The sequence below is a fragment of the Brevibacillus borstelensis genome (assembly GCF_003710865.1).
In the GTDB taxonomy this organism is placed as follows: Bacteria; Bacillota; Bacilli; order Brevibacillales; family Brevibacillaceae; genus Brevibacillus; species Brevibacillus borstelensis.
On record NZ_RHHO01000033.1, the window covers coordinates 1 to 57,291 of the forward strand.

56 protein-coding genes, 1 pseudogene and 2 riboswitches (1 of these 59 only partly in view) are annotated in these 57,291 nt (G+C 53.7%); of the genes and pseudogenes, 45 read left to right on the forward strand and 12 right to left on the reverse strand.

What is annotated here, in order from left to right:
- Both EDM54_RS15945 and EDM54_RS15950 read right to left on the reverse strand, forming a co-directional pair.
- A partial coding sequence (locus EDM54_RS15945) for a transposase (protein ID WP_375371927.1) occupies positions 1-314 on the reverse strand: 314 nt, incomplete at its 3' end.
- 204 nt (positions 315-518) lie between these two features.
- Positions 519-2,570: a methyl-accepting chemotaxis protein gene (locus tag EDM54_RS15950; protein ID WP_024983052.1), complete on the reverse strand. Its 2,052-nt coding sequence runs from the start codon at positions 2,568-2,570 to the stop codon at positions 519-521.
- Positions 2,571-2,966: 396 nt separating this feature from the next.
- Here EDM54_RS15950 and EDM54_RS15955 point away from each other — a divergent pair, with 396 nt between their 5' ends.
- The 13 genes from EDM54_RS15955 (at position 2,967) to EDM54_RS16020 (ending at position 14,947) form a co-directional block, all read left to right on the forward strand.
- Positions 2,967-3,401 (forward strand): hypothetical protein, encoded by a 435-nt coding sequence (locus EDM54_RS15955; protein ID WP_003392418.1) that lies wholly within the window; start codon positions 2,967-2,969, stop codon positions 3,399-3,401.
- A 27-nt stretch (positions 3,402-3,428) separates the two neighbouring features.
- Entirely contained in the window at positions 3,429-3,821 is a 393-nt protein-coding gene (locus EDM54_RS15960) for a VOC family protein (protein ID WP_003392416.1), read from the forward strand.
- Positions 3,822-4,050: 229 nt separating this feature from the next.
- Positions 4,051-4,392 (forward strand): hypothetical protein, encoded by a 342-nt coding sequence (locus tag EDM54_RS15965; protein ID WP_003392414.1) that lies wholly within the window; start codon positions 4,051-4,053, stop codon positions 4,390-4,392.
- Between the two features lie 60 nt (positions 4,393-4,452).
- Positions 4,453-5,460, forward strand: coding sequence for an aldo/keto reductase (locus tag EDM54_RS15970; RefSeq protein WP_003392412.1), 1,008 nt, complete (start codon positions 4,453-4,455; stop codon positions 5,458-5,460).
- A 39-nt stretch (positions 5,461-5,499) separates the two neighbouring features.
- Positions 5,500-6,240: a metallophosphoesterase family protein gene (locus tag EDM54_RS15975; protein ID WP_003392409.1), complete on the forward strand. Its 741-nt coding sequence runs from the start codon at positions 5,500-5,502 to the stop codon at positions 6,238-6,240.
- 272 nt (positions 6,241-6,512) lie between these two features.
- Positions 6,513-8,093, forward strand: a complete 1,581-nt coding sequence (pckA, locus tag EDM54_RS15980) for a phosphoenolpyruvate carboxykinase (ATP) (RefSeq protein WP_003392406.1) — start codon at positions 6,513-6,515, stop codon at positions 8,091-8,093.
- Positions 8,094-8,431: 338 nt separating this feature from the next.
- Positions 8,432-8,794, forward strand: a complete 363-nt coding sequence (locus tag EDM54_RS26230) for a hypothetical protein (protein ID WP_141334137.1) — start codon at positions 8,432-8,434, stop codon at positions 8,792-8,794.
- A complete protein-coding gene (sufC, locus tag EDM54_RS15995; RefSeq protein WP_003392404.1) occupies positions 8,791-9,579 on the forward strand; it encodes a Fe-S cluster assembly ATPase SufC in 789 nt (262 codons plus the stop codon). Before EDM54_RS26230 ends, sufC begins: the two co-directional genes overlap by 4 nt.
- 20 nt (positions 9,580-9,599) lie before the next feature.
- Positions 9,600-10,898 carry a Fe-S cluster assembly protein SufD gene (sufD, locus tag EDM54_RS16000; protein ID WP_003392402.1) on the forward strand — a complete coding sequence of 433 codons (1,299 nt, stop codon included), beginning with the start codon at positions 9,600-9,602 and terminating at the stop codon, positions 10,896-10,898.
- Positions 10,899-12,125 carry a cysteine desulfurase gene (locus EDM54_RS16005; RefSeq protein WP_003392400.1) on the forward strand — a complete coding sequence of 409 codons (1,227 nt, stop codon included), beginning with the start codon at positions 10,899-10,901 and terminating at the stop codon, positions 12,123-12,125. It begins immediately after the preceding gene.
- Complete coding sequence (gene sufU, locus EDM54_RS16010; protein WP_003392398.1) at positions 12,112-12,549, forward strand: Fe-S cluster assembly sulfur transfer protein SufU; 438 nt, start codon at positions 12,112-12,114, stop codon at positions 12,547-12,549. The genes EDM54_RS16005 and sufU overlap by 14 nt, the downstream gene beginning before the upstream one ends.
- Positions 12,550-12,569: 20 nt before the next feature.
- Positions 12,570-13,967, forward strand: a complete 1,398-nt coding sequence (gene sufB / locus EDM54_RS16015; RefSeq protein ID WP_003392396.1) for a Fe-S cluster assembly protein SufB — start codon at positions 12,570-12,572, stop codon at positions 13,965-13,967.
- Between the two features lie 323 nt (positions 13,968-14,290).
- Positions 14,291-14,947 (forward strand): SMI1/KNR4 family protein, encoded by a 657-nt coding sequence (locus EDM54_RS16020; protein WP_003392394.1) that lies wholly within the window; start codon positions 14,291-14,293, stop codon positions 14,945-14,947.
- Positions 14,948-15,048: 101 nt separating this feature from the next.
- On the opposite strand, the gene EDM54_RS16025 is transcribed toward EDM54_RS16020, so the two are convergent.
- Positions 15,049-15,855 carry a putative protein N(5)-glutamine methyltransferase gene (locus tag EDM54_RS16025; RefSeq protein ID WP_051567328.1) on the reverse strand — a complete coding sequence of 269 codons (807 nt, stop codon included), beginning with the start codon at positions 15,853-15,855 and terminating at the stop codon, positions 15,049-15,051.
- Between the two features lie 656 nt (positions 15,856-16,511).
- On the opposite strand from EDM54_RS16025, the gene EDM54_RS16030 reads away from it, so the two are divergent.
- The 4 genes from EDM54_RS16030 to floT all read left to right on the forward strand — a co-directional run bounded on the left by EDM54_RS16030 (position 16,512) and on the right by floT (position 19,922).
- The gene (locus EDM54_RS16030) at positions 16,512-17,048 is read left to right on the forward strand and encodes a suppressor of fused domain protein (RefSeq protein WP_003392389.1); all 537 of its coding nucleotides are present in this window, start codon (positions 16,512-16,514) and stop codon (positions 17,046-17,048) included.
- Positions 17,049-17,063: 15 nt separating this feature from the next.
- A complete protein-coding gene (locus tag EDM54_RS16035; RefSeq protein ID WP_003392387.1) occupies positions 17,064-17,519 on the forward strand; it encodes an NUDIX hydrolase in 456 nt (151 codons plus the stop codon).
- A 271-nt stretch (positions 17,520-17,790) separates the two neighbouring features.
- Positions 17,791-18,327, forward strand: coding sequence for an NfeD family membrane protein (locus EDM54_RS16040; protein WP_024983060.1), 537 nt, complete (start codon positions 17,791-17,793; stop codon positions 18,325-18,327).
- Entirely contained in the window at positions 18,327-19,922 is a 1,596-nt protein-coding gene (floT, locus tag EDM54_RS16045) for a flotillin lipid rafts scaffold protein FloT (RefSeq protein ID WP_171506383.1), read from the forward strand. Before EDM54_RS16040 ends, floT begins: the two co-directional genes overlap by 1 nt.
- A gap of 143 nt (positions 19,923-20,065) precedes the next feature.
- Here floT and EDM54_RS16050 read toward each other — a convergent pair whose 3' ends face one another.
- Positions 20,066-20,521 carry a M67 family metallopeptidase gene (locus EDM54_RS16050; RefSeq protein WP_003392381.1) on the reverse strand — a complete coding sequence of 152 codons (456 nt, stop codon included), beginning with the start codon at positions 20,519-20,521 and terminating at the stop codon, positions 20,066-20,068.
- Between the two features lie 29 nt (positions 20,522-20,550).
- On the opposite strand from EDM54_RS16050, the gene EDM54_RS16055 reads away from it, so the two are divergent.
- From EDM54_RS16055 to EDM54_RS16080, 6 genes are all read left to right on the forward strand, one after another.
- Positions 20,551-21,402 (forward strand): DUF72 domain-containing protein, encoded by an 852-nt coding sequence (locus tag EDM54_RS16055; protein ID WP_122958451.1) that lies wholly within the window; start codon positions 20,551-20,553, stop codon positions 21,400-21,402.
- A gap of 54 nt (positions 21,403-21,456) precedes the next feature.
- On the forward strand, positions 21,457-22,281 hold the full coding sequence (locus EDM54_RS16060; protein WP_024983062.1) for a sulfite exporter TauE/SafE family protein: 825 nt from the start codon (positions 21,457-21,459) through the stop codon (positions 22,279-22,281).
- Between the two features lie 75 nt (positions 22,282-22,356).
- Entirely contained in the window at positions 22,357-23,796 is a 1,440-nt protein-coding gene (locus tag EDM54_RS16065; protein ID WP_003392378.1) for a bifunctional metallophosphatase/5'-nucleotidase, read from the forward strand.
- A 55-nt stretch (positions 23,797-23,851) separates the two neighbouring features.
- The gene (locus tag EDM54_RS16070) at positions 23,852-24,091 is read left to right on the forward strand and encodes a DUF6154 family protein (protein ID WP_003392377.1); all 240 of its coding nucleotides are present in this window, start codon (positions 23,852-23,854) and stop codon (positions 24,089-24,091) included.
- Between the two features lie 78 nt (positions 24,092-24,169).
- The gene (locus EDM54_RS16075; RefSeq protein ID WP_003392376.1) at positions 24,170-24,472 is read left to right on the forward strand and encodes a YunC family protein; all 303 of its coding nucleotides are present in this window, start codon (positions 24,170-24,172) and stop codon (positions 24,470-24,472) included.
- A gap of 133 nt (positions 24,473-24,605) precedes the next feature.
- On the forward strand, positions 24,606-25,700 hold the full coding sequence (locus tag EDM54_RS16080; protein ID WP_031932735.1) for an HD-GYP domain-containing protein: 1,095 nt from the start codon (positions 24,606-24,608) through the stop codon (positions 25,698-25,700).
- Between the two features lie 21 nt (positions 25,701-25,721).
- On the opposite strand, the gene corA is transcribed toward EDM54_RS16080, so the two are convergent.
- Both corA and EDM54_RS26535 read right to left on the reverse strand, forming a co-directional pair.
- Entirely contained in the window at positions 25,722-26,657 is a 936-nt protein-coding gene (corA, locus tag EDM54_RS16085) for a magnesium/cobalt transporter CorA (RefSeq protein WP_024983064.1), read from the reverse strand.
- A complete protein-coding gene (locus EDM54_RS26535) occupies positions 26,614-26,832 on the reverse strand; it encodes a hypothetical protein (protein ID WP_141334135.1) in 219 nt (72 codons plus the stop codon). Before EDM54_RS26535 ends, corA begins: the two co-directional genes overlap by 44 nt.
- Positions 26,833-27,268: 436 nt before the next feature.
- On the opposite strand from EDM54_RS26535, the gene EDM54_RS16090 reads away from it, so the two are divergent.
- Positions 27,269-28,585, forward strand: coding sequence for a globin-coupled sensor protein (locus tag EDM54_RS16090; RefSeq protein WP_122958452.1), 1,317 nt, complete (start codon positions 27,269-27,271; stop codon positions 28,583-28,585).
- A gap of 27 nt (positions 28,586-28,612) precedes the next feature.
- Here the strand turns inward: EDM54_RS16090 and EDM54_RS16095 are convergent, their stop codons facing one another.
- The gene (locus EDM54_RS16095; RefSeq protein ID WP_003392371.1) at positions 28,613-29,110 is read right to left on the reverse strand and encodes a Crp/Fnr family transcriptional regulator; all 498 of its coding nucleotides are present in this window, start codon (positions 29,108-29,110) and stop codon (positions 28,613-28,615) included.
- A gap of 86 nt (positions 29,111-29,196) precedes the next feature.
- Complete coding sequence (locus tag EDM54_RS16100; protein ID WP_170208333.1) at positions 29,197-29,709, reverse strand: cysteine dioxygenase; 513 nt, start codon at positions 29,707-29,709, stop codon at positions 29,197-29,199.
- A gap of 344 nt (positions 29,710-30,053) precedes the next feature.
- On the opposite strand from EDM54_RS16100, the gene EDM54_RS16105 reads away from it, so the two are divergent.
- The 17 genes and pseudogenes from EDM54_RS16105 to EDM54_RS16185 all read left to right on the forward strand — a co-directional run bounded on the left by EDM54_RS16105 (position 30,054) and on the right by EDM54_RS16185 (position 48,246).
- A complete protein-coding gene (locus tag EDM54_RS16105; RefSeq protein ID WP_122958454.1) occupies positions 30,054-31,223 on the forward strand; it encodes an MFS transporter in 1,170 nt (389 codons plus the stop codon).
- A gap of 191 nt (positions 31,224-31,414) precedes the next feature.
- Entirely contained in the window at positions 31,415-32,089 is a 675-nt protein-coding gene (locus EDM54_RS16110) for a GntR family transcriptional regulator (protein WP_003392368.1), read from the forward strand.
- Positions 32,090-32,099: 10 nt separating this feature from the next.
- A complete protein-coding gene (locus EDM54_RS16115; RefSeq protein WP_003392364.1) occupies positions 32,100-33,302 on the forward strand; it encodes a CaiB/BaiF CoA transferase family protein in 1,203 nt (400 codons plus the stop codon).
- Positions 33,299-34,210 carry a hydroxymethylglutaryl-CoA lyase gene (locus EDM54_RS16120; protein WP_024983068.1) on the forward strand — a complete coding sequence of 304 codons (912 nt, stop codon included), beginning with the start codon at positions 33,299-33,301 and terminating at the stop codon, positions 34,208-34,210. Before EDM54_RS16115 ends, EDM54_RS16120 begins: the two co-directional genes overlap by 4 nt.
- A 22-nt stretch (positions 34,211-34,232) precedes the next feature.
- A complete protein-coding gene (locus EDM54_RS16125; protein WP_024983069.1) occupies positions 34,233-35,318 on the forward strand; it encodes a TRAP transporter substrate-binding protein in 1,086 nt (361 codons plus the stop codon).
- A gap of 34 nt (positions 35,319-35,352) precedes the next feature.
- The gene (locus EDM54_RS16130; protein ID WP_024983070.1) at positions 35,353-35,859 is read left to right on the forward strand and encodes a TRAP transporter small permease; all 507 of its coding nucleotides are present in this window, start codon (positions 35,353-35,355) and stop codon (positions 35,857-35,859) included.
- Positions 35,859-37,133 (forward strand): TRAP transporter large permease, encoded by a 1,275-nt coding sequence (locus tag EDM54_RS16135; protein ID WP_003392358.1) that lies wholly within the window; start codon positions 35,859-35,861, stop codon positions 37,131-37,133. Before EDM54_RS16130 ends, EDM54_RS16135 begins: the two co-directional genes overlap by 1 nt.
- A gap of 157 nt (positions 37,134-37,290) precedes the next feature.
- Positions 37,291-38,152, forward strand: a pseudogene (locus tag EDM54_RS16140) (pyridoxal-phosphate-dependent aminotransferase family protein).
- Between the two features lie 58 nt (positions 38,153-38,210).
- Positions 38,211-38,930, forward strand: a complete 720-nt coding sequence (yunB, locus tag EDM54_RS16145; RefSeq protein WP_031932729.1) for a sporulation protein YunB — start codon at positions 38,211-38,213, stop codon at positions 38,928-38,930.
- Positions 38,931-39,108: 178 nt separating this feature from the next.
- A complete protein-coding gene (locus EDM54_RS16150; RefSeq protein ID WP_031932728.1) occupies positions 39,109-40,197 on the forward strand; it encodes an NAD(P)/FAD-dependent oxidoreductase in 1,089 nt (362 codons plus the stop codon).
- Between the two features lie 85 nt (positions 40,198-40,282).
- A riboswitch (FMN riboswitch) is annotated at positions 40,283-40,433 on the forward strand.
- Between the two features lie 185 nt (positions 40,434-40,618).
- Positions 40,619-40,769: riboswitch (FMN riboswitch) on the forward strand.
- Positions 40,770-40,873: 104 nt separating this feature from the next.
- Positions 40,874-42,019, forward strand: a complete 1,146-nt coding sequence (gene ribD / locus EDM54_RS16155) for a bifunctional diaminohydroxyphosphoribosylaminopyrimidine deaminase/5-amino-6-(5-phosphoribosylamino)uracil reductase RibD (RefSeq protein WP_122958455.1) — start codon at positions 40,874-40,876, stop codon at positions 42,017-42,019.
- A gap of 14 nt (positions 42,020-42,033) precedes the next feature.
- Positions 42,034-42,693 (forward strand): riboflavin synthase, encoded by a 660-nt coding sequence (locus EDM54_RS16160; protein WP_024983072.1) that lies wholly within the window; start codon positions 42,034-42,036, stop codon positions 42,691-42,693.
- 13 nt (positions 42,694-42,706) lie between these two features.
- Complete coding sequence (locus EDM54_RS16165; protein WP_003392341.1) at positions 42,707-43,909, forward strand: bifunctional 3,4-dihydroxy-2-butanone-4-phosphate synthase/GTP cyclohydrolase II; 1,203 nt, start codon at positions 42,707-42,709, stop codon at positions 43,907-43,909.
- A 6-nt stretch (positions 43,910-43,915) separates the two neighbouring features.
- Positions 43,916-44,380 (forward strand): 6,7-dimethyl-8-ribityllumazine synthase, encoded by a 465-nt coding sequence (ribH, locus tag EDM54_RS16170; protein WP_003392339.1) that lies wholly within the window; start codon positions 43,916-43,918, stop codon positions 44,378-44,380.
- Positions 44,381-44,515: 135 nt separating this feature from the next.
- On the forward strand, positions 44,516-46,027 hold the full coding sequence (locus EDM54_RS16175; protein ID WP_003392337.1) for a spore germination protein: 1,512 nt from the start codon (positions 44,516-44,518) through the stop codon (positions 46,025-46,027).
- Positions 46,028-46,030: 3 nt separating this feature from the next.
- Positions 46,031-47,119, forward strand: a complete 1,089-nt coding sequence (locus EDM54_RS16180; RefSeq protein ID WP_003392335.1) for a GerAB/ArcD/ProY family transporter — start codon at positions 46,031-46,033, stop codon at positions 47,117-47,119.
- Positions 47,116-48,246 (forward strand): Ger(x)C family spore germination protein, encoded by a 1,131-nt coding sequence (locus EDM54_RS16185; protein ID WP_003392332.1) that lies wholly within the window; start codon positions 47,116-47,118, stop codon positions 48,244-48,246. The genes EDM54_RS16180 and EDM54_RS16185 overlap by 4 nt, the downstream gene beginning before the upstream one ends.
- 15 nt (positions 48,247-48,261) lie before the next feature.
- Here EDM54_RS16185 and EDM54_RS16190 read toward each other — a convergent pair whose 3' ends face one another.
- From EDM54_RS16190 to EDM54_RS16200, 3 genes are all read right to left on the reverse strand, one after another.
- Positions 48,262-49,791, reverse strand: a complete 1,530-nt coding sequence (locus tag EDM54_RS16190; protein ID WP_003392330.1) for an aldehyde dehydrogenase family protein — start codon at positions 49,789-49,791, stop codon at positions 48,262-48,264.
- A 5-nt stretch (positions 49,792-49,796) separates the two neighbouring features.
- The gene (locus EDM54_RS16195) at positions 49,797-50,423 is read right to left on the reverse strand and encodes a TetR/AcrR family transcriptional regulator (protein ID WP_024983074.1); all 627 of its coding nucleotides are present in this window, start codon (positions 50,421-50,423) and stop codon (positions 49,797-49,799) included.
- Between the two features lie 185 nt (positions 50,424-50,608).
- Positions 50,609-51,643: a M23 family metallopeptidase gene (locus EDM54_RS16200; protein WP_003392327.1), complete on the reverse strand. Its 1,035-nt coding sequence runs from the start codon at positions 51,641-51,643 to the stop codon at positions 50,609-50,611.
- A 151-nt stretch (positions 51,644-51,794) separates the two neighbouring features.
- Here EDM54_RS16200 and larC2 point away from each other — a divergent pair, with 151 nt between their 5' ends.
- Together larC2 and EDM54_RS16210 are read left to right on the forward strand one after the other, a co-directional pair.
- A complete protein-coding gene (gene larC2, locus EDM54_RS16205; RefSeq protein WP_255320265.1) occupies positions 51,795-52,928 on the forward strand; it encodes a nickel pincer cofactor biosynthesis protein LarC2 in 1,134 nt (377 codons plus the stop codon).
- 92 nt (positions 52,929-53,020) lie between these two features.
- On the forward strand, positions 53,021-53,578 hold the full coding sequence (locus EDM54_RS16210; protein ID WP_003392322.1) for a DJ-1/PfpI family protein: 558 nt from the start codon (positions 53,021-53,023) through the stop codon (positions 53,576-53,578).
- Between the two features lie 123 nt (positions 53,579-53,701).
- Here EDM54_RS16210 and larC read toward each other — a convergent pair whose 3' ends face one another.
- Positions 53,702-54,535, reverse strand: coding sequence for a nickel pincer cofactor biosynthesis protein LarC (gene larC, locus EDM54_RS16215; RefSeq protein ID WP_122958521.1), 834 nt, complete (start codon positions 54,533-54,535; stop codon positions 53,702-53,704).
- A gap of 137 nt (positions 54,536-54,672) precedes the next feature.
- Here larC and EDM54_RS16220 point away from each other — a divergent pair, with 137 nt between their 5' ends.
- Complete coding sequence (locus EDM54_RS16220; RefSeq protein WP_122958456.1) at positions 54,673-55,806, forward strand: metallophosphoesterase family protein; 1,134 nt, start codon at positions 54,673-54,675, stop codon at positions 55,804-55,806.
- A protein-coding gene (locus EDM54_RS16225) for an ATP-binding protein (protein ID WP_122958457.1) crosses the window boundary here: on the forward strand, positions 55,803-57,291 show its 5' portion. The gene runs 731 nt beyond the window's last position; the window shows 1,489 of its 2,220 coding nt (coding positions 1-1,489); its start codon is at positions 55,803-55,805; its stop codon lies off the right edge, out of view. Before EDM54_RS16220 ends, EDM54_RS16225 begins: the two co-directional genes overlap by 4 nt.

A 57,291-nucleotide genomic window follows, 5' to 3' on the forward strand; every position in this document is an offset into this window, starting at 1 on the left:
TCGCGTGTGGATACGCCTTTGGCATAGAGGGCAAGAATTTGATCTTCGATCCCTGTAACATTGGACTGATGTTTCTTTACAATGTTTGGCTCAAAATCACCCTCTCGATCTCGAGGGACTTGGATGTCGACATCCCCGTACTCAGAACGGACGGTTTTCTTGCTATACCCATTGCGGCTGTTGGTTGTCCGCTTGTTTTTCATGTCATGCTTGGCGTATCCAAGAGAAGACTCGATTTCAGCTTCCAGCATTTCTTGGATTGTGTCTGCGAATAGATCCTTTAACGCTGACTGTACGTCGTCCACTGACTTCATGTTTTTCTCTTTGATCCACTGCTTGATCTGCTCTTTTGACATCATAAAAATCTCCCAACCTTTCTACTCCTAATTGTAGTTTAGAGGTTGAGAGTTTACACAAAATATTTTACAGACTCAACCAAAAAGGTCATGAGAGCTTTTACGCCCTCATGACCTTCTTTACTGCCAGCCATCAGCCATCCTATCCTCTACTCACCAAGCCTACAACTTAAACGAACGAATCGAATCGTACAGCTCCGTCGCCATCCGGGCGAGCATTGCGGAAGCTGCAGAGATTTCCTGCATCGAAGCGTTTTGCTCCTCGGCAGCGGCGGCTACCGTCTGGGTATTGCCGGCGGATTGCTCCGAGATCCGGGCGATTTCCTGAATAGCCTCGATCATCGTCTCCATCTGCTTGCTGATCTCCGCCATATACGATGAGACTTCATCGGTCTGGCCAAACAGCACGCGGGTCGACTGTGAAATCTGTTCAAAGGCTTGTCCCGTGGTCTGCACATACGTCATTCCTTCCTGCAAGACGTGAGATCCGTTTTGCATGGCGGCGATGACAGCGGTCGTGTCGCTTTGAATGTCTGTCACGATACGGTGTACCTGGTCGGCGGATGCCGCCGTCTGTTCTGCGAGCTTGCGGACCTCATCGGCAACAACGGCAAAGCCGCGTCCCTGTTCTCCGGCCCGGGCTGCTTCGATCGCGGCGTTGAGCGCGAGCAGGTTGGTCTGGGCGGCGATATCCGTGATCAAGGCGATCATCTGCCCGATCTCCTGCGAACGCTGTCCGAGAATGTTGACCACGTCGGAAGTGTGGGTCATCTGGCCCTCGATCAGATGCATTTGCTCAACGGCTTTGCTGGCCATCTGATTGCCTTCGGCTGCCTGATCCCGCACCGTGGAGGTAGATTCGGTGACGGTTTTTACCGCTTCCTCAATTTGCGAAATGTGGGAAGCGATCTGTGTGACGATTTCTGTGCCCCGTGAAGTCGCTTCCGCTTGTTTATCTGCCCCGTAGGCGATGTCCTGCACGGCTTCGGCGATCTGCTCGGTAGCCTGGCTGGTCTGCTGGGCGCTGGCGGTCAGCTGCTCGGATGTGGCCGCGACTTGCTCGGAGTGAAAGCTGACGCGCTGCAGCGTCTCGCGCAAGGTAGCGGTCATCTCGTTGAATCTGTTTGCCATTTGCCCCAGTTCGTCGGCTGTGTCCAATTGAATCGTTGCAGTAAAGTCTCCCGAGGCCAGCGACTGTGAAAGCCTGTTTGTTTTGTCGAGCTGTCGGGACAGATAACGGCTGAAAAAGTGAATCACCACGACCAGCACGAGAATTCCGGCGACGCTTGTCAAAGAGAGCTTCCAGAGAAGCGAGTTGACCGGTGCCAATAGCTCCGCGTCTGGCATCACGAGAGCCAGCGTCCAGTTCGTTTGGGGAATTTTGTGAAAATAAACGGTATTGCTGCCGTTTTGATCGGTAAAAGCAGCTTGCCCCTCAGGCTCGTCCAGCAAAGTACGGCTGATGGCCGCCAGTGAAGCGTTCTCGTCAGCGGAAATATTCGCTTTCAACAGCTTGGCGGTGTCGGGGAACGAAAGATAGGTTCCCTCGCTGTCGATCAAGAACGACCAGCCGGTTTCCCCGACTTTGATGTCAGAAACCATCTTTTGAATGCTTCCCAGCTCGAGGTCATCGGTAGTCACGCCCATCAGCTTGCCGTTTTGGTCGTAAAAAGGAGCAGTGACGGTGACCATGGCAGCCTTCATTTTTTCATCGTAATACGGGCGCGAAAAGACGTAGGGCTTGTCGGTAGACGCACCGTTTTTGTACCATTCCTGCCCCGTATAGCCAAAGCTCGGGTCATTGTATTCCTCGGTCATGGTGACTGTGCTTTGTGAGCGTTGGCCATATGTCGAGAAGTACTGGATAGCGGGGTCGTATTTGTACGGCTCCATAAAGATGCCCATCCCAAATGATGTCTCATGCAAAGGTACAGTCTTTTTCAGCAGAGCGTGCAGGTCTTGCAGCTTGTAGGAGGAAGGGGCGATCTCAATGGTCTTTGCCAAAGCCTCGGTCACCTTGCCATGGGATTCCAGTTGGCTTTCAATTCGCGCGCTAACCATGCCAAGCTCTTTGCGCATCTTCTCTCCGATTTCTTCAGTTAGGAGGGAATGCGCGGTAAAGGCCGACACGCCCATCACGAGTGCCAACGTCCCCATGATCACAGGGAGCATGATAGCTAGTGTGCGGGTACGAATGCTTTTAAATCGAAACATGATACCTCTCCTCTCAAAAAGGCGTCTCTATCCTATTCCCAATCTGTGGAAGCTTAAAACCGCCGACTCTAACCATTATACAAAATTGGCAGGATAGGCCTATTGTTGGTAAAATGTTCAAATTAGTCAGAAAACATTGGTCATCCCGGTCATTTTTCGCTACAATAGAAATACGTTCCAACCTTTGCAAACTGGTATGATTTTCGACTAGAGACAACACCTTCTTATACGCTACAATGCAAGAAAGACAAAAGACCGCAAAACTTTTTTGAGAAAGTTGCATTTGCGATTTTTACAGGGAAGGAAACAGAAATGCTTTGCGGTCGGGACTTTTGTTCCTCTGATGGACGAGGGAGAATGGTCATACGTTTTGTTTGGCAAAAAGGAGGGAGAGGCATGAGTTTTTGCTGTGGTGCCGGAATGATAGGCTCGATAGGCTCGGTTCGTCATTACAAGACGCTGGTTCACAACGTGCCGATCATGTTTTGTCCGGTTTGTGATAGAATAGAGGTTCACCCTGCTATTGAGGGAGAATACGAAATTTTGGTGGAATACGCACAAGGGGATCGGGCGCCGGAAGTTGACTTTGCCGATTTCGTTAGTGTTGACAATACATCCGAGTTGTTTGAGAATTGTACCATGACGGATGAAGCGGGCAGCTTCGCCGACGTGCTGAAGCAACAGATTGATATATCGCTTGATTTGCTGGGCGTCGCAAAAGAACTGAAAGACGACGACTGGCGTGAAGCGCTGATGCTCAGGCTCAAACGACTCAGTGATCGTTTGAAGCAATACAACCGACGGAAGGAAATGTCAAAGCGCAGCGCGTGACCTGAGTTGACGTGGGAGGCAGTGTAAATGTTTCATTTGAAAGGCGTGCATCACATCGCGTTAAATTGTCAGGATGTGGTGAAGGTAGCTCGTTTTTTTAAGGATATTTTGGAAGTCCCCATCCCGGAAGAAGACATCGAAGAAGGAGCGCCTATCTACTTTCAAATTGGCACTTACACACGGATTGGTCTCCATGCCTATGAGGGCGAGGAAGGAAAAAACGGTGTCGGGCAAGTGGACCATATCGCTTTTTCCCTGACCAGCCGTGCCGAGCTGGACTATCTGGTAGACAAACTGGAAGCGGAAAATATCTGCTACCGCGGACCGATTACGCGTCCGACCAGCTTCAACCTTTACTTTGAAACGCCGGACGGGCATCATCTGGAGGTCCGGCTGGATAAAGACGAGCTGGATGAATAGATATACGAGAGGCACCTTTGGGAGATGCTGCAGCGTCTCGCAACAGGTGCCTTTTTTGCATGCTCCACAAGACAAGCGCAGGCCAATGGGCGTTTCCGTGCAAGCAAAAGCTTGTCGAGAAAAAGGCAAACCGTTTGACAGAGACCGACAGCGCTTCTCACCTCTCGTCAAAGGATTCGACTCTGGCTGCCCAGAACCTTGATGGGAGAAGGCGAAGGGGGCGACGGTGATGAATGGAGAAGGTTTGGATTCCTTGCTGGAACGGGTGGCTGGTCAAATACAAGGCAAAGCTTACTTGAAGGGCATCACAGGCGGCTGGGAGAGATGTGTGGGAATCGTCGCCGAGGATGCACAATCGCGGCATTGCCTGCGCTTTTCGCCGGGGGGAATTACCAGGGCAGGGTGGCAGGAGCCGGTGCACCTGGTGGTGAGCGGACAGGAGCGCGATTTGCAGAGACTGTTTGCCGGTGACGAGCTGCTCTACATCAGTGCCAGACAGTCTGTTACCATAAGAGGGCCGCTGCGGGACCAATTGAAACTCGATGCGCTGCTTCGACTCACGTGCTCGTGAGCGAAGCGGCGCTTCTTATTTTTCAGGCATGCTATAATATCCCAGGGAGGGGTACATGGCGTGAGGACAAGCATACTGGGGAAAACAGGATTGACTGTATCGAAGCTAGGCTTTGGCGCCATGCGCCTGCGGGCCATTAGCCATACGGAAGCGGATCGCGTGATCAATCATGCGCTGGATCGCGGCATTACATATATTGATACTGCCGCGAGTTATGGAGACAGCGAGGAGAAGCTGGGGAGCGCCATCAGCCATCGCCGTTCCGAGTATGTGCTGGCCACAAAGACGATGAAGCGCAGCTACGGGGAGGCAAAACAGGAGATCGAACAGAGCCTTCGATTGCTGCGGACCGACTATGTGGACATTTTGCAAATTCACTACGTGAACTATCCGCAGGAGTACCGGGAGGTCAGAGCGGCAGACGGCGCCATACGCGCGGCGGAGGAGCTGCAGTCGAAAGGATACATCGGGCATATTGGGATTACCGGCCATCGTCCTGAGCTGCTGGCCCGTTGGCTTCGGGATTATCCGTTTGCCACCGTGCTGTTTCACCTGAGCATGGTACAGCCCTTTGCCAAACGGGAGCTGATGCCAATGGCCGAATCGCTGGATGTCGGAATGATCGCGATGAAGCCGATCTCCGGTCCCTTTCTGTCGAAGGTAACGGAGTCGCTGCGTTATTCAGCCGCATCATCAGCCCATGTCGTGCTCTCCGGAATGCAGAGCATCGCCGAGGTAGATGCCAACATCGCGGCGCTGGAGAGAAGCGTAGACGCGGAGGAACGCGCCGCTCTGGAGGAAATGGCAGCGGGGCTGGATGAGCACGGCTGCAGACGCTGCAACTATTGCTCATGTCCCTTGGGGATACGGATTCCGGATACGCTGATTCCTTCGAGGTATCGCCAGAAATACGGGCTTTTGGAAGCGGGGGAACTGATGTGGCAGCAGTCGGCTGACAAGTTTGCGCAGTGTATGACCTACGAGCCGTGCAGGGAACAGCCGCTTTGTCAGCAAGCGTGTCCGTATCATTTGCCGATCCAGGCCGAAATCCGCAGGGCGATGGGGTAGTCTGCGAGATTGAGAAAGGATAAAAGGGGATATGGACAAGTGAGGACCTTTGTCATAAGCGATATTCACGGAATGTATGATGAATTTTGTGAAATGCTTGAACAAATTTCGTTTGACGCCGATTCTGACAAGCTGATTCTTCTCGGGGATTACATTGATCGAGGCTGCAAAAGCAAGGAAGTCGTGCAACGGGTGAAAGCATTGACAGAGCAGCAGCAAGCGATTGCCATCAAAGGAAATCACGATGAGATGTTCCTCGAGTTTCTCTACAGCGGCGAGCCGCAAAAGACGGAACGGTATTTGCGCAATGGCGGCAAAGCCACGCTGGAGAGCTTTTGCGGTACCGACTGGTTTCAAAATGAAGTGACGGACCAGAAGCTCCAGAGTGCCAGGGAGCATATTTTGCAGCACTATGCGGAGGAAGTCGCATTTTTGCAGCAATTGCCCTATTATTATGAGACGAAAGAGCATATTTTTGTGCATGCAGGCATCAATCCGGCGTACGAGGACTGGAGAGAGACTCCTCCCTACGAGATGATCTGGATCAGGGATGCCTTTTATCATCAGCCGGTGAAGGAAGCGCGAACGGTTGTATTTGGCCACACGACTTGCAGTACGCTGCACGAAAAGCCGGATGTATGGTTTGGGGAGAGGAAAATCGGGATTGATGGCGCTTGCGTGTATGGATCTCAGTTGAACTGTCTGGAAATCAAGCCGGATGGGTACGCGGTTCATGTAGTCCGGACCAAAAACCCTCCAAACCTGGCAGAGAAGCAATAAAGGCTGCAGATGTGGCTAGGGAGGCAGCGACGGTCTGTTGCTCTAATCCTTTGCTATTTTCCGCAGGTTCCCTGTTTCCTTGAATGTTGTTTTTCGACAAATGTCATATAATATAGGGAGTCTTGCGTTTGTGGGACGAGCCTTCACATTTTCTTCACACCTAAAAATTAAAATCTTGTAGCTTATTTGATCAAATGTGATATACTAATTGCAAATCAACGATGATTAGAAAACATGTTAACGGATAGATACGGGAAGGAGATCGTTCACACATGGAAACCAAGACGGTTCACAAGCTTGCTGACGTACTGGCTAATACAAAGGTGTATGCAAACTTGCCAGTCGCAAGGCTCGTTGAGATGGCGGTACAGCGCGGCGAAGGCATGATGACAGATAGAGGGGCGCTCAACGCGTTGACAGGTAAGTTTACGGGCCGTTCCCCAAAGGACAAATTCGTAGTGGACGAAGCATCCGTACACGATAAAGTAAACTGGGGCCCTGTGAACCAGCCGATTACCCCGGAAAAATTCCAGGTGCTATACCAGGACGTCATGGAATATCTGCAAACAAAAGAACTGTTTGTCTTCGACGGCTTTGCCGGAGCGGACGAAACCTACCGCCTGCCGATCCGGGTGGTCAATGAATACGCGTGGCACAATTTGTTTGCCCGCCAGCTGTTCATTCGCCCGAGCGCGGAAGAGCTGGCAGCCCATAAAGCGGAGTTTACCGTAGTATACGCACCTACCTTCAAGGCAAATCCGGAAGTGCACGGCACCAACTCGGAGACGTTCATCATCACCAGCTTTGAGCAAAAAACCGTTTTGATCGGCGGTACCGAATACGCCGGCGAGATGAAAAAATCGATTTTCAGCGTAATGAACCTGCTTTTGCCTGAACAAAACGTTCTCTCGATGCACTGCTCAGCAAACGTAGGCAAAGACGGAGATGTGGCTCTTTTCTTCGGTCTGTCAGGAACAGGAAAGACAACATTGTCCGCTGACCCGGACCGCTTCCTGATCGGCGACGACGAGCACGGCTGGTCTGACAACGGCGTGTTCAACATCGAGGGAGGCTGCTACGCCAAGTGCATCCGACTGTCCGAAGAAGGCGAACCACAGATCTGGAAAGCGATCCAGTTCGGTACAGTGCTGGAAAACGTGGAAGTCGATCCTGAGACTCGCGAGGCAAATTACGACAGCGACAAATACACGGAAAATACCCGGGCAGCCTATCCGGTCGAAGCCATTCCAGGGGCTGTAATCCCAGGTGTCGGCGGTCATCCGAATGTGATCATTTTCCTGACAGCTGACTCGTTCGGAGTGCTTCCGCCCATCTCCAAACTGACAAGAGAACAGGCAATGTACCATTTCCTGTCCGGATATACAAGCAAAATGGCTGGGACAGAGCGCGGCGTGACCACTCCGCAAACCGAATTCTCCACTTGCTTCGGTTCCCCGTTCCTGCCGCTTCACCCAGTCGTCTACGCGGAAATGCTCGGGAAAAAGATCGATGAGCGCGACGTGCAGGTGTACCTGGTCAATACCGGCTGGACCGGCGGACCGGTCGGCGTAGGAAAACGCATGAAGCTGTCCTACACCCGCGCAATGGTCACCGCGGCTCTGAACGGCGAGCTGGCCAAGGTCGACTATGTGGCAGACCCGACTTTCGGGGTGCAAGTGCCAACCTCTTGCCCGAACGTCCCGGCGGAAGTCCTGCTCCCGCGCAACACGTGGGCGGACAAAGACGCCTACGACAAGCAGGCCCGCGATCTGGCCAACCGCTTTATCGAAAACTTCCAGAAGAAGTTCCCGAATGCAGCCGAAATCGCTGCAGCAGGTCCAAAGGTTCAGTAAGACCGGGAGCAAGGAACAGGGAATAATGAATAGCGAACATGCGTGGCAACGCCGAGTCGGCAATGTGCAGGCAAAGGCGACCTGAAATCGCATGCGAGAAATCAAGCTATCAAGCGATACAGAGAAATATAGGATATTCCTGGGGCTGTCCCTTTGCATCGGTTCAAACTGCTGCAAGAGGGAACAGCCCTTCTTGAATTGCTGGCAATAAGTTGCGGTCGAAGAACCAAGCTGTAGAGATGAAAAAGGAGAAAACGGAAAAGGTCTTTGGGACACCTCCAAGGCGGAATGGAAAAAGCAAAACACGCTTTTAGCGTCCAACTCTGAGACCCCTCAACGTGTCTACTGCTTTTGGACGCGGTTTTGCTTTTGGAATGGAGCCGGACAGTTCAGCTCCCTCGCAGTGGCCCACCGAACCTGCAGCCGTTTTCTCCTTGTTCATCTCCACCACCAAAGCCGGGACCGCACCAAAAAACATATCCGCAGCCACTTTGAGAGAAATCCGCATGATTTCTCCAAAATTAGCCAAAATAAGCAAATGCCCGGTCAACGAGGTGATACTTTTTAAATATAATGATTTAAAAATTACAGATATGTTTCATTCCTTGATTTATAATTATTCTTATTATAAGATGGGTATTGAGAATGGATTGAGAATAAGTCAACTCATTTTTGAGTGTCATGGAGGGAAAAGAAAATGACAGCAGTACCGCATTTGCAGATAAAAAACCTACGCGCCAAGATTGAAGACAAGGAAATCATCAAAGGTCTCAACCTCGAGATCAAAGGCGGAGAAGTGCACGCGATCATGGGACCGAACGGGACGGGGAAATCCACCCTGGCTTCCACTTTGATGGGCCACCCGAAATACGAAGTAACCGATGGGGAAGTGATCCTCAACGGCGAAGACGTTCTGGAAATGGCAGTGGACGAGCGCGCACGCGCAGGTCTGTTCCTGGCGATGCAATATCCGTCCGAAATCAGCGGAGTTACCAACACGGACTTCCTGCGCTCTGCGATCAACGCACGCCGCGGCGAAGGCAATGAAATTTCGCTGATGAAGTTCATCCGCGAGTTGGACAAGAAAATGGGCGCCCTCGAAATGGATGAAGCTTTTGCCCACCGTTATCTGAACGAAGGCTTCTCCGGCGGTGAGAAGAAGCGCAACGAGATTCTGCAAATGATGATGCTGGAGCCTGCCATTTGCATTCTCGACGAAATCGACTCCGGTCTCGACATCGACGCGCTGAAAGTGGTAGCGAACGGCGTAAATGCAATGCGTTCCGCTGATCGCGGCTTCCTGATCATTACCCACTACCAGCGCCTCTTGAACTACGTCAAGCCTGACTTCGTACACGTGATGATGCAAGGACGAATCGTGAAGTCCGGTGGTCCTGAGCTGGCTGAACGCCTGGAGGCGGAAGGCTACGACTGGATCAAGGAAGAACTCGGCATCGTCGATGAAACCGTCAACGCAAACGTGTAAGAGAAGGAGGCAGCAGTGAGATGAGTGTAGATATACAGCTCCGCTTCGATTCCGAAGCGATCACCGAGTTCTCCAAGGCTAATTCTGAACCTGCATGGTTTTTGGAAAAGCGCTTGGCCGGTCTGAAGGCAGCGGGCGAGCTGCAACTGCCCGTCTTGGAGAAAACGAAAATAGACAAGTGGAATATCGATCAGTTTGTACCGTTCCAAACCTCCGGCAAAGTGGCAACAGCCCAAGAGCTGGACGATCTGGTCAAAGGACAAATCGATGCAGATAGCGTAAAAAGTCTGATCGTGCAGAAAAACGCATCCGTCGTTTTTCAGTCCGCAGACGAAGAGCTGAAGAACCAGGGCGTTATCTTTACCGACCTGGCAACTGCGCTGAAAGAACACGGCGAGCTCGTGCAAAAATACTTGGGCACTGTCGTAAAATATGATGAGCACAAGCTGACCGCGCTGCACACAGCAGTGGTCAATGGCGGCGTTTTCCTCTACGTTCCCAAAAACGTGGAAGTAAGCGTGCCTGTGCAAGCCGTATTTGAAGTGGCAGGCGATGATGCGCTTGTTTGTCCGCACGTGCTGATCGTTGCGGAAGCGCACAGCAAGGTTACTTACGTAGACACGTATGTATCCGGCGAAGGCAAAAATATGGTAGCAAACAGCGTTGTTGAAGTATATGTAGGCGCAGGAGCAACCGTGCAAGTCGCATCCGTGCGTTCTCTTTCCACCGAAGTGCACGACTACTCCTTCCGCCGCGCCAGCGTGGACCGCGACGGCAAGATGGAGTGGATCTTGGGCGAGATGAACGACGGAAACACTGTGGCAAACAACACGACCATCCTCCAAGGGGTCGGTTCTATCGCCGAGACCAAGAGCATCTCGGTAGGTACCGGTTCCCAGCGTCAAAACCTGACATCCCAAGTACAGCATATCGGTACTCATTCCGAGTCCGACATGGTCAGCAAAGCCGTCATGACGGATGAAGCGACCAGCATTTTGAACGGAATCACCAAAATCGAAAAAGGCGCCGAAAAGGCAAATGGCGTACAGGCTGAGAACATTCTCATGCTGAGCGAAAAAGCCCGCGGGGACGCCAACCCTATCCTGCTGATCGACGAGGATGATGTAAAGGCAGGCCACGCAGCGTCCGTAGGCCGCGTCAGCGAAGAGAGCATCTACTACCTGATGTCTCGGGGAATCACACGTCAGGATGCAGAACGCCTGATTATCCTGGGCTTCCTGGACCCTGTCGTAGCCGAGATTCCGGTTGAAGAGGTTCGCAACCGGCTTCGTCAGGCGCTCGAAAGGAAGTTGGGTTAAATGAATGCCAAGGAGCTTCGGAAATACTTTCCCATTCTTCACCAAGAGGTAAATGGCCACCCGCTGGTGTATTTGGACAATGGGGCCACCTCGCAAAAGCCGATTCAGGTTATCGAAGCAATCGATGCGTATTACAAGGAGGTCAACTCCAATGTGCATCGCGGGGTTCACACGCTTGGAAGCCGGGCCACGGACAAATTCGAGGAGGCGCGCGAAAAAGTGCGTGCCTTCGTGAATGCCCGTGAAACGGCAGAGATCGTCTTTACGCGGGGAACGACCACCGCGGTAAATACGATAGCGTACGGCTATGCCCGCGCTACTCTCAAGCCAGGCGATGAAATTGTGACCACCGTGGTTGAGCATCACAGCAACTTCATCCCTTGGCAGCAGGCGGCAAAGGCTACCGGAGCTACCTTCAAATTCATTCCGCTGGCAGAGGACGGTACGATTACGCTGGACGCTGTCAGGGAAACCATAACCGACAATACGAAAATCGTAGCCATTCACCATATTTCCAACGTGCTGGGCGATACGACGCCGATCAAGGAAATCGCACAAATCGCCCACCAGCACGGCGCTGTCCTGTTTGTCGACGGGGCGCAAGGAGCGCCGCACACGAAGGTCGACGTGCAAGATCTCGATTGCGACTTTTACACGTTTTCCGCTCACAAGATGTGCGGGCCGACCGGGATCGGCGTGCTCTACGGCAAGCGCGAGCTTCTGGAGAAAACCGAGCCGATGGAATTTGGCGGCGAAATGATCGACTTCGTAGAGCTGTATGACTCTACCTGGAAGGAGCTGCCGTGGAAGTTTGAAGGCGGCACGCCGATCATCGCCGGCGCGATCGGACTCGGCGCGGCGATCGACTTTTTGCAGGAGATCGGCATGGAAGAAATCGAGCGCCACGAGAAAAAGCTGGTGGCGTACGCGATGGAGCAAATGCTCGAAATGGACGGAGTTTCCGTTTACGGCCCCAAAAAGGACCGCAGCAGTTTAATCACTTTCAACCTGTCAGAGGTTCATCCGCATGATCTGGCCACAGTGCTCGACAGCCACGGGATTGCCATCCGGGCGGGTCACCACTGCGCCCAGCCGCTGATGCGCTGGCTGAATGTCACCGCTAGTGCGCGTGCCAGCTTCTATCTGTACAACACCGAAGAAGAAGTGGATGTTTTCCTGTCGGGCTTGAAAAAGGCGAAGGAGTTTTTCGGCAATGTCTTCTCTTGATGATCTGTACCGCCGCGTGATTATGGACCACTACCAGAAACCGCGCAACCGCGGCAAGCTGGAGGAATCGGAAGGACTCATCGTCAATTTGAACAATCCGACTTGTGGCGACAGCATTTCGCTCTCTTTGAAAGTGGAGGACGGAATTGTCTCGGATGCCAAGTTCCTCGGAGAAGGCTGCTCCATCAGCATGTCATCCGCTTCGATGATGACGGACGCAGTCAAGGGAAAGCCTGTAGAGGAAGCGCTCAAGCTGGCTCAGCTCTTTTCCGATTTGATGCAGGGAAAAGAAGTCGACGATTCTGTCGATCTGGGGGACATCGAGGCGCTCTCCGGAGTAACGAAATTCCCGGCGCGGATCAAATGTGCTACCCTGGCCTGGAAGGCGCTGGAGCAGGGAATCAAGCAGGCTGGACATGAATAAATCGTAAGGAGTGAAATCACATGGCGAAAAAAGCCCCGGAAATACAGGAATACCAGTACGGCTTTCACGACAAGGACGTCTCCATTTTCCGTACCAAGAAGGGTCTGACTCGCGAGATCGTGGAGGAAATCTCCCGCATCAAGGAAGAACCGGAATGGATGCTGGAATTCCGCCTGAAATCACTGGAAATTTTTGAAAAGCTGCCCATGCCGAAATGGGGCGGCGATCTGGACGACCTCAACTTTGACGAAATCACCTACTACGTGAAGCCGTCTGAAAAAGCGGGCCGCAGTTGGGATGAAGTACCGGAAGAAATCAAAGCTACCTTCGACAAGCTGGGTATTCCGGAAGCCGAGCAGAAGTTCCTGGCCGGCGTATCCGCCCAGTACGAATCCGAAGTTGTGTACCACAACATGCAGGAAGACCTGGAAAAACTGGGTGTTCTCTTCTGCGACATGGATTCTGCCGTGAAGCTGTACCCTGACATCGTGAAGGAGTACTTCGCGACAGTCATCCCGCCGGCGGACAACAAGTTCGCGGCGCTGAACTCTGCTGTATGGTCCGGCGGTTCCTTCATCTACGTGCCAAAAGGCGTCAAGGTAGAAACGCCGCTGCAAGCGTACTTCCGCATCAACTCGGAGAACATGGGTCAGTTCGAGCGCACGCTGATCATCGTCGATGAGGATGCGTTCGTGCACTACGTAGAGGGTTGTACCGCACCGATCTACAGCACAGACTCCCTGCACTCCGCAGTCGTGGAAATCATCGTCAAGGAACGCGCTCGCTGCCGTTACACGACCATCCAAAACTGGTCCAACAACGTGTACAACCTCGTGACCAAACGTGCGGTTGCATACGCTGACGCCAACATGGAGTGGATCGACGGCAACATCGGTTCCAAGCTGACGATGAAATACCCTGCGGTGATCATGAAAGGACCGCGTGCCAAAGGTACCGTTCTTTCTATCGCCGTAGCAGGCAAAGGACAGCATCAGGACGCAGGTGCGAAAATGATCCACCTGGCTCCGGACTGCACATCCACGATTATTTCCAAGTCCATCTCTCGCGATGGCGGAAAAGTAACGTATCGCGGACTGGCTCAGTTCGGCCGCAAGTCGGAAGGCTCCAAGTCGAACATCAAATGCGATACGCTGATTCTGGATAAACTGTCCACCTCGGACACGATTCCATACAACGAAATCATGAACGACAACATCACGCTTGAGCACGAGGCGACGGTTTCCAAGGTATCGGAAGACCAGCTCTTCTACCTGATGAGCCGCGGCCTGTCCGAAGCCGAAGCGACTGAAATGATCGTCATGGGCTTCATCGAGCCGTTTACAAAAGAACTGCCGATGGAATACGCTGTCGAGATGAACCGACTGATCAAGTTCGAGATGGAAGGTTCTATCGGTTAACGCTTGCACCACAAGGGTTTCCGGCTTCCGAAACGGGCTTTGCCCCCATTTAGCCCATATTTGGTTTTGGACGCATTGCTCATATAGTGCGAGTGAATCGTCTTCAATCTTCTTTGTAACAAACAGATACGTGTCCATTGCGACCTCACGCTTGCGTGCCTGGTTGCGTGGGCACGTATTTTTGTTTGCACCATCCTCACGTTCCAGATGAAGAGCGATAAAAAATGAACCATTAGTTTTTTAGGGATTTACTTTTTTAAACAATTGGATGATACAATAGATGGAAGCGAGTCTCAGTACAGACGGAGGGACAGTATGTAAAGATGAACTACGATGTTCTCATGAGTCGAATTTATACATTTGGAGACCGAATTAAATCCTTGAATGGCGAGGTTTACGAGATCATTAAAAAACAACCCGCTTCGGATAAACAGATCAAGGATATTGAAGAGCAATTACATGTTTGCTTGCCGGGAAGTTTCAAAAAAGTTCTTTTGGAATTTTCAGCCCGATTCCGTTTCAGATGGTTTCTCCCTGATGAAATTGCATTACCGGAAAAGTTTAGAGGAATATTTTCCGGAGATATGCATTGGGATCTGTCTAAATTAGTTGAGTTAGAACAGGACAGACTAGAGTGGATAAGAGTGGTATTTCCTGACCCACATGATCCTTATGATGCTGTATGGCATGACAAGCTGTCTTTTTATGATGTAGGGAATGGTGATTTTCTTGCCTTTGACCTAAGCCAGGGGGAAGATCCTCCAATTGTTTATCTAAGCCATGATGGATGCACGAGTCATGGCTGCATACTTGCAAATAACTTCATTGACTTGCTTGATAGATGGTCACAACTTGGCTTTGTCGGAGGGGAAGATTGGCAGTGGATGCCATTTACTTCAGATGCAAAGAGCGGGATACTTCCAAACAGTACACAAGGGATTGAGTTTAGAAAGTTTTTGAACTTGAAACAACAAAATTGAACCTTCTTGGAACTTCCTTACCTTCAAACCCTGTCCAGAATAATAGGAATGTACAAGCAGCCCTCCAGCGGTTCTATCGACGGAGGGCTGCTTCTGTGTTTTCAAATCGTTAGGACAGGCCTGGTTCCGATGACCACAGTGGCATCCAGCTCCTCGGAGCTAGCTACCTGCGGTATCAGTCCGCTTTGAGAGAAGATCTCGACAGTCAACGGAGCCTGGCGCTGACTGGTTTCGACCAGCAGATGGCCGCCCGGTGCCAGCCAGAGGGGCGCTGCGCCCGCTACACGCCGCTGGATGTCAAGCCCGTCTGTACCTCCGTCGAGGGCCAGCAATGCCTCGTGCATACGGGCCTCTGGGGGTAGCCGTCTGATCGCCTCGGTGGGGACGTAAGGCGCGTTGGCGACCAGGACGTCGATACGTCCCCGGAGGTTGCCTGGGAGAGGTTCGAAGAGGTCTCCTTCGTATACATGGCCGCCAGCGGCGGTGACGTTGCGGAGTGCGCACCGGACCGCGACGGGGTCGATGTCTGAAGCGTACAGCTCGATTCGTTCCGAGGCTGCGGCCAAAGCGGCTGCCACCGCACCGGAGCCGCAGCACAGGTCAACGACGACAGCTTCCGGACGGACGAGCGCAGCGGCCTGATGAACGAGAAACTCGGTGCGGCGGCGGGGTACGAAGACTCCCGGGTCTACGGCGATCCGCAGGCCGCAGAACTCTGCCCAGCCGATGACATGTTCGAGGGGCAAGCCGGCCGCCCGCCGATCTACCATGGCGGCGAGCGACGCCGGCGTTTGCGCTGCAGAGAGGAGCATCCGGGCTTCCTCTTCAGCAAATACACACCCCGCGGCCCGAAGCTTCGTAACGGCCATGGCATACATGGAACTGTCGGGGAAGAGAGCACTGTTCATCCATGGACCCGAGTCTGGCAGCAGTCTTGCTTCGTCTACATTTTGTAAAGACTCACTCTTCCCGCTTGTTTTTCTTTTCTTGCCCGATGACGCTTTTTTTGAGTCCAAATAGGTACCCCATTCCTGACTTGTTATTGTTATATAATGGTTTGTTCCAAAGTCTAACAGTTTCGTTTCAACGATAAAACAATATTTTTTATATTCGCTACTCTTTTAGCCTTTATGAAGCTTACCAACGTAAGAATTTGTTTAAGCCGATACAGCAAACCAGGGAATTCTCAAAATGGTTTCATGCGGGTTTCTGGTTGTCACGGTTTCACTCAATGAATGTCCGATGCATATCATAGATGTGGGATCATCCGGGCATCATATTGGAAGGCTGTTAAACACGCAAGCAATTGCGTTTGGAAGAGGCTATGGGCCTCGAAGCTATGTTATAATGTAAAAGGGCCTGCAAGTAAAAGTCTGGCTATATCAAGAAATTCTACAAGCAAACAGACATGCTTTTGGTACAAACAGTCACGTCTTGCCAAGAGGTCCCGCCTGGTGCAGCATTTGCTGACCGGGTGGGTTCTTTCCATTGGAAAGAAAGCCTGGGCTTGTCTTGTAACAGATGAAGTCATCATTTTACGACTAAAAAGAACGGGGACGCACATATGTTGGTGGCAAGGCAGCTGTACGACCACTGCTCCCGCTTGTTTGGCAGTGACGGAGAGCTCTATTATACGGAAAAGGCGGATACTTTGCTTGCCGTGTTTCCGCCTACGCGCGAGCGCGGCTGGTGGACATACACTACGCTGGAGCTGCACAGGAGTGGAGGAGTCGAGTGCATGCTCTACTCGTACCATTTTGATGGCGCTTTCATTTCGCACTTGGGTCGGGTCGCCGCCGAGGTCGCACGCCGCTGGGAAGAAACAGGCAGAGGATTTGCAAACGGGGATGTTTTCGCACTCGGCAAGCCGATCCAAAAGGGCTCGAGTCTGCAGTTTGTCCTCGCTACCCCCGCTGATTTTGAAGTAGAGGGGTTTGATCTCTTTACCAATGGCAGCGATGTAGTCTGGTTCAAAATGCTGCACGCGATATCCGGGTCGGAGGCAGAGTTTTTGAGCCGCGAAGGCTTGGCAGCTTTGGAGAGACAGTTTGCGGATGCTGAGGTCAACTCTCTGGATGTCATGCGTCCCCCTGTCATGTAAAGGGAGCGAGCAAAAATGAACGAAATTCGTATGCGGGTCACCGTCGTGGTGGAGCATCAGGGTGAGATTTTGGTGATCAAGGAAAAATGCTCAGGCCATCCCTGCTACAATTTGCCTGGAGGGGTCGTCGATTATCTCGAAACAATCCCGGATGCCACTCGCCGGGAAGTGTGGGAGGAAACCGGTTTGCTAGTCGAGTTTGACCGGATGCTATGGGTGGACGAGAGAATTGATGGCACCGGCAACGGGAAGCACACCATTGGCATTGGGGTGCTGGCCAGGCTGATCGGGGAGGACCAGACGCCAATCCCGGGAGGACTAGAGGATGAAGAGATTGAATGGGCGGGCTGGGTTCCGCTGGAGGAGTTCCGCTCCCTGCCGCTGTTCCATCCAGGCCGCCGCGAACAGGTGATACAGGCTTTGACAGAAACCGGCTATATGCCTCGCTATCTTGGCAATATGCTTTCATAGAAACAGCGGTCCTGTTTTGCAGCAGGGCCGCTGTTTCATGACAAGACAAGAATCCGAATGCCATTTGGTCCGTCTTTCTTACTAGAGGGAGTAGAGCGGAACGATGCATATACATACGTGGATTTTCCTTCCAGCGAGTGCGCCGTAAATGCCCCAGGCGACAGTGATCCTTCGGAATCGGCACCGCCCGACAAAAACATTCACCATTTTGAAACATTTTCCGTCCTGGTTCGTATGAAAAATAGAGACATAAATGGAAAGGGGTGACAGGATGGATACGTGGGACATCATTTATCTTGTCTGCATGGGTACGGGACTTCTGTATACGTTGATAACGCTCTTTTTCGGGGATACCGTTTCGGACTTGCTAGGTCAAATCGATCTCCCGGTGCTGCAGCCGATTCTTTTGGTCAGCGCCTTGACAGCATTTGGAGCCAGCGGCTTTTTATTGACCCGGTTTACTGCCTTTTCACAATGGTTCGTCTTTGCGATAGCTGTAGCGATTGGGCTAATGCTGGCTGCTGCCGCTTACTTTGTCTGGGTCAAACCGATGGAAAATGCGGAGAGCTCGATCGGCTATTCGATGAAACAACTGGAAGGCATGGTAGGCGAGGTGTTGACGAGCATACCGGCTGAAGGGCTGGGTGAAGTATTGATTACCATGGTCGGCGGCACGACCAATCACATGGCGGCCAGCATTGACCGTGAAGCCATTCGCGAGGGAACGCGCGTCGTGGTCATAGATGTCCGGGATCACGTTCTGTATGTCACTCCCTTTCAAAATCCAATGGAAAAGGAGAGCGTGTGATGAGTATGATGGATTCGACCTTTTTCGTACCAGTCGTCGCTGTCGTCGCCGTCTTTGTCGTCTTGGGAATCGCATTCTGGGCCCGCTACAAGACAGTCGGCGCAGATGAGGCGATGATCGTGACGGGAAGCTTTTTGGGCAGCAAAAACGTCATGAGCGATGAAACCGGACGCAAAATGAAAATCGTCCGCGGCGGCGGCGCCTTTATTTTGCCAATATTCCAGCAAGCCAATTTCCTCAGCCTGCTGTCGCACAAGCTGGATGTATCCACGCCCGAGGTGTACACGGAGCAGGGCGTTCCGGTCATGGCCGACGGTGTGGCTATTATCAAGGTAGGCGGCTCCATTGAGGATATCGCTACAGCAGCCGAGCAGTTTATGGGCAAAACGGATGACGCCCTCAAGTCAGAGGCGCAGGAAGTCCTGGAAGGCTATTTGCGGGCCATCCTGGGCAGTATGACGGTAGAAGAAATCTACAAGAACAGGGAGCGCTTCGCCCAAGAGGTGCAAGCCGTTGCCGCGAAAGACCTGAAAAAAATGGGGCTCTCCGTGGTCAGCTTTACGATCAAGGATGTCCGCGATAAAAACGGTTACCTGGCAGCGCTGGGGATTCCCCAGATTGCCGCTGTGAAGCGGGACGCGACGATCTCGCAGGCGGAGGCGGACAAGGAAGCGCGGATTCGTCAGGCACAGGCCGAGCAGGAGGCGCGCAAGGCAGAGCTGTTGAAAGAGACGCACATCGCCGAGTCGGAAAAAGAAAAGGAACTGAAAATCGCTGCGTTCAAGCAAGAGCAGGACAAGGCGAAAGCTTCCGCTGACCAAGCCTACAAGCTCCAGGAGGCAGTCGCCAAGCAGCAGGTAACGGAAGAGGAAATGAAGATCGAGATCGTCCGAAAGCAAAAAGAGATCGAGCTGGAAGAGAAGGAAATTCTGCGCCGCGAGCGTCAGTACGATGCCGAGGTCAAGAAAAAGGCGGATGCCGACCGCTATGCTGTAGAGCAGGCGGCAGAAGCGGAAAAAGCGAAGAAAATCCGCGAGGCGGACGCGCTCAAGTACCGCATCGAGGCAGAGGCAAAGGCACAGGCCGAGCAGAAGCGTCTGGAAGGGCTTGCGATTGCCGAAGCCGAGAAGGCGCGAGGAAGTGCGGAAGCGGAAGTAACCCGCCTGAAGCTGGAAGCAGAGGCAGAAGGGAAACAGAAGCTGGCGGAAGCATTCGAGAAATTCGGCCACGCCGCTGTCCTCGACATTATCGCCAAGATGCTGCCAGAGCTGGCAGGCAAGATTGCCGAGCCGATGAAAGCGATCGACAAGGTAACGATCGTCGATGCCGGCGGAGGCCAGGGAGACGGCGTCAACCGCCTGAGCGGAAACGTCACCAAGCTGATGGCCCAACTGCCGGAAATGCTCAAGGACGTCTCCGGTGTAGATATGAATAAGATCATTTCCAGCTTCATGAAAGCAGATCAGACCGGCGGATACGCTCCGCCCGTGCAGACTGCGAAAAAAGTTCCTGTAGGCGAGGATACGAGCTCGATTGCGACAATCGCTCCACCCGATGCTGTCAGCCAACCACAAAGTCCGGGACAAGAGAAATAGCCTGATTTCTACATAAGCAGGATGGAGTATGGTTTTGAGCTGACCAGGCTGGACCAGACCGGACTAAACCAGAACAGACCAGACCGGACTAAACCAGAACAGACCAGATCGGACATAACCAGACACAAAACCAGACCGGAAGCTTAAAGTAGAGGCGAATCATAAAGCTGGAAAGTACGCTCCAAAAAGGACCCGCCCTCCCACTGGTAGAGCCTCAGTTCGGGGTCATCACCCGCCAATCCCAGTATCCAATAGCCCAATTGGGGGTAATGCCAGCCGCGGTGATCGGCCGCGGAGGGTACAGGCGGGGCAGTCGGGTGACTGTGCAGGACTCCGAGCCATTGCAGCTCTCGCTGTCTGATGATCTGCAGCGCCTGGAAAAAAGCGGAGCCGTCCCATCTGAAGGCATCGGTGGTGTGATGGGCGGAGGGCATCGGGATATGGCCGGTAATACTGGCTTTATGGCCCACCAACAGAGCAGAATACTCCAGAGGGAACGTCTCCTTGGCTTCGGCCAGGAGGCGTTTCGCTACTTTTCGGTCCAGACATGTTTTGGTATGCTTAAACCCAAAGGGTTCGCCTAGCAGGTCGGGAAACATAGAATATACCTCCTGGAGGTTGTCTATCCATGAATACGATTCATGTGGGAGTGTGCGGCTGGGGAGACCATTACGATCTGTATACCCAGGGAGTGCGCAATCAGGACAAGCTCTCCGTCTACGCAGGTCATTTTCCTATCGTGGAATTGGACAGCTCCTTTTACGCCATTTTACCACAGACTCACTATCAAACATGGGTGCGCGAGACACCCAAGTCATTTGGTTTTATCGTCAAGCCTTATCAAGCGATGACCGGTCATCAGCGAGGCGAAGCTCCGGCAGACCGGCGGGAGCTGTTTCGCCAGTTTGAGGAAAGCATTCAGCCATTGGTAGAAGCGGGCAAACTAAAGACGCTTCTGTTTCAGTTTCCGCCTTGGTTTGACTGCACGCGTGAGCATGTTCAATACCTCCGGGCTTGCCGTCAGACGATGGCCGCTTATCCGGTTGCTGTCGAGTTTCGTCACCAGAGCTGGTTTGAACCCCGTTTTCGGGAAAAGACACTGGAGCTGCTGAGGAATCTCGATGCGACACACGTCTTGTGCGACGAGCCGCAAGCGGGGAAAGGCTCTGTTCCTATCGTAGAGGCGGTGACCAATCCGTCCCTGGCTCTGGTGCGCTTCCATGGGCGGAACGTCTCGGGATGGGGTGATCCGGGCGAGGGACAGAAATGGCGAGATGTCCGCTACCTCTACAAGTACTCGGAGGAAGAGCTTGCCGAGTGGGTCCCGCGCATTCGCAGAGTAGCAGAGGAAGCGCAGGAAGTATGCATCCTGTTTAACAACAACTCCGGCGGAGACGCAGTGGGGAACGCCAAGCAGTTTATGAAAATGCTGGGTGTCGACCCTGTCGGTCTTAATCCCCGCCAATTGGAGCTCTTCTGACCCGTTCCGGGAAGGACGGGGAGGCGGAGTCTAGATCAGAGAGAAGGGTAGCACATGATTTATGCTTTGGCAGGCATGTTTCTCATTATCGGCCTGTTCGCTGGAGTCGTCGGCAGCATCGCCGGTTTGGGCGGAGGCATGTTTTTCGTCCCGGCGTTGCTTTATCTCGGCAACGTATATGCACCAGGTTCTGTCAGCCCGCAGATGGCGGCAGGTACGTCATTGATCGTGATTGGAGTGACGGCCCTGTCCTCCTCCGTTTCTTATATCAAACAGAAAAGAGCGGATATCCAAACCGCGCTGCTCTTTTTTTTGGGCAGTGCTCCCGGTGCTATTGTCGGTGTCTATCTTAATACATTACTACCAATAAAGGCATTTTCACTGTTGTTTGGCTTGTTTCAGCTCAGCATGTTTGCCTTGATGATGGTAAAGGACAAACTGAAGCCGCGCAGCGTGAACTGGGATGTCCGGCGGCGATTTGTCGATGCGGAAGGCGTGGAGTACGAATACGGCTACAATCGCTGGCTTGCCGTTTTTGTCGCTTTTTTGGTCGGGATCGTCTCCTCGCTGTTTGGCGTAGGCGGAGGGATTTTGATGGTGCCGGCGATGATGATCCTGTTTCGATTTCCGCCCCATATTGCCGCTGCCACGTCCATGCTGGTTATCTTTTTCTCCGCAATGGTCGGGTCGGCGACAAATATCCTGCATGACCATGTGAACTGGTTGTACGCGGCGATGCTGGCTCCGGGTGCATGGGCAGGAGGCAAGCTGGGGGTACTGGCGGCTAACCGGATGAAAGGGCAGACGATCGTGCTGGTGCTCCGCATCTTGATTTTGGGCATGGCGATTCAGATGATCGGGGAAGCGGTGACGAAGTAAATCGGGCTTGCAGGAAACCCAACGCAATAGACGTCATAGCGGAAAAGATACCAGAGAGAAAAGGGAGGGAAAGTCGTGGCGGACACCTGTACCTTGCATATTTTGCACACCAATGACGTGCACAGCCATTTTTCCAGCATGTCCCGCATTGCCACTTGTCTGCGGCAAAACAGACAGAGGTGGGAAGCGCTGGGAGAGCATGTATTGACAGTAGACATCGGCGATCACGCTGACCGGATGGATGTGAAGACAGAAGCCACATGGGGACGGGCCAATGTAGAAGTGCTGAACCACAGCGGCTATGAGTATGTGACGATAGGAAACAACGAGGGAATCACCTTTCCGAAAGAAAGACTGGATGCTCTCTATGAGCAGGCGACCTTTACAGTTGTACTGGGAAACCTGATCGATCCGGCAACCGGCAGGATACCGCCTTGGGCGGCCTCGCATGCCGTTCATGAGTGGGACGATCTCCGTGTCGGCATTTTGGGTGTCACGGCGTCCTTTCCCCCGTTTTACAAGCTGCTCGGCTGGGAATCCAAAGAGCCTCTCGAGCATTTGCGGGAGCAAGTGGCAGCCTTGCGTCCGAATGTAGACGTTATCGTTCTGCTGTCTCATCTGGGCTATCCCGACGACTGCAGGCTGGCCCGAGAGCTTCAGGGAGTGGACGTCATTTTGGGAGCCCACACTCATCATCAGTTGGAGCGGGGCGAACACATCAACGGCACACTGGTGGCGCAAACAGGCGTGTTTGGCCGCCACGTCGGACATGTGCGGCTGGTGTGGGACAGAGTGGCGAAACGAGTGCGAGAGGCATCTGCAGAGCTGCTTGTTTCCAGCGAGTATCCGTCTGAACCGGTATTAGACGCCCTCTTAGCCAAAAAACAGGAGGCGGCAGAAAAACGGCTCGATCAGACGGCGGTTGAGCTTTCGGTCAACCTGAATATCTCCTGGACGGAAGAAACGGCGTTCGGCTCGATTCTGGCCGCATCACTGCGAAAATGGACACAAGCAGAGGTGGGCCTGGCCAACAACGGCCTTTTGCTCGCTCCTTTGAAAAATGGAAGGGTGAGCTATCGGGATTTGCTTCACTGCGTACCCCACCCGATCAACCCGTGCGCTGTTTCGATAACCGGCGAGCAGCTTTACAAAGTGCTGCAGCAGTCGATCCAGCCGCAGACCGTGAATCGGGAGCTGCGGGGATTCGGCTTCCGCGGCAAGGTGACGGGATGGATGGGAATAGACGGTCTCCACGTATGGTATGAAACGGGGGACAGCCCGCGAATTTCAAGGGTCGAGGTCAACGGAGAAGCGCTGGATGCCGGACGCACCTATCGCGTAGGTACCATCGATATGTTCATGTTTAATCGAATGTTTCCCGAACTGGCGGAAGGGGCCGATGTCCGTTTTTACCTCCCGGAAATGCTTCGGGAAATCCTGGCCCAAACATTGGCTGATACGGAGCTGATTGCCGCGGCTCTCCAGCCTCGCTGGCTCCCCCTGGCGCCTTCCTGACGAAAAGCAGGCCGTGGAATAGGGCATGCTAACAGGGAAAAGGAGGGGGCAGCCCATGCGGTTTATCGATGAAGTATACGAGATGTACAAAGGGCACTTCAACGGCGACGAGGAAGACATCGTTGCGATTATCGTAGGTATTCTGGACGAACAATCCCATCAGGATCTCATCAAGCTTGTGACGGAGATGGACGAAGAAGAGCTGTTTCATATGCTGGCCACCTACATGATTGAAGTCATGAAGCGAAAGGTAGCGATGGATGACGAGCGTCCGCCCGTCTCTCTGATCCACTGATGACTGACACCTTCCGGCCAGCAATATCATAGGATGGTAGCGCGCCTACGTGAAGCTGAAAAGAAGGAGGAACTCACGATGATTGAGGTACAGCCTGTTCATTTTGCCGAAGGAACTGCCATCGCTGTTACGGTTCGCCTGCCGAAGACCACTCTGCTGGCGGTTACGACGGATAAAGGATATATCATGTGCGGAGCCCTGGATGTGGGTCTGTTGAATGAAAAGCTGGCTAGCCGGGAAATTATTGCGGGCCGAGCGGTCGGTGTCAAAACGATCGAAGAATTGCTGGACGCTCCGCTGGAGTCAGTCACTCTCACTGCCGAGAAGCTTGGCATTGCCGCCGGAACGATTGGGCGGGATGCGGTACGAAAAATGTTTTAAGAAGAAAAACGCCTTTGTCCTGGGGACGAGGCGTTTTTTCGACAAAATACAACAAAATCAGGAAAAAGAAATGTAGAAGAATCTTGAATCGCGGTATAATAGGGGTACTTTGAAAGAAAGGCGAAGAATGGAAATGAGATTACTCTCTATTCATAAATGTCAGCCTGGTGTCACGCTGGCTCGCTCTGTCTACGCGGAGAACGGAACCATCCTGGTAGGCGCAGGAGTAAGCCTGACACAGCGCATGATCAATCGGCTGATCAATATGAACATCACCAATGTATACATACAGGACAAACGGACAGAGGATATTGTAGTAGAGGCGCCCGTTTCGGAAGAGACACGGCGGGAAGCAATGGGGCTAATCAACGAGACATTCCGCGCTTCCCACCAAAGTCCCCAGAAATGGCAGCAAATGTTTTCAGACAGGCAGTTTGGCAGGCAAATCAGGCAGGTACTTGCGACAGTCGCAGATGAACTGAAGGGCAAGGACTCCGCCATGAACCTGCTGGCTGATGCCTGCGCGTTCGACCATTACATTTTCGCGCATTCATTTAATGTGATGCTCTATTCTACAGCCTTGGCCCTGAAATCCGATTTTGGGGAGAGAGAAGTGCTGGATATCGGCGTGGGAGGCATACTCCACGATATCGGAAAAATGTCGATTCCCGATGAAATTCTGAAGAAACCGGGACGCCTGACCGATGATGAATTTCAAACAATGAAAAAGCACACAGAAATAGGCTTTGAAATGCTGCGGCGCCAGGATGACATTCCGCTGTTGGCGGCACATTGCGCTTTTCAGCATCACGAAAGAATAAATGGGACAGGCTATCCACGCGGGCTGAAGGGAGACGAGATCCATCCCTACGCGCAACTGATGGCGGTCTGCGACGTTTTTGACGCGCTGACGACCCATCGCGTCTATAGACCGCCCATGCTGCCCCACGAGGCGATGGAGCTTTTGTACACAGGTGTCGAGACACTGTACGCCAAAGAATATGTCGAAAGACTTCGCGATACGATTGCGCTTTACCCGCTGGGATTGACGGTCGTGTTAAATACAGGTGAGTCTGGCGTTGTCGTGGACTACAACAAGGGGACACCGAGCAGACCGATCGTTCGCATCTTGTACGATGAGAGCGGAAGTCCCGTAGCAAATCCGTATGAATACGATTTATCCAAACGGCTCCACCTGATGATCGTCTCCTGCGACGGGCTGTTTTAGCGTCCGTGCCCGCCCGTACCGTTAGAGCCATTCCTTCTTTTTGAAGATCAGGTACATGACGATTCCCAGAGAAGCCATAAAGGCCAAAACGATATAATAGCCATGCGGAGATTTCAGCTCGGGCATATACTCGAAATTCATGCCGTATATTCCGGTCACAATCGTGAGCGGCATGAAAATTGTGGTCAATGCTGTAAAAATCCGCATGATATCATTGGCACGGCCAGCTACCGAAGAATGATAGGCTTCACGAAGGTTGCCGATCAGCTCCCGGAACGTTTCGAAGCTCTCCACGATTTTTACTGCGTTTTCCAGGATGTCTCCAAAATACTTCCGCAGTTTGCGGTCGATCAACGGCAGATCTTTTTTGTGCAGAGCATCGATCAGATCCCGCTGCGGCAAGAGCATTTTACGTGCATACAACACTTCACTCCGCAGTCCGATAATCTGGTGGAGCTGCGCCTTTTTTGCATTCACCAGGATTTCTTCCTCCAGCTTTTCGATCAAGTCCTCGATTTTCTCCACGACCTCAAAAAAACTCTCTACAATTTGATCCACCAGATGATAAAGAAAGGCATCCGGCCGGTTGACCTCTTCTTCTCTGATAATTTGCAGCACCCGCGGGTAAAGGCCGGTGTCGTGCTTTGCAACGGTGATGATATAGTGACCGCCGAGAAACAGATTGACCTCGCGCAAAAAAATATCCTGGTTCCCAAATTCCACACTGTTGATCACGATGAAGTAATGGTCCTCGTACACTTCCAGCTTCGGGCGCTGCTCCTCCTCGTCGATGCAGTCCTCGATCGCCAAGTCGTGCAGGCCAAAGAGGTGCTGCAGCACATCGAGGTCAAACAGCGAGGCATCGATCCAATAAAAGCCGTTTCTCGGCGGGAACTGGGTCTGTTCAATATCGTCAATCAGGGTGATCATTCCGTTTTGGACGAGACGAATCTTCATACGCCATACTCCTGCCAGGAATTGATGTATCGCTGCTTGCGCCAGACCGGACTTTTTGTCCTGCCTGTCTGTTCACACGCGGAAATACGTGGTGGATCAGAAAATCACAGGCCGAGCGCAGAGCCGACTCGCTCGGGGAGCGACGGTTTGGGTGCTCCGGGGTAGATCGTTTCATGGCGACGCCCTCCTCATCCAAAGGTTGTTTAGACCAAAGTATGAGGCTGCGTTTGTCCGTTAGCCCTGTTTCCAACAAGAAGGGGAGCAGATGAGTTTTCAGTGAAGCCGCTGAGAGAGCGTCTGTCCGGGCCGCTACATGGAATAGTGTGCCTCAGTTACCGGCTTTTGTTGCACGATGGGTTTTAAGTCTTCCTGAGTAGAGATTTTCGCTCTATTTTTTGAAAGCGTTAACATTGTGGACTGGTTTGGGATACAATGGTAGGGGTACGGCCGCACAAGAGAGGGAAGGAAGTCCTTGTTCGCTTGCGGAAAACGGTAAAATTTCTCGTCGTGCTGGGCATTTTTATCTAGGGAGGGCATACCAAACTGGAAAAAATTATAGTATAGTTACTGTAAATACAGTGAAAACGAAAGATTCCAAAGGAGACCATACAATGAGCAAGTGCCCGTTTTCCAGCTGGTTTGGCTTAAAAAAAAGCAAGCAGACGGAATCCTTTTTCCACGGCAAGATGGAAACAGGAGAAGTGATAATTGAATCAAAGTCTGAGCTGTTAAAGCAATTATCCTTGATTGATCTGACTGAGGATGATCTGGCCGCGGTAAAAATGCTGCAACCGCTCGTTGTTCAAAATATTGGCGATATTGTAAATTGTTTCTACGAAAACCTGGAAAAAGAGCCGTCTTTGATGGCTATCATTGATAAGAACAGTACGATTGAAAGATTGAAGGGAACGCTGACCCGGCATATCACGGAGATGTTCAGCGGAAAGATTGATCACAGCTATATTGAACAGCGCAGCCGAATCGCGGTCATGCATTTGAAGATCGGTCTGGAGCCGAAATGGTATATGTGCGCCTTTCAAAACCTGCTTGTATCCTTAATCAATCTTTTGGAGCGGGAAATCGCGGACAAGCGTGAATGTATCCGTGCGATTACCGTTGTCACGAAGATTTTAAACATTGAGCAGCAAATCGTGTTGGAGGAGTACGAAAACAAGCATGAACAAATAAGGCAGGAGGCCCAACGCAAGAAGGACGAGCTGCGGGTCGTCCTCTCCAACTCCGCCCATGAGCTGGCGGCAGTTTCCGAGGAGACGAGCGCATCCGTGCATCAATTGACCGAGCAGTCGCGGGAGGTGCTGCGTTATGCGGAGAACGGAACCGGTTTCTCCAACAAGGCTCAGCACCTCTCTGATGAGGGCAAGCAGAAGCTGGAAAATCAGCAGCAGCAAATGAAGCTGATCCAGCAAAGCGCTGAGCAGATCGCGTCGGAAATGCGGACACTGGAGGAGATCTCGGAGAAAATTCGCGGGATTGTAGATGTGGTCACGGCGATTGCCGAGCAGACAAACCTGCTGGCCTTGAATGCTGCGATTGAAGCAGCCCGTGCCGGAGAGCAGGGCCGCGGCTTTGCCGTCGTCGCCGGGGAAGTGAGAAAGCTGGCTGAACAGACGAAGCAGTCGGTGTCGGGCGTGACCGAGCTGATCGAAAAAACGAATGCGCAGACGGCCAGCCTGTCTGCTGTCGTGGCCGAAGTACGAGAGCTGGTTGCGTCTAGTACGACGATGACCAGCGAGACCAACCGGTTTTTCGATGAAATTCGCAGTGCTGTCACAGACAGCAAAGAGCAGAGCAGCCGGATCCAGCGAGAGCTTGAGAACTTTTTCCACGTGATGGAAGAGATGAACCATGCCGTTTCACAGGTAGCGATTTCCGCTGATCAGTTGTCGGAAATCACGGAAAATCTGTAGGAAACAAGCACACCTTTGCGGGTGTGCTTATGTTTGTTTCCGCAGTAACCGGTTGACGGTCTCCCTGCGCAAACCGAGGAATTGACCGATTTCTTCCTGGGTCAGCAGATCGGTAATCGGGTAATTTCCAATATATTTGCCAAACCACTCTGTCATCAGAGCCAGCTTCTCCTTTGGAGAAGAGGCAGTGAGCTGGTCCATGCGCTGTTGGGTAAACCGCAGCTTCGATTGGAGCTGGAGGGCAATCTCCCTGTATTTGTATGGGTCTTCCTCCAGGGACCGGTACCATTCAGCCGGAGTAATCACATCGACTTCACAGCTCATCAGGGCAACGGCAGTGCCATGGTACTCTTTTGCCGTCAACAAGGAATGGTGAGGTATAGTTTCTCCGGGCAAGATCAGGTTAAAAAGAAAGGGCGATCCGTCCTCTTGCAGGCGAACCACTTTCAAAAGGCCGGTCCGGAGATGAAACAGCGGCCCCGTCTCTCCCTGCCGAAAAAGAACGTCACCTTTGTTTAGTTTCACGCAAATCACTCCCTCCCCCCACCATACCACTTCGAAGCGGATCTAGTAAAATGTTTGCTTGATGAAAAGAAAAAGCTGCCCCACAGTCAGAGGGCAGCGCCTTTTCCGGTGCTCTCCGTTTCAGGCAGAAGACAGTCAGGCGAGATGCGATACTCTTTGCAGCCAGACAGTGGCGGCGAATAGACGTTCAAAGAGATGACCGGAGTCTGTCGTATCTGTCCTTTTTCAATAAAGTACACTTGTCCAGATGCAACAGACATTGTTTCCTGTACGCTGACGTAAGCGGGGGCGCGGGAAGAGCCGGGGATGACGGAATGATTGATATTCATCAATTCACCCTGGAGCACGTATTCCCACCCAAACGACGAACCGTGGTCGTGAGGGGCGGACTCGTGGCCGGGCGGAAGGTAAATGAGAACGATTTCAACATCGTTCGTGCGAAAGAGGACTTCTCTGCCGTAAGGAAGTCCGTCGGAGGACGGCATGCAGGAAGCGAATGCGTCCGCACTGAGCGGGAGGCGGGACAAAACCTCCTTTATTTCACTGGGGGTTGGCTCAGTCAGTATAGCAAAGGCGTTACGAATTTCCTCTACAATCATTTGCATCCTCCAAAGCGTAGTTTTTCTCGCTTATCTGTATGTGTAAAATCGGGAAGGTGTGAAGGGAGACGACAAAATGTTTTTGCTGTTTTGACGTTTTGGCGTTGGAGAAGAGAGCAAACAGGTATATCATGAAAGAGAGACACAAATCGTGTCCATGCAGACGTTTGGGGAGGACGCCCCTGTCAAACAGTGATTTCTCTTTTCCAGCAAAGCAATGATGGATCAAGACCCGTGTATAAGGCAAAGGAGGCTTGCGCATGTCAACTGCCATAATCAGTGTACAAACGCCCTGAACAGGGGCGTAGGAGCTGAACCGTCTGACCGATCAGGGGGTTTAGCAGATGAAAACAAGAAAGTGGTACGTGTATGTAAATGCCTTGTCCGACCTTGGGTCGCGTATGGATTTAATCGCGTTTTCCGCGTTGATTTTTACTTTTGAAAATAGTGCGATGTGGCTGACCGCTTTTTTTCTTGCCAGACAAGTGGGAGGCCTTCTGTTCAGTCTGGCGGCGGGGGTAGTGGCCGACCGCTTTGACCGGCGAAAGGCAATGATTGCAAGTGATCTCGGCTCGGGCCTGGCGATCGCGGCTGTCGTCCTCTTTCCGCATCCGTATACGGTGGTGGCTGCCGCGTTTGTAAAAGGCATCCTGTTCAGCGTATTCCAGATCAGCTTTCGGGCACCGATGCCGAAGCTGTTTCCGGGAGAAGGGCTGGCTGCTGTGAACGGATTGATTGTACGGCTGGAGGCAGTGGCAGGAATGATCGGATTTGTCCTCGGCGGGGTGGCCAGCGACTTGTTCGGGCATATATGGGTCATCGGGTTTGACGCCGCCACGTTTTTTGCTTCTGCGCTTGTCTTGGTGCGGCTGCGGTGGGACAGTTATCCGGCAGCGACCAGACACAAGCGGCAGCGTGTTTCCTGGATAAAGGACCTGCAGGAAGGCTGGTCATATCTGCGGCAAAACGATGTCTTGCTTGCGGTGATAATCCTGTCTTTCTTCTGGACCGTCAGCGTGGCGGCGTACAACTATGGCCTTCCGCTGCTCGCTGAAATGTCGGTCCGATCCCACGCTTCTTTTCACGGATTGATGTGGTCGCTCTTGAGTGTCGGCACACTCGTCGGGGCGTGGCTGGCGCCGCGTCTTGGCTGGAAGGAGTTTTCGGCACTGAGCATCTCGTTGCTCGCGATGGCCATAGTCATCTCGCTCGCCTTTGCCGGGTGGCATCAGCTGATCATCCTGCTGCTGCTAACCGTGACCGGTGTGCTGGAGGGATGGCGGGAGGTGTTTCAGAGGACGATCGTGCAACAGGCGGACAATACGGTTCGCGGGCGTGCCTTGGGGATGCAGACACTGCTGACGCGTGGAGGGTTTTTTCTCGGCTTTTTGCTGTCCCCGATGATTTTTCAGGCTTATGGCCTGTTTGCCATGGTTGCCGTTTCGCAGGCGGTGCTGGTGCTCGCGGTATCGGGTACGTACTTGTTTGCTCGAAAAAAGACAGGCCAGGGGTAAGGCTGGTCGCATGATAAAAAACGCTCGCGGGCTGTTGATTCGCCTGTGAGCGTTTTTCTGCTGGGAAAGAGTAACATTCCGTTTCATATGCTGAACAAACATAATTGACACTCTTTTTGCAATTGTATTACTATTTTAAAAACATCTTTGTATACAGAATACAGTTTTCATGTTTGGGGTGGGTTGAGCTTATGGCCAAAATGATCAAGCGGAGTGAGACACTCCAGTCCCAGGTGTACGAGTATTTGCGGGAACAGATACTGTTTGGCGGCCTAGCCCCGGGTCAGCGACTGATTGAAGAGAGGATTTGCGAAGAAACTGGCGTGAGCCGGAGCCCGATTCGAGAAGCAATCCGCCGTCTGGAAAAGGACGGCTTAGTTATCGTTCAGGCGCAGGGAGGCGTAACCGTCTACCAGCCCACTCCGGACGACTTTACTCATCTGTATGAGTGCCGTCTGAGTCTGGAGCCGACCGCAGCCATGTTTGCTGCCGAACGCAGGACTGAGGCGGAGGTAAGAGAGCTTCGGGACCTTTTGGAACGGATGAAGGAACTGAACTACCCCAGTGACTCTCGGCGCACGCACGAGTTGAACTTCACGTTTCACCAGCGCATTTCGGAAGCGAGCAAGAATCCGTACCTGACAAAAATCATGAATGAACTGAAAGTGTTGATCTCGTTTTACCGCAATGCCATCCTGGAGGTTCACCCTCGCCGGCCGGAAACGGTCATCTCCGAGCATCAGGCCATCGTAGAGGCGATTGCCCGGCAGGATGGAGAAGAAGCCAAAGCGAGAATGACAGAGCACATCACACGCGATTTTGAGCTGTGCATGGAAGCCGATCGAAAACAAGCAGATGATCAATGAGGAGGGGCCAATGACTACGACGAAGCCGCTGCAAGGCGTGCGTGTCCTGGAGCTGGGAACGCTTGTGGCCGCACCGTTTGCCGGTAAAATTTTCGCTGAATTCGGCGCGGAAGTAATCAAGGTGGAAACCCCGGAAAAGGGCGATCCCTTGCGCAACTGGCGGACGATGCACAAAGACACGTCTGTCTGGTGGTATGTGCAGGCACGCAACAAAAAATCAATCACAGTAGACATGCGCATGGAGGAAGGGCAGGAGATTATTCGCTCCCTGGCCCGGGAAGTGGACATCATCATTGAGAACTTCAGACCCGGAACGCTGGAGAAGTGGGGGATCGGGTACGATGTCCTCAGCGAACTGAATCCCGGCTTGATCATGGTGCGGATTTCAGGCTATGGCCAAACGGGTCCCTACCGCAACAAACCCGGATTTGGAAGCGTGGCTGAAGCCATCGGCGGCCTGCGCTATCTGACCGGCTACCCCGAACTGCCGCCAGTGCGAGTCGGTGTCGCCATCGGCGATTTGACCGCGGGGCTGTACGCCGTGATTGGCGGGATGATGGCCTTGCACGCGCGAGACAGGTCACCTGAGAAAAAGGGACAGATGGTTGATGTGGCGTTGTATGAAGCCGTTTTCAGCCTGCTCGAGGGCGTCCTGCCGGAATACGACTTGAAAGGGCTCGTCCGCGAAAGAACAGGGAGCACGCTCCCGGGAATCGCGCCGTCCAACACGTATTTGTGCGCTGACGGGAAATACATCGTGATCGGAGCAAACGGCGACAGCATTTTCAAACGGCTGATGCATGCGATCGGACGAAGCGATGTGGCGGAAAATCCGCGCTATGCGAACAATCAGGGACGGGCGGAAGACGTCGCCTACATCGATCAGGTGATCGAGGAGTGGACAAAGCAGCATACGCTCAAGGAAGCACAGCGGTTGCTGGACGAGGCTGCTGTTCCCGTCGGACCGATCTACAGCATCGAGGAGATCGTCCAGGACGAGCATTATCGGGAGCGCGGGATGGTCGAAGAAATTGATTTGCCCGACGGTGAAAAGGTGCTCTTTCCCGGCGTAGTGCCGAAGCTTTCCGAAACACCCGGTACCCATGAGTGGGTAGGGCCTTCTCTGGGAGAGCACAACGAGGAGATTTTCGAAAAGCTGCTCCAGCTGGACCCGGCCGTATTGGCCATGCTGAAGGAGAAGAGAGCGATATGACGAGAGATGTAACCATTCTGGAGGTAGGGCCGCGAGACGGATTGCAGAATGAGGCGGGGTTTATTCCTACGGAGAAAAAGCAGCAGTTGATTCGCATGCTGGCCGACGCTGGTCTGACAAGGATTGAAGCCACTTCGTTTGTCCATCCCAAGCGGGTACCGCAGATGGCGGATGCCGAAGAGGTCGCGAGGTCGCTGGCTGACATTCCGCATGTTTCGTTCAGCGCTCTCGTTCCCAACCGGAAAGGGTACGAACGGGCAGCCGGCTACGCACTGGGCGAGATCAACTGGGTGACTTCGGCAAGTCCGGCCTTTAACAAAGCGAATATCAACCAGACGATTGAGGAGAACCTGGAGGCGTTCCGCGAGCTGGTCCCGTTGGCTGGTGAATCGGGACGCTTGCTCAGGTTTTCCATTGCGACCAGCTTCGGCTGTCCGTTTGCTGGCAGAGTGGACCCGGATGTCGTGGTGCGGCTCGCCGAGCTGGCGCTTGATGCGGGCGCAGGAGAGATCAGCATCGCTGACACCATCGGCATCGCCGTCCCGGATGAAGTATTCTCGCTCTGTGATCGCCTGGTCAAAGCGGTGGGCTCTGAGCGATTGTCCCTGCATCTTCACGACACCCGCGGCCTGGCCTTGACCAATACGTATGCGGCATATACCGCAGGCATCCGGACGTTTGAGACGGCTGCAGGGGGCTTGGGAGGCTGTCCGTTTGCGCCCGGAGCTGCGGGCAATGTAGCGACGGAAGACGTCGTGTATATGTTTGAGAGGATGAAGGTAAAGACAGGTATTGAATTTTCAAAACTTTTAGACGCTTCGGAGTACGCCGTCAGCCTCTCGATGAGAATGCCGCTCGGGCGCATCCGTCTCGTAGAAAAGAAAGAGCAATCGACGATTGGCTTTTAAATAAAAGAGGAGGGTTTCGACCATGAAAAAGAAATGGATAGGAGTACTGACGGCAATCAGTTTGCTGGGAGGACTGCTGGCAGGCTGTGGAGGAGCCCCTGCGCAAAGCGGGGCCGGAGGCAGCGGAAGCGCTCCTGCAGCGAACAGCTCGCAAGGCGGCACGGCGGCGGCTACAGACGAATACCAGGAAGCGACGATTCGTCTGGCTTACAACCTGCCGCAGGATCACCATATTTCCAAGGGAATCGAGGAGTTTGCCAAAAAAGTAACCGAGCGCTCCGGCGGCAAGGTAAAAGTGCAGGTGTATCCTGCCGGCCAATTGCTCTCTGACAAAGAAATGAACCAGGCCATTTTGACAGGCGGCGTGGAAATGGGCGTCAACTCCACGACGCTGTGGGCATCTGTGGTTCCGGCAATGGGACTGTTCGACGTTCCGTTTGCGCTTCCGACCTCGTACGAATTGGCGGGGAAAGCGCTGTCCGGATCGGTCGGCGAGAAGCTGAACGCGGAAATGGAGAAGAAGGGTGCCAAGGTATTGCTGTTTGCGGACTATGGGTACGCGCAATTTGCAAACAGTGCACGTCCGTTGACCAAGCCGGAAGACTTTCAGGGTCTGAAGATTCGCAGTATCGGCCATATTCCGTCCGTGATGATCCAGGCGTATGGCGCGGCACCGGTCTTTATGGGAGCAGGCGAGGTTTACATGGCTCTGCAGCGCAAGACAATCGACGGTGCGACCTCTGGTACGACAGCGATGGTTCAGCGGAAATACGATGAGGTGTCCAAATATTTAACGGTCGTCAACTACGCTTATCTGGAGTTCGTACTTGCCGTCAACAAGAAGTACTGGGATGCTTTGCCGCCAAAAACTCAGGAGCTGCTAACCACTACAGCCAAAGAGACGGAAGACTGGATTCGCCAGCAGGCTGAAGCAGAAGACAAGAAAACCGCCGACGAGTTAAAGCAAAAAGGAATGGAAGTCTACGTTGTGCCAGAGGCGGAACTTCCTGCGTGGAAGGAAGCGGCCAAGCCAGCCTGGGACGAGTACCTGAAAACTGCCGGCGACTTGGGCAAAGAACTGCTGGGAGATCTGCAAAACATCAAGTAAAGCCTGAGGCGAGGAGCAAAGAGGGGACGTTTTCATGAAATTTTTTCAAGTGTTGTATGGCTGGATCGACAGTTTGATCAAGTTCGGCGGAGTGATCGCCGGTATCTTTATCGTATTGGCAACGGGGATGACCTTTTACGAGATCGTCTCCCGCTCTCTTTTTAACGCGCCGACGATTTGGGCAACCGAGCTTACCATTTATGCAATCATGGGAAGCTGCTTCATCGGAGCGGCTTACGCGGTTCGGGTGGACGCCCATATCAAGGTGGACCTGCTGCTGCACAACGTATCTGCGACCGTGCGCCGCTGGATGCTGATCGCATCGGCCCTGATCGGTCTTTTGTTCAGCCTGGTGTTTTGCTATTTGAGCTGGGAGCATGTCCAACAGTCGATGGAGCTGGGATTCACCTCCGCTTCCCTGCTTCAAATCCCGATGTACATTCCGGAAATGCTGCTGCCCATCGGCGGCGTGCTGCTCGGTCTCGCCTTCCTCTTGCAACTGGTTGACTACATTCGCGGACAGGAAGGAGGCGAGGCGTAATGGGATTGTTTTTTGCGGGAGGAATGGCCTCGCTGATGCTGGTAGGGGTGCCGGTCGCCTTCACTCTCGCGGTACTGGCGGCAATCGGCATGTACTGGTTCAACGGAGGGGCTCTCGGGCTTTCTCAAGTCCCTATCATTGCCTACAAGGCATTGGATGATTTTACGATGAGCGCCTTGCCGATGTACGTGCTGATGAGTCAAATTCTTTTGTTCAGCGGAGTCGGCAAGGAGCTGTATGAGATGGCAAGCCGCTGGCTGCGTCATTTGCCCGGGGGCTTGGCCCTGGCGACGCTGGTGTGCTGCGGAATTTTTGCTGCGATCTCCGGCTCCAGCGTAGCGACTGCGGTCACGATCGGGATGGTGGCGATCCCCGAGATGACGGCGCGCGGGTATGACAAAAAGGCGGTGCTTGGCCTGCTCGCTGCGGGAGGAACCTTGGGTATCCTGATTCCGCCGAGCGTGCCGATGATCATTTACGGCTCAGTCACTGGCGAATCTGTCGGAAAGCTGTTCATCGCCGGTGTCCTTCCGGGGATCTTGCTGCTGCTGATCTTCATGGGATACGCCTCCTGGAAAATGCGGCACATCAAGGAGGCGCCAGCGACCTGGGCAGAGCGCTGGCAAGGGACACGCAAAGCGATATGGGGGCTGATGATGCCGGTACTGATCATCGGCGGCATCTACTCCGGTATCTTTACCCCGACAGAAGCCGCTGCTGCCGGTGTCGTCTTCAGCGCACTCGTAGCCGGACTCGTGTATCGCAGCCTGTCCTGGGACAACATCAAGAAAATATTGCTCTCGACGGTGGCAACCAATGCGATGATTTTGTTTATCATCGTGGGGGCGATGCTGTTCGGCTTTATCCTGACATCGCTGCAAATCCCGCAGGCCATGACCGAAATGGCGACAAGCCTGCCTGTTTCCAAATGGGTCGTCTTCATTCTCATCAATATCCTGCTGCTCGTTCTGGGCTGCTTTTTGGAGACGGTATCCATTCTCGTCATTACGCTGCCGATCCTGTATCCGATCATCACAGCGCTGGGATTCGACCCGATCTGGTTTGCCATCATCATGGTCGTCAACATGGAGCTGGCGTTGATTACGCCGCCGGTCGGACTCAACCTGTTCGTGCTCAAAGGCGTAGACCCGTCGTCGCCGATATCCACAATCGTTCGGGGCGCCGCGCCGTATGCGGTTATCATGGTTTTGTTCATTGTGCTGCTCGCTGTCTTCCCGTGGCTGTCGCTCGGGTTTATCGACGGCGTGAAATAGAACGAGCAGAAATCCTCTGTACCTTATTGGTTCAGAGGGTTTTTGCTATGCAGGGGAAACAGACGGCAAAACGAAAAACAATAGGAACAATAGAAAAGCCGAGGAGGGTAAACAAGTGAGCAGATGGAAGGAAGTAAACCCGTCGCTTCGCACGATCATGACTCCGGGTCCGGTTGAGGTAGACCCGCGGGTATTGAGGGTTATGGCAACTCCTGTACTGGGGCAGTTTGATCCCGAATTTACCGATATGATGAATCGCGTGATGGAAATGCTGCGAGAATTGTTCTGCACTCGCAATCAGTGGGCGTATCCGATCGACGGGACTTCCCGCTCGGGGCTTGAGGCCGTGCTGTGCAGCCTGATCGAACCGGGCGACAAAGTGCTCGTTCCCATCTACGGTCGATTTGGCCATCTTCTGACGGAGATTGCCCAGCGTTCAGGTGCGGAGGTGCACACCATGGAAGCGCCGTGGGGCGAAGTGTTTGATGAAGAGAAGATCATCAGGGAAATGGACCGCGTCCGCCCGAAAATTGTAGCGATCGTGCACGGCGAAACCTCGACCGGCTGCATGCAGCCGCTAGCCCGGGTCGGACATGCGTGCCGAGAGCGGGAGGCGCTGCTCGTGGTAGACGCTGTGGCTACGCTCGGGGGATCGCCTGTCGATACGGACGGGTGGATGCTCGATGCGGTCGTCGGCGGAACGCAAAAGTGCTTGTCCGTTCCCGCTGGAATGGCTCCGATCACCTACAATGAGCGGGCTGAGCGAATTATCCAGGAAAGAAAAAGCGTGGAGCGCGGGCTGGCGGGGAATCTCTCTGAGCCGTCAGAGCGGAGGATCCGCAGCAACTACTTTGACCTGGGCATGCTGGCGCATCGGCACGATGGGCTTCAGTTGCCGGAAAAAGAATGTCCTGCACGTGTTGGCAGGTCTTGAGGCGGTGCTGATCCGCATGGGAGCGAAGGTTCATCGCGGAGAAGCTCTGCAAGCCGCGCTGGATGTATACGAAATTCCGTCATAACTCCTTTTTGGTTACGTATTTTTTGCGCCTCCCAGCCATAGGATGTACCAACTGGGAGGTGACGGGCGTGGCCGTGTTTCGACCCCGTCGGCGGTGGAGGAACCCGCTTTCTCGTTCGAAAGCGTTTTTTATCGCACTGGTCATTTTTTTGGCGATGAGCATTCAATTTTTGTTTTTTATCGAAAAACGCCTGGAACCGACGCTGAAGATTCTCGCAACCCAAAAAGCCGAGCAGTTGGCCAAACAAGCGATTACAGATGCGGTCACCAAGCGGATTGCCCAGCAAGGGGTAGATTTCAACCAGATCGTCAAAATTGAAAAAGACAATCAGGGGAGAATCCAGGCGTACCAGTTCAACTTCAAGGAGTATGCCCGGATCGTAGGGGAGACCACCTCCCGCGTACAGAACCGGCTGAGGGAGTTTGAAGAGGAAAAGGTAGACCGCTATATCCCTTTGGGGCTGGCGACAGGCAGCAGTTTTTTGGCGCAAATGGGTCCGGATCTGCCGGTGACGTTTGTGCCGATCGGATCTGTCAAGACGAAGCTGGAGACGGAATTGACCGAGGCCGGCATCAATATGGTCCTGGCAACCGTCTACATTTTTGTTGAAGTGGACTTGCGCATCGTGATTCCTTTTGCCACCGACCAGAAGACGATCACGACGAAGATTCCCATTACCCATTCGCTGATCATTGGCGATGTGCCTCAGTACTTGTACAACAATCCGGAAGGAAAGCCGGATGTGCCCAGACCGGAAGACGTATCCAGGCAGCCGTAAAAGAGCCAAACAGGCGGCTGCTACAAAAACGAGCACGTTCCCGTTGCTTCGGGGAGTGCTCGTTTGGGCATTTCCAAAACATGGAGGAGGAAGATTCCAGGGAGGAAACTGATAGAGGGAATAAAAGGTGTCGGTTCGTCAAGAATGTTAGGAAAACAGACGAACGGATGATGAAAGCGTGAAGGTTGCGATTATGGGCGCCGGTCTGTCAGGCTTGGCCTGCGCGATCACACTTGAAAAACACGGAATATCGCCCGCCGTTTTCGAAGTGAGGGAGCGGTTAGGCGACCGCTTTGTGAACGCTGAATCCATGCTCTCCATTTTGCAAAAGCCGATTACGGATCCGGTTGCCTTTTTCGCGGAGAAAAACGGCATTTACCTCAAGCCGACTGCGAGCATCCAAAGGCTGCTGGTGTTCTCGCAGAGCCAAAAGGCGGAAATCGAAGGAAGTCTGGGATTTATCAATTACCGCGGCAGACATGAGCACGCTTTTGAAAGGCAGCTCGGCCGGCAGGTAAAAAGTGCCATCCAGTACCGGTCCAAAGCGACATACGAGGAATTGCTGATGGAGTACACGCACGTAGTAGTCGCCACAGGAGACGGGGAGTACACAAGGAAAATGCATAACTTCCGGACAGACCTGACCGTGTCGCTAAAAGGTGCAATGGTAACCGGAGACTTTGACAGGTACACGCCTTGTGCATGGCTGGATTACAGCTATATGGAAAAGGGATACGGCTATTTGCTCCCGCTTTCGGACACGGAAGCGAACCTGGTCATGGCCTACCCCGACTATCCAGAGAATGACCGGCTTGATGTCGACGAGCGCTGGGGTTTATTTTACGAGCGGGTTTGCCGGGACCTGCGTCAGCCGCTCAGGATTACCAGTCACTTTCATGTGACCGGATACCCGATCGGCATCTGCCGCAGGGCGAGGATTGGCAATACGTTTTTTGTCGGAAACTGCTTTGGCGCACTGATGCCCTTCTTGGGATTTGGCCAATTCACGGCGCTGTTGACAGGCATATATGCAGCGTATGATATATGCGGCAAGGGCGCTTATGAAGAATTGACGCAGCCTTTACGGCGCAGTTACGAGAATTCACTGGTTTTACGCAGGGCAGTGGAGAGGCTGGACAATGAGGATTTGGACAGAATCGTCCCTGTCTTGGGAAGCAGGTGGGGAGAGAGCATTTTGCAGGGCAAATCTTTCAATGCTTTGCGCTGGCTTGCTTTTGCCTTGCGACCATGGATGACAAAGCGGTAGTTGCCGACAGGAGGGAAACTGCCGACTTCCAATAAAAAAGTGTAGTGCTTGTAAAAAAACGTGTTATAATGCAAGCAACTGAATATCCAACCTTCAGGGTAGGGTGAAATTCCCGACCGGCGGTGATGACGAACGCACGTCCGAGCCCGCGACTCGCCCATGAAAGATATTTCGTGAGCGACTGACTTGGTGAAAATCCAAGGCCGACGGTAAAGTCCGGATGGGAGAAGGTGGCTATAGTCTTTGGCTTTGTTTAAAAAACCGAGCACCAAAGGCTTCTTCTTCTATGCCCTGAAACTTGTTCAAGGGCATTTTTTATTGGGAAAGGGTGATGGCGACTCGCGCGACAGGAAGTAGGAGACATGCCTTGGTAGTCTCCTGGCTCGTGATTGCGGGCTGGCGGCTCGGCAGCAAATGAATAGATGACCTTCAGGGCAGGGTGAAATTCCTGACCGGCGGTAATGACGAAAGCAGCGTCTGAGCCCGCGACTCGCCCATGGCTGAAGCCATGAGCGACTGACTTGGTGAAAATCCAAGGCCGACGGTTACAGTCCGGATGGGAGAAGGTGCATGTGGCCTTCGTTTCTCTGTGAAAAAACAGAAAAACGAGAGGCTTCTTTCCCAATGCCCTGAAGCGTGCTTCGAGGGCATTTTTCATTGGGGAGGAGAGGAACTCATGTCAGGAAATGACTTGTCGTATATGGCGTTGGCACTGGACTTGGCGAGGGCGACAAGAGGACAAACCAGTCCCAATCCGGTAGTGGGAGCCGTTGTCGTCCGGGACGGAGCAGTCGTGGGGATGGGCGCTCACGTAAAAGCGGGTGAACCACATGCCGAGGTGCATGCACTGCGGATGGCTGGTGAGCATGCGAAAGATGCCGTGCTTTACGTCACATTGGAACCTTGCAGTCATCATGGGAGAACCCCTCCTTGTGTGAATGCGATCATTGAAGCCGGCATCAAGCGAGTAGTGGTTGCAGTGGCGGACCCGAATCCGCTTGTCGTCGGTACAGGAATCGCTCGCCTCAGACAGGCGGGTGTGGAAGTAACAGTGGGAGTGGGAGAAGCACAGGCGAAGAAGGCAAACGAAGTCTTTTTCCATTTCATCACGACGAAAACACCGTTTGTGACCGTCAAAACGGCAGCTTCGCTGGATGGGAAAATCGCTACGCATACGGGGCACAGCCGCTGGATTACGGGTGAAGAGGCCCGCCAGCGGGTCCATCAGCTACGGCGAGAGCACGATGCTATTTTGGTTGGGGTTCAGACAGTGCTCGCGGACGACCCTGAGCTCACGGCCCGCCAACAGGGAATAGCCAGGGGAAAGCAGCCGCTTCGTGTCATTCTCGACAACCAGCTGCGGACCCCTTCGGAAGCCCGCGTGATACGGGACGGCAAGGCACCGACGCTCGTTTTCACAGCGGATGACGCACCCATCGGCAGGCAAAAAGAGCTCGAGAGCCACGGGGCCGAGATTGTGAGACTGGAAGGGCGCGTAACAGTCGAGCAGGTGCTTGCGGTGCTGGGGGAAAGAGGGATCACTTCTCTGTTTGTCGAAGGCGGAGCGGCGGTCAACGGCTCTTTTTTGCAGGCACGGGCCATTCAAAAGGTCGTGCATTTTCTCTCCTACAAGCTGATCGGCGGACAGGGGGCGCCTGCTCCCTACGGGGGACTGGGCGCAGCTCATATGGGGGAAGCCATCTCTCTGGCGGACGTGGATGTCGAGCCGATCGGAGGAAGCGATCTTTGCATTACCGGCTATCCGGTATGGCCGGATGGAGCCAGCAATAGCGAAACGCGCAGGAATGCGGGCTGCAAATGATAGGAGGGGAAGCCGTGTTTACCGGATTGATTGAAGAAGTAGGTACAGTAGATTCCATTGCGGTCACCGAGCGGTCCAGCAAGCTGACGATACGGGCCGCGGCCGTTTTGGAGGATGTTCGCCTGGGTGACAGCATCGCTGTCAACGGCGTTTGTCTGACGGTCACCTCGTTTTCCGCGAGCCGCTTTCAGGCAGATGTCATGCCGGAAACGTGGCGGGTGACGGCCCTGTCCAGCCTGAAGCCGGGGATGCGTGTCAACCTGGAGCGGGCGCTGCAGCTCGGAGATCGTCTCGGCGGCCATCTGGTCTTGGGCCACGTAGACGGCACAGGAAAAATCCTCTCCAAAAAAACGGACAGCAATGCGGTGCGATTTGCGATCCAGGCGAAACCGCACCTGCTTCGCTACGTAATGCCGCGCGGCTCGATCACTGTAGACGGCATCAGTTTGACCGTAGTGGCCGTTGACGAGGAGAGCCTGTCCGTTTCGATCATTCCGCATACGCTCAAGCAGACCAATCTGCTGGAAAAACAGGTCGGCGATCCGGTCAATCTGGAGACGGATGTGATCGCCAAATACGTGGAGAGGCTGCTTGGCGGCAGGACTCCGGGCGAACAACAGAAAGCACCAGCAGGCCTGAACCTGGCTTTTTTGCAGGAACACGGCTTCGCTTAAGGAGGGAACAACGATGTTTCATACCATTGAAGAGGCGATTGAGGCTTTGCGAAGCGGCCGCCCTGTCATCGTCGTGGATGACGAGGATCGGGAGAATGAAGGCGATTTCGTTTGCCTGGCCGAAGCGGCAACGCCGGAGATGATCAATTTTATGGCAATGCACGGACGCGGTTTGATCTGCGTCCCTGTCACACAAGAGCATGCGGAACGCTTGAAGCTGGCTCCCATGGTGGAAGCAAATACGGATCGCCAAGGCACTGCCTTCACGGTCTCTATCGATGAAACTGGGACGCATACAGGCATTTCTGCGCATGAGCGCTCCCATACGGTGCAATCCATGCTGGACGAGAGCAAAGGCGCAGACGATTTTCGCCGTCCGGGACATATTTTCCCCTTGATCGCCAAAGCAGGAGGCGTGCTGAGGCGCGCAGGACATACCGAGGCAGCAGTCGACCTGGCCAGGCTGGCCGGAGCGAAGCCGGCTGGCGTCATCTGCGAAATCATGAACGAGGACGGGACAATGGCTCGCCTTCCGCAGTTGATCGAGATCGCCAAGCGGTTTGAGCTGAAGCTGATCACGATTGCCGACCTGATCGAGTACCGCATGCAGCATGAAAGATTGGTAAAGCGCGAAGCAGAGGCCAAGCTGCCTTCCGCCTTCGGGGATTTTCGCATTGTCGCCTACACCAATGAACTGGACGGCAAGGAGCATGTGGCGATTGTAAAAGGAGAGATTGACAGCAGCAAGCCCGTCCTGGTAAGGGTCCATTCGGAGTGCCTGACCGGGGACATATTCGGTTCGCATCGCTGCGATTGCGGCCCGCAATTGCATGCTGCCCTGCGCATGATCGAGGCCGAGGGCCGAGGCATCGTTCTCTACATGCGCCAGGAGGGCAGGGGCATCGGACTGATCAACAAGCTGAAGGCTTACCGGCTGCAAGAGCAGGGCTATGATACAGTGGAAGCCAACAAAAAGCTCGGTTTTCCCGCTGATCTTCGCGATTACGGGATCGGGGCGCAAATTCTGCTCGATCTGGGCGTAAAGCAGATGCGGCTGATGACGAACAATCCGCGCAAAATTCGCGGCCTTTCCGGCTATGGAATGCAGGTCGCCGAAAGGGTTCCGCTGCAAATGCCGGAGCATCCCGAAAATGAAAAGTATTTGCACACAAAACAGGACAAACTGGGCCATCTGCTCCAGTTTGCAGGGGAGTGAAGGATCATGAAACATTGGGAAGGAAATTTGATCGGAACTGGCTTGCGTGTCGGGATTGTCGCAGGGAGATTTAACGAGCTGATTGTCAGCAAGCTCGTCGGTGGCGCTCTCGATGCATTGAAGCGGCACGGTGTCGAGGAAGACGCGGTAGAGGTTGCCTGGGTGCCGGGGGCATTTGAAATCCCGCTGATCGCCAAAAAGATGGCGGAGTCCGGAAAGTACGATGCAGTCGTGACCCTGGGAGCGGTCATCCGCGGTTCCACTCCGCACTTTGATTACGTGTGCAGCGAATGCGCCAAAGGGGTAGCATCGGTCTCGCTGAATACGGGGATTCCCGTTATCTTTGGCGTACTCACGACCGACTCGATCGAGCAGGCGATCGAACGAGCGGGGACCAAGGCAGGCAACAAAGGTTGGGAAGCGGCTTCGGCAGCCATCGAAATGGCAAATCTGAGCCGGCAATTTGCTTGACATAGGGGTATCCTATACGGCAAAGCAAAAGCGGGGGCAGGCGCGAGGGCGCATCGTCCCCGCTTTCCTTTTGGATAATTTGACCAGGGATGGGCAAAGTAAGAAGGATTTTCCTGTGCACAGGGGGCGGGATCCATGGATGTAAAAGCGTGGTGGAGAAAGAACGCTGACAAGGTACTGACACGTCCCGGTTCTGGCCATTCTGCGAAAAGGCGCCCAAAACAGGCTGCACACAAGGTCCGAGCCTTGCTGCAAGCGCGAATGCAAAACGTGGATGATTTTACAGTTCTCCATCTGTCGATGAACGATGAACCTGTAGAGGTTTACTTTCTGAATACCTTGGTAGATGAGTCCAATATTTACGAGAGCATCCTTCTTCCTCTTCAGCGAGAAGACGGGCGCCGCCCTGTGCGAGCCCTTCCCTTGGGCCAGTTGGTCAATCCCGATGAGGAAATGAAGATAACGGACAACCTGCTGCGTGGACATACGATTCTCATCTTTCCCGAGCGGGACGAGGTGCTGCAGGTAAATACATTCAAAGCGCCGCACCGTACGATCAGCCCGCCGGAGACGGAATCGACGGTGCTTGGTCCGCAGGATTCATTTGTGGAAATGCTTGAGGTGAATCTCTCGCTGATTCGCCGCCGGATCGCAAACCCTGACCTGAAAATCGAGGTACATAGCATCGGGACTCAATCCAGAAACAAAGTAGCCATCCTGTACCTAGAAGGCATCGCCAACCCGGAAAATATCACTCGCGTTCAGGAACGAATTAAAAATACGGAATATCACGGCTTTGTCGGGATGCCGATTTTGAAGCAGATGCTGGAGGACAAGCCTTATTCGCCATTTCCCCAGTTTGGACTCACCACACGGCCGGACAATGCGGCGGCGGCTTTGCTGGATGGGCGCATTTTGCTCATTTTGAGCGGAAGTCCGGAAGCGGCCATTTGTCCCGCTGCTTTTTTGGAGTTATTCAGCAGCCCGGAGGATTTTTACAACCGCTGGTCGACAGCCAGCCTGCTGCGGATGATCCGTTTCCTGGGACTTTTCCTGACCGTTTTGCTCACTTCCAGCTATGTTTCGGTATTAACCTATCACCCGGAAATGCTGCCCCCGCCACTGCTGACGATTTTATCCGAATCGCGCAACAGAGTGCCGTTTCCGCCTGTAATCGAGGTGCTGATCATCGAGCTTGTCATCGAAATTCTCCGTGAGGCCGGAATACGCATGCCGACCAAAATCGGCCAGACGATCGGTATTGTCGGGGGTATCGTGATCGGGACCGCCTCCGTACAGGCGGGCCTTGCCAGCAATATCTTGATCGTTCTCGTGTCCGTCTCTGCTCTTCTGTCCTTTGTCCCGCCCAACTTCCTCATGAGCAATGCCATTCGGCTGGTTCGCTACGGATTTATTCTGTCGGCCGGGTTCTTGGGGATGTACGGACAAATGTTGATGCTTGCTCTGATGTTTGCCCACTTGCTCAATCTGACCTCGCTCGGTACGCCTTATATGAGCACAGGTATTCCACGCGTCTGGAGCGATGTCTTTAACAGTTTGCTGCGTACTCCATTTAAATTCATCGCATTTCGGAGCGGAATGGCGAACGCCAAGAAAAAGCAGATTTTTCCCATAGACGAGGAGTAGCCGATGGATAAAGGGAAGCTTGAAAAATTGAATCCGTTCCATGTCACGTTTTTGATCATCAACGTGATTGTGGGCATGAATCTGCTGACCTTGCCGCACAGCCTGAGCATGCTTGGATACGATCAATGGTGGATGCCGGTAGTGATGTGCCTCCTAGCGCACTTGACGCTTTTTCCCATGGTGGCTCTTTGCAGGCGTTACCCTGGCGACACTTTGTTTGTCATCAATGAAAAGCTTCTTGGAAAATGGCTTGGCTACGCAGTGAACGGTGTCCTGATTGTTTACGGCTTGCTCATGGTGGCGTCCATCTCTGCTGGCTATATCAGACTGGTGCAAACATCCATGCTGAATACGTCGACAATCACGTATCCGCTCTTGGGTTTGCTTTCGGTCATGATCTATATTTCTCTCGGGGGGATCAAAGCGATCGCCCGTTTTTGCATCTTGACCTTCTTTTTTACTTTTTGGATGCTGTATTACCTGCAGTGGGGGTTTCAAAAAGGGAACATCATGCATATTTTCCCGCTGTTTCAGGTAAATGTCATGGAGATCGTTGCAGGAGTCCATAATGGGTTCTTCAGTTTCCTCGGTTACGAGCTCATCCTTTTTTATTACCCCTACGTGCAAAAGAAGGAACAAGTCTTCAGGCACGCATCGATTGGGCTGTGGGTTGTCTGCGCTATCTATGTGTTCGTCCTCATTGCCAGTGTCAGCTATTTTTCGGTATGGCAGGTTACGCAAGTCGTTTATCCCATTCTGAATCTGTTCAAGGCCGTGGAGCTGTCCTTCATAGAGCGAGTGGAGAATCTCGGGATTGGCCTCTGGGTGTTTTTAGTTCTTTCAACAGGCGCTGGCTATCTGTGGATGGCGAAAAAAGGCATAGACCGGTGGAGGAGAAAAAACAGTGTCCTGCACTTGTACATCGCGACCATAATCGTATATTTCAGCGTCCGCGGTCCGCTTCCGATCCCCATGGAAATTTTATTGTATGGAAATGGAAGCATCTACTTTGCTTACGGGGTCATCCTCTGGCCGTTGGTGCTTCTGCTATTGCATGCCATTCGGGAAAAGCGGGGAGGAGACACGCTGTGAAAAGCGCGCGATGGAGAAGGCTGATGTTCGGGCCGCTGCTGGCCGTTTGTGCGCTGTCTGGCAGCGGATGCGCTCCCGAGATCGAGAAGCCGACGCTCGAAGATATGGCCCTGATCGGTGTCATGGGTATCGACTATGTCGACAAGAAGCATATGAAGGTATCCGTTTCTGTACCAGTACCCTCGGAGAAAGAAAAGGAAAGTACACAGTTGTATGCAGCGGTCAGCAAAATCCCGAGCGAAGCGACGATTATGCTGTCTAGCAAGGCGGATCGAACCATATCGCTTTCCCAATTAAGGGTGATCCTGTTTGGCGAAAAATTCGTCCGCGAATGGGGGCTTCGCGAGACGATCCTCGATTTCTACCGGAATCCGGCCGTCGGAGAGAATGTGGTCGTGGCTGTTGTGGGTGGCAAGGCGGAGGATGTCATCAAAGGCAAGTACGAAAACAAGCCGGAGATCAATACGTATCTGAACAATCTTTTGCGTCCCAGAGAGGAGACGGCGTTCACGTCCTTTGCCACGCTTCACGACCTTGTTTTCATGCTGACCAATCAGGTGAGCGATCCCGAGCTTCCGTATTTGAAAAAGGAAGATGGGGAAATCGTCATTTCAGGGGTTGCGGCTTTTCGGGGAGAGCATATGGTTGGTACCCTTTCGCAAAGGGAAGGGCGATTCATACAGATGGTAAAGGGACGCAGGCATCTTCCCTCCATCAGTTTCATAATCGAAGATGAATACGCTGCCGGAAAAAGGTCACAGCTAGTCTTTGATATTATCCGCTCCCATTCAAAGGTGCGCAGCAACGGGGCTCTCAACAAGCCAGTCGTGGATGTTGCGGTCGAGGTTCGCGGCATCCTGTTCGGGTATACGGGTGCGCGAAATCTGGAGGACCCTTCGGAGCGCAGTGAAATCACCAGAAAGTTAGGAGCGGAAATAGAAAAAGAGATCACATTGCTGCTCAAAAAGCTTCAAAAGAAAAAGTGGGACCCCGCAAGTATCGAAGAGAGCTTCCGGCAAAAATACCGCGGGGAGTGGGGCCGATCAATCGGTCTTGAGCTGTATCAGAAGGCTGAGTTTCGGGTAAAAGCGAAGGTGGAGATTATCGGAACAGGTACGATGAATTAGCGGTTTTGCGGCAAGCTAAAACAGACGTTTCCACTCTCGCCAGGCAGCAAGCAGATTTCGGCTGTTCCAGGTTTGTCCCTTGCCAAACAACGTCTTGGTCAAGCCGACAAACAGCGTCTGCTGCTCCTCCGTATACGGGTACCAGTTGATCTCGCGTTTCTTCTTCCCGGGGTCGTGGATGATCGAGACAGCATGGGTAAAGGCTTGCAAGCCTTCAGGGCCGCGATAGCGCCCGATGCCGCTCTGTTTGACACCGCCGAACGGAAGGTTGGGATTGGCGAAGCTGATAATGACGTCGTTGATGCAGACATTGCCGCTCTCGAGCTGGAGTGCGACTCTTTTTGCCTTTGCTTTGTTCTGTGACCAGACGGAGGCGTTCAAGCCGTAGGGCGTATCATTGGCGAGACGAATCGCCTCTTCCTCTGTGGAAAAGGTCATGATGGGCAGGATCGGGCCAAATGTCTCCTCCCGCATGATTTTCATCTCATGGGTTACGCCGGTCAGTATTGTAGGTGGCAAAAACATGCCGTCCTCGGAAAAGCTCCCGCCGAGCTCTGCAATCGCCCCTTTGGCCAGCGCCTCTTCGACATGCTGCCGAACGATGCCAATCTGCTGCGGCGAGGTCATCGAGCCGACTTCGGCCTGATCGGGAAAACCGTGACGCAGGGCTGCTGTTTTTTCTTTGACCAGGCGAAGGAATTCCGGGTAGACGCGTTCATGCACGTAGACGCGCTCAACAGACATGCAAACCTGCCCGGAGTTGGTAAAGGCACCCCAAACAGCGCCGTTTGCCGCCCGTTCGAGATGGGCGTCCTCCAGCACGATCATCGGGTCTTTGCCGCCGAGCTCCAATTCTACCGGGATCAAATGCTCCGCAGCCTGTGCCATGATCTTTTTCCCTGTGGCTACCGAACCAGTGAAAAAGATTTTGTCCGGCCGCGCCGCCACCAGCGCTTGCCCGACTTGTCTGCCTCCGTGCAGCACCTGGACGATGTGCTGCGGGGCAGGGACAGCCTGAAACAGCTCCTCGATCAGCACACCGACCCCGGGAGTTATCTCGGAAGGCTTCAAAATGACGGTATTCCCCGCAATCAGTGCCGAGAGAACCGGAACGACAGACAGTTGAAACGGATAGTTCCAGGGAGAGATGACGGCGACAACGCCCATCGGCTGGTAGTGAATAGACGACTTCTTCGGAGAGAGGGCGATCGGCGTCGGCACTTTGCGGGGTGCCAGCATGCGCTCCGCGTTTTTTTCATAGAAGCGGATGGTGTCTGCGGTCACGAAAATCTCGGTCATGTACGCTTCCAATGCCACTTTGCCGGTCGCCTCACTGATTTTTTTCGCCAGTTCTTCGCCATGCTCCACCAAATAATGGCGGAGGTTGCGAAGGTAGTGAACCCGCGCGGAAACAGGCGTGCTGCCCCAATGACCAAATGCCAGTCTGGCCCGTTCCATGGCCTTGTGAACCTCTTCAGGGGAGTTTTCCTGCAGTGTCCCCATCACTTCTCCGGTAGCCGGATTGCGCAGTGTGAGAGTGCCCATTTGCTTCACCTCGTCTTATGGGAGTCGAAAAGCATAGCCAGCAGCCGGGACAAGTCGCTGTCCAGTTTGGCGATCATTCGGTCTGCTTGCTCTGGTTCCATCAGCAGGGCCTGGAAGAACATGCCGTCCAGCGCAGTGTAGAGGAGATGTACCCATTCCTGGGATGGCGGCGGGGTGTTCTGCCCTTTTTCAGAAAGCAGTTTTTCCAGCATCCGCGAGATCAGGGTGTAAAGCCGTTCGCGAATCTCTCGGACAGGCTGGCGGAAGGCGTCGACGTACATGGCCTGCACCTGTAAGTCGTACCAGAGACGGTGGAGGTTGCGGTCTTCTGTCATAACCTTGCGCAAAAGCGAAGACAGGCGCGTCTGCCACCCGGTGACAGGACCCAAGATGAGATCTTCCTCCAGCTCTTGTAAAAAACGTTCCTTGTAACCGGAAATAACGGAGAGCAGCAGGTCTTCCTTGCTGGCAAAGTAATAGTGCAATATCCCGAGAGAGACTCCCGATTCTCGGGCGATATCCCGAAGCGAGACAGAGGCGTAGCCTTTTTCGGCGAGACATCGAGTCGCCTGTTCGATCAGATGGGCCCGCTTTGCTTCTGCTTTGGCCTGTGCACGGGGAGAACGAGTCATCAGATATGCACCAACTTTTTTGGACGAACGTCCAGTTTTTCTATCTTGATTGTATGTAGGGGAAATGTCCGTGTCAATGGTAAAAGGAAAGTTTGGAAAACGGAGGAACCAACCAATCGAACAAGCTGTGTCTGCATACTGGCAAGCAGCCAAAAGACGCGGGAGAGCAATTCCCGCGCTCATCTTCACCGCTTTTTCTTTTTGCTGTACATCTGCCGCTCCCATCGCTTCAAGTAAGGATACGGATCGAACGCCCACTCATTGCTCCCCGTGTCACTGTACATGCCGTAGTGCAGGTGGGGCGGAAACTTGCCGGAGGTGCCAGGTTTTCCATAGCCGGAGCTGCCGACGTACCCGATCACTTCTCCCGGCTCCACGATATCGCCCGGTTTCAAACCCTTTTTAAACGAAGAAAGGTGGGCGAAATAGTGATAGACGTTGCCGATGTCTCGCATGCCGATCCGCCATCCGCCGTAGCGGTTCCAACCGACGACTTCAATTACTCCATAGCCTGTGCTTAGCACCGGCGTGCCGTATCCGGCGAAGATGTCCGTTCCCTCGTGGATACGTCTGCCTCCCCAGCCGCGGGGATCGCCCCATGTACTGCGATAGCTGTATGTGTAGCGTTTCGGGATGGGAAAATGGTGGTCATCCAGATCAAGCCGCTGAAATTTCTCGAAGACAGAAGCAAACTGGTCGATCGTTTTAACGGCCCTGTCGCGTTTGTAATACGACCAGAGCCCGATCTTCCAATCCTCGCGGGTAAAGCCGTATCGAGACAGAAACAGGGTCATCGTAGTCAGCACGTCGACATCATTTTCCCTGTCTGCTCTGCCGTCCCCATCTCCATCCACACCCAGTCCGCCGAAAAATTGGATGGAAGCGGGAGTGGCATCCCGGTCGTCCGGGTTCAATGGTCCGCCCCACAAGGCAGGAGGAATCTCAATGGCTGTCAAGCGCTGGGGAGCTTGCTGCCGGTTGTCTTTTTGCCTTGAGCGTTTGTTGATGGAACGCTCGTACTGATCCACCGCCGCCAGATATGACCAGGGAATGCCGTATACGGATTCAAAGCGCTGAAACAGCGCCAGTCGTTCCTGATAGATGGGATCTCCTGAAGTAGCCGCCGGGACGGACAAAGCTGCCTGTGAAACAGGAGGCCATGAACACAAGGTTAAGAGTACGCACAAACTGATTTGCATCATCAGGCGAAACGTAGTCATGCCCGTCTCCCTCCAGCAGTATTCTCCTTTGTAGGTTCTGCCAGCACACTGTGATTATCCGAGATAGTTTTTGCCAGTCCCGGGAGCCAGAATGGGCCAACCCCGGGTTTTGGTGTATGATCGTATCAGAAGACAGAACGGAGGAAACTGGATGCAGACGATGATGATAAGAGGCGATCAGCCGCTGTTTTTCCACAAATTGCGTGGTCCGCTGCTGCGGTTGTGGGAGAAGGCCGGGATTGATTCTCTGGAGCAGGTGGAAGGTGCAGCGTGCAGCGGACTTGCAGGACGGGTTCGGGCGGAAGCAGAAAATCAGGAGGCCCGGCTGGGAGTTGCAAACCAGAAGGTCCGTCCGGGAGCTGCAAATCAAAATCAGGCGGTCCAGCCGCATAAGACGCATTTCGAGGCTTTTTTGCAGCGTGCCGAGAACTTTCGCACCACATGCCCACCCGACGTATGGCAAAAGGAAACGGAGGCGTTGCGACAGCTATGGACCGTGATAGAGCCGGAAGCGTGCAGAAAAAATGTGCAAATCCTCGTTCAGCCTTTGGTGATTCCGGCCAGATTGCCGGTAGCCGCTCTGCCCTTGCTGGATGGATGGAACGTACATGAGGACCCGCACATTCCGCCAGAACAGTTTTCTCCGCTTGTGCTGCTGTGGCTGCAGGAGACCGGGGCAAAACCGATCGGGACGATCAGCGGCAAGATAAAGCGCGTGGAGGCCGGAGATGGAGTGGCTGTCTTCTTTGCCGATATGAACGACCCTGCCGGCTGTGCAGAATCACGGACGGGCATTCCTGTGGTCCGTGAATACCGCGATCACGGCGTTGAACATATTGACGAAGGGATGTTCCTCCTGCAGGCCAATCTGGACGACAGCAGTCCGGAATGGATGGCCCACGCCATGGAGCGTTTGCTTGAGGCGGGAGCCAACGATGTCCACTTTCTTCCGGTTACGATGAAAAAAAGCAGGCCGGGCGTATTGGTGCAGGTCTTGTGCTACCAGAGCAGACTGGAAGAACTTAAATCTGTCTTGTTTCAGGAGACAACCACCTTCGGTATCAGGTATTTCCCCGTGGCCTGCCATCGGCTGGCAAGACAGTTCGCAACCGTGAAAACACAATGGGGCGAGGTTCCCGTAAAAATCGGGCTGCACCGCGGAAAACAGGTACAGTGTTCACCGGAGTATGCCGTTTGTGCTCAATTGGCGAAAGAAGCCGGCATCCCGGTGAAGCAGGTGCATCAAGAGGCGCTTTCGCTTGCCCTTGCGATGAAAGTACGCTGACGCGTGATGCTGCCAGCAGGAGTTCATCGGTCCGTGAAGAAATGGGTAGAGAGAGGTTTTTTTCCTCAAAAAACCAGCGGGGAGGCTGTACTATGAGCAAAAAGGTGCTGATTGTAACCGGTGACGCGGTGGAAGCTTTGGAGATCTTTTACCCCTATTATCGCTGCCTGGAGGAGGGGCTGGAGGCCGTCATCGCTTCGCCTGCCAAAAAGACGCTGCACACGGTCTGCCACGATTTCGAAGCCCACAGTGAAACCTATACGGAAAAGCCTGCTTATCAACTGGCCTCGCATGTGGCTTTTGCGGATGTAAATCCGGAGGAATACGACGGCCTGATCATTCCGGGGGGCCGTGCCCCTGAATATATCCGGCTGAACGAGCATTTGAAACCGATCCTGACTCACTTTTTTGAGGCAAACAAGCCTGTGGCCGCCATTTGTCACGGTTCGCAGGTGCTGGCGCTCGTAGGCGAGCACGTTCGCGACCGCGAGATGACTGCCTACCAGGCATGCCGCCCAGATGTAGAAGCGTGCGGAGCCATTTATCGCACGGAACCTCTGCACGTTCACAATAACCTCGTGTCAGCCCACGCATGGCCTGACCTTCCGGGATTCATGCGTGAATTCCTGCGCCTGCTCCGCGAGGCTTGATCGGAAGCTTGTGCATCCGTGGGCCTGCCTCATGCAGAGCAGTGGCAGCAGACATGAAAAAGCCTTGTCCTGATTTTGCGGACAAGGCTTTTTTGCTTCCGGATGTCTTGGACTTAAATGAGATCACATAGTGCCGACCAGCACCCGCAGTACGTTAGGCTGATCGGGAAGATCGCGGGTCCCTGCCCCGTAGCCGATGGCGTCCACGGTCATCGCCGGAAGCGGCCCGAACTGCTTGACCAAGGCGGCCGCAACCCCTGCTCCGGTCGGAGTAGTCAGCTCTTTTTGTATGTCTGTTTGGCGAAGCGGAATTCCTTTCAGCATTTCCATCGTCGCGGGTGCAGGGACCGGGTACAGGCCATGGTCACAGCGGACGTAGCCGTTTCCGGTCGGAACAGGGCCGCTGTACAACTGATCAATGTCCAGGTCTTCCAAAGCCAGGGCGATGCCGACGACGTCGACGATTGAATCCAGCGCCCCTACTTCATGAAAATGAACCGTATCTACCGGCACATTGTGAATTTTGGCTTCGGCAATGGCGATTTTCTCGAAGATCGCTTGCGCTCGGGCGGTCACACGCGGTGAGAAGTCAGCCTCGTCGATCATCGCAGAAATTTCTTTGTACCTGCGGTGATGATGATGTCCGTGATCATGGCTGTGATCGTGCTCGTGGTGGTGATGTCCGTGATCATGGCTGTGATCGTGATGATGTCCGATGTTTAGCACCGGCAATGTTTTCAGCGCTTTGAGCTTCTCCAGCTCTTCATCGATCACATCCAGCTTTAGCGAGCTGACCCCTTTTTTCACCACCGTCTTCCACTCCATGCGGAAATTCCCCAGCGGCAGCTTGCGCAGTTCACGTTCAATCGTTTCGCGGTTCGCACCCGCATCGACCAGTGCAGCGAGCAGCATGTCGCCGCTAATTCCCGAAAAACAGTCCAAATAGGCAATACGCACAGCAATCGCTCCTTTTATCCGGTACTCTTTTCCTGTATCATAAAAGGGAAAATATGTTCGTGTATGAGACAGGGGAATCTGCTGACCAAAGTGTACCATTTCCTCCAGCAGTCTGTCATGCCAAGGAGTGAGTTTTCATGTTGTCGTTTATTCATATAGCTGACGTCCACCTGGACGCGCCGATCCGTGCCATGTCCGTTTCTTATGAGCTGAGGCAGGACGACTTTCGGCGGACGATGCGGACGGTTCGGGATCTCGTGTTGGAAAAGCGGGCAGATGTTTGGCTGATCGCCGGTGACCTCATGGAGCTGCATGGCGGGAGAAGAACCACGGCGATTTTTTTGCGTGATCTGTTTGCCAGCGTGGCTCCTACACCGGTCTGTATCGCTCCGGGGAATCACGACCCGTGGCGGGCCGATTCCTTTTACCAGTCGTTGGAGTGGCCGGGAAACGTGTACTGGTTTACGCCGGAGTGGGGGGCTTTCGAATTTCCCGAAAAGTCTTGCGTCGTCTACGGATGGGGCTTTCCCCAGCCGCATGTGTACGAGTCGCCGTTGGCGGAATTCCCCGGAAAGCTGCCTGGCTACCGGCACCATCTGATGGTTTTGCACGCCAGTGTGGTCAACGGGGGAGGCGAGGAGCATCATCCGTACGCACCGGTAACCATAGAGCAGCTCGCAGAAACGGGAATGGATTACATTGCGCTCGGACATATCCACAAGCCTGCGCGCTTCGCTCATCCGGTACATAGACGGACGTTTGCCGCATACCCGGGTTCTCCCGAAGGCTTGTCTGTCAAAGAAAGCGGGCCCCGTCACGTCCTGTACGGCGAACTGAATGAAGCGGGCGAGCTATTGCTTGAGGAGCTCCCGGTCCAAACGCGAATGATCGTGAGACGGGAGATCGATATACAAGGGGCGGAAACGGTCGATCAAGTCGCCGACATACTGGAAAGCGGGCTGGCCGATGTGCAGGACGGGCAAATTTTGGACATCACCTTGACAGGGAACAGGCCCGTACATTTTACGCCAGCTACAGATGTGCTCGAAAAGCGCTTTTCCCGCTTTTTTGCCATCCGCATCGCAGACCGGACGAGACCGGACCTGGATGCGGGCAAGCTGATCGCCGAGGGCGGCATCTGGGGACGCTGGCTGCAGCGTCTCGCCGAAGAGGAAGCGGCTGCGGCCGCGTCTTCCGATGAACAGCGCCAGGCAGTGGCTCGCATGGCCATGAAAATAGCGCTGGAGCGGATCGGAGGAATGATCGGATGAAGATTCACGAGCTATCGATCAAAGGCTTTGGCAAATGGCGCGGAGCCGATTTTCGCTTCGCCCCGGGACTGAATGTATTTGCCGCTCCCAACGAAGCGGGAAAATCTACGCTGCTTCAGGCGATATTTGCTTCGCTGTACGGGCTGAAGCGGGATTATGTTCGTTCCGCCCGGTATTTGCCCGAGTACGACAAATACTTCCCGTGGCATTCGGGCAGCTACGAGCTTAGCGTTCTCTACGAGGTAGACGGCAGGCGCTATCGGCTTCACCGCCGTCTGGAAAAGGAAAGGGAACAGGCTCAGGTTTTTCTCGACCCCGACTGGACAGAGGTAACGAACCTGTATCAGGAAGACCGGCGCAAAGAACGAAACTTTCTTGAGCTCCATCTCGGCTTGACACGCAGCTTGTTTACTGACCTGACCTGGATCAGGAGAAGTCCGCTGGAAGCTTCGGAATACCTCCTGCCTTCGCTGTTTGGCACGAGCGAAGCTGATCCGGCGGTAAACAGAATGCTGGCAGCCCTGGACAAGGAATTGACGCTGATCGGAAAAAAGGAACGGGCGGAAAATACGCTGCTTGGCAAGGCAGGAGCGCTGGTCGCGCAAAGAGAACAGGAGCTGGCCGAAGCGGAAGCCGGCTGGGCAGCCGTTCAAACATTGACGCAGCAGATCGCCCACTGGGAGAAGGCAAAGCAGGAAATGGAGCGGACCCGGGAGCGGATGCGGCAGCGGCTTCTCGTCCTGCAAAAGGAGGAGCAGGCTTGGCAAAGGAGATGGCAGGACAGCTACAGGGAGCCTGATGAGGAAGGCTGGCCGCAGTGGGAAGCGACAGCCCGCACAGAAGAAGAGCGTGCGCTGCATCGCCAGGTTCAGTCAGTTTTGGCTGCCCAGGGGGATTGGGGTGAAGCTGAACAAGACAAAGGAAATGCGGACGTACCTGAAAGCGATGCTTTGGAAAAGCTGGAAGCGGCTTACCGGCAGGCATTGGAATTGCGGAAGGAGCGAGACGAGTACAAGGAGCAAGCCGACCGGTTGGCTGAAGCGGCGCTTAGGACCGCTCCGAGCCGTGTGGGCCGGGGGAAAGAGAAGCGGACCGGAAAAGTCCGTCTGTGGTGGACAAGCTGTCTGGCGAGCCTGGTCGTCGCCGCATTATTTCTGCTTGCGGGCAACGCTCCGGTCGGCTGGATCGCTGCAGGAATCTCAGCTGCATGTGCCCTTGCGGCTGCAGCCGCGAATCGGGGACAGACAAGGCAGAGAGAAAATCGTTCCGCCGGCAACGAGCACGAATGGCAAGCCTGGCAGGACAAGGCTGCCCGCTGCGACCAGGAGCTGCAGCAGCTTTTGCAAAAGTGGAATGCCGCTGACTGGGATGCCTTCCTGATCATGAGGGAGGAGCGGAAAAACCGCGTGCAAGACAGACAAGCGAGTCTGGCAGCGCAAGAGTGGAAACGCCAGGAGGAGAGAGCCCGCCTGATAAAAGAGTGGG

Excerpts from the sequence above, each read along its gene's own strand:
- EDM54_RS15950 (WP_024983052.1), bottom strand. The coding sequence starts at position 2,570 with ATGTTTCGATTTAAAAGCATTCGTACCCGCACACTAGCTATCATGCTC.
- EDM54_RS15955 (WP_003392418.1), top strand. The coding sequence starts at position 2,967 with ATGAGTTTTTGCTGTGGTGCCGGAATGATAGGCTCGATAGGCTCGGTT.
- EDM54_RS15960 (WP_003392416.1), top strand. The coding sequence starts at position 3,429 with ATGTTTCATTTGAAAGGCGTGCATCACATCGCGTTAAATTGTCAGGAT.
- EDM54_RS15965 (WP_003392414.1), top strand. The coding sequence starts at position 4,051 with ATGAATGGAGAAGGTTTGGATTCCTTGCTGGAACGGGTGGCTGGTCAA.
- pckA (WP_003392406.1), top strand. The coding sequence starts at position 6,513 with ATGGAAACCAAGACGGTTCACAAGCTTGCTGACGTACTGGCTAATACA.
- sufC (WP_003392404.1), top strand. The coding sequence starts at position 8,791 with ATGACAGCAGTACCGCATTTGCAGATAAAAAACCTACGCGCCAAGATT.
- sufD (WP_003392402.1), top strand. The coding sequence starts at position 9,600 with ATGAGTGTAGATATACAGCTCCGCTTCGATTCCGAAGCGATCACCGAG.
- EDM54_RS16005 (WP_003392400.1), top strand. The coding sequence starts at position 10,899 with ATGAATGCCAAGGAGCTTCGGAAATACTTTCCCATTCTTCACCAAGAG.
- sufU (WP_003392398.1), top strand. The coding sequence starts at position 12,112 with ATGTCTTCTCTTGATGATCTGTACCGCCGCGTGATTATGGACCACTAC.
- sufB (WP_003392396.1), top strand. The coding sequence starts at position 12,570 with ATGGCGAAAAAAGCCCCGGAAATACAGGAATACCAGTACGGCTTTCAC.
- EDM54_RS16020 (WP_003392394.1), top strand. The coding sequence starts at position 14,291 with ATGAACTACGATGTTCTCATGAGTCGAATTTATACATTTGGAGACCGA.
- EDM54_RS16025 (WP_051567328.1), bottom strand. The coding sequence starts at position 15,855 with ATGAACAGTGCTCTCTTCCCCGACAGTTCCATGTATGCCATGGCCGTT.
- EDM54_RS16030 (WP_003392389.1), top strand. The coding sequence starts at position 16,512 with ATGTTGGTGGCAAGGCAGCTGTACGACCACTGCTCCCGCTTGTTTGGC.
- EDM54_RS16035 (WP_003392387.1), top strand. The coding sequence starts at position 17,064 with ATGAACGAAATTCGTATGCGGGTCACCGTCGTGGTGGAGCATCAGGGT.
- EDM54_RS16040 (WP_024983060.1), top strand. The coding sequence starts at position 17,791 with ATGGATACGTGGGACATCATTTATCTTGTCTGCATGGGTACGGGACTT.
- floT (WP_171506383.1), top strand. The coding sequence starts at position 18,327 with ATGAGTATGATGGATTCGACCTTTTTCGTACCAGTCGTCGCTGTCGTC.
- EDM54_RS16050 (WP_003392381.1), bottom strand. The coding sequence starts at position 20,521 with ATGTTTCCCGACCTGCTAGGCGAACCCTTTGGGTTTAAGCATACCAAA.
- EDM54_RS16055 (WP_122958451.1), top strand. The coding sequence starts at position 20,551 with ATGAATACGATTCATGTGGGAGTGTGCGGCTGGGGAGACCATTACGAT.
- EDM54_RS16060 (WP_024983062.1), top strand. The coding sequence starts at position 21,457 with ATGATTTATGCTTTGGCAGGCATGTTTCTCATTATCGGCCTGTTCGCT.
- EDM54_RS16070 (WP_003392377.1), top strand. The coding sequence starts at position 23,852 with ATGCGGTTTATCGATGAAGTATACGAGATGTACAAAGGGCACTTCAAC.
- EDM54_RS16075 (WP_003392376.1), top strand. The coding sequence starts at position 24,170 with ATGATTGAGGTACAGCCTGTTCATTTTGCCGAAGGAACTGCCATCGCT.
- EDM54_RS16080 (WP_031932735.1), top strand. The coding sequence starts at position 24,606 with ATGAGATTACTCTCTATTCATAAATGTCAGCCTGGTGTCACGCTGGCT.
- corA (WP_024983064.1), bottom strand. The coding sequence starts at position 26,657 with ATGAAGATTCGTCTCGTCCAAAACGGAATGATCACCCTGATTGACGAT.
- EDM54_RS26535 (WP_141334135.1), bottom strand. The coding sequence starts at position 26,832 with ATGAAACGATCTACCCCGGAGCACCCAAACCGTCGCTCCCCGAGCGAG.
- EDM54_RS16090 (WP_122958452.1), top strand. The coding sequence starts at position 27,269 with ATGAGCAAGTGCCCGTTTTCCAGCTGGTTTGGCTTAAAAAAAAGCAAG.
- EDM54_RS16100 (WP_170208333.1), bottom strand. The coding sequence starts at position 29,709 with ATGATTGTAGAGGAAATTCGTAACGCCTTTGCTATACTGACTGAGCCA.
- EDM54_RS16105 (WP_122958454.1), top strand. The coding sequence starts at position 30,054 with ATGAAAACAAGAAAGTGGTACGTGTATGTAAATGCCTTGTCCGACCTT.
- EDM54_RS16110 (WP_003392368.1), top strand. The coding sequence starts at position 31,415 with ATGGCCAAAATGATCAAGCGGAGTGAGACACTCCAGTCCCAGGTGTAC.
- EDM54_RS16115 (WP_003392364.1), top strand. The coding sequence starts at position 32,100 with ATGACTACGACGAAGCCGCTGCAAGGCGTGCGTGTCCTGGAGCTGGGA.
- EDM54_RS16120 (WP_024983068.1), top strand. The coding sequence starts at position 33,299 with ATGACGAGAGATGTAACCATTCTGGAGGTAGGGCCGCGAGACGGATTG.
- EDM54_RS16125 (WP_024983069.1), top strand. The coding sequence starts at position 34,233 with ATGAAAAAGAAATGGATAGGAGTACTGACGGCAATCAGTTTGCTGGGA.
- EDM54_RS16130 (WP_024983070.1), top strand. The coding sequence starts at position 35,353 with ATGAAATTTTTTCAAGTGTTGTATGGCTGGATCGACAGTTTGATCAAG.
- EDM54_RS16135 (WP_003392358.1), top strand. The coding sequence starts at position 35,859 with ATGGGATTGTTTTTTGCGGGAGGAATGGCCTCGCTGATGCTGGTAGGG.
- ribD (WP_122958455.1), top strand. The coding sequence starts at position 40,874 with ATGTCAGGAAATGACTTGTCGTATATGGCGTTGGCACTGGACTTGGCG.
- EDM54_RS16165 (WP_003392341.1), top strand. The coding sequence starts at position 42,707 with ATGTTTCATACCATTGAAGAGGCGATTGAGGCTTTGCGAAGCGGCCGC.
- ribH (WP_003392339.1), top strand. The coding sequence starts at position 43,916 with ATGAAACATTGGGAAGGAAATTTGATCGGAACTGGCTTGCGTGTCGGG.
- EDM54_RS16175 (WP_003392337.1), top strand. The coding sequence starts at position 44,516 with ATGGATGTAAAAGCGTGGTGGAGAAAGAACGCTGACAAGGTACTGACA.
- EDM54_RS16180 (WP_003392335.1), top strand. The coding sequence starts at position 46,031 with ATGGATAAAGGGAAGCTTGAAAAATTGAATCCGTTCCATGTCACGTTT.
- EDM54_RS16190 (WP_003392330.1), bottom strand. The coding sequence starts at position 49,791 with ATGGGCACTCTCACACTGCGCAATCCGGCTACCGGAGAAGTGATGGGG.
- EDM54_RS16195 (WP_024983074.1), bottom strand. The coding sequence starts at position 50,423 with ATGACTCGTTCTCCCCGTGCACAGGCCAAAGCAGAAGCAAAGCGGGCC.
- EDM54_RS16200 (WP_003392327.1), bottom strand. The coding sequence starts at position 51,643 with ATGACTACGTTTCGCCTGATGATGCAAATCAGTTTGTGCGTACTCTTA.
- larC2 (WP_255320265.1), top strand. The coding sequence starts at position 51,795 with ATGCAGACGATGATGATAAGAGGCGATCAGCCGCTGTTTTTCCACAAA.
- EDM54_RS16210 (WP_003392322.1), top strand. The coding sequence starts at position 53,021 with ATGAGCAAAAAGGTGCTGATTGTAACCGGTGACGCGGTGGAAGCTTTG.
- EDM54_RS16220 (WP_122958456.1), top strand. The coding sequence starts at position 54,673 with ATGTTGTCGTTTATTCATATAGCTGACGTCCACCTGGACGCGCCGATC.